At 68.7% G+C, this 55,847-nt stretch carries 54 protein-coding genes and 1 pseudogene (2 of these 55 running past the window's edge); 31 read left to right on the top strand and 24 right to left on the bottom strand.

The window, feature by feature from the left end; genetic code table 11:
• The 4 genes and pseudogenes from ACW172_RS10105 to ACW172_RS10090 form a co-directional block, all read right to left on the bottom strand.
• Positions 1–451, bottom strand: the 5' portion of a protein-coding gene (locus tag ACW172_RS10105; protein ID WP_492034915.1) for a hypothetical protein. It extends 8 nt beyond the left edge of the window; only the first 451 of its 459 coding nucleotides appear in the window; it begins with the start codon at positions 449–451; its stop codon lies off the left edge, out of view.
• Positions 452–529: 78 nt separating this feature from the next.
• Positions 530–1,759 (bottom strand): annotated as a pseudogene (locus ACW172_RS10100) (DNA recombination protein RmuC).
• A gap of 51 nt (positions 1,760–1,810) precedes the next feature.
• The gene (gene recR, locus ACW172_RS10095) at positions 1,811–2,428 is read right to left on the bottom strand and encodes a recombination mediator RecR (RefSeq protein ID WP_492034914.1); all 618 of its coding nucleotides are present in this window, start codon (positions 2,426–2,428) and stop codon (positions 1,811–1,813) included.
• Positions 2,429–2,758 carry a YbaB/EbfC family nucleoid-associated protein gene (locus ACW172_RS10090; RefSeq protein ID WP_492034913.1) on the bottom strand — a complete coding sequence of 110 codons (330 nt, stop codon included), beginning with the start codon at positions 2,756–2,758 and terminating at the stop codon, positions 2,429–2,431.
• Between the two features lie 183 nt (positions 2,759–2,941).
• Here ACW172_RS10090 and ACW172_RS10085 point away from each other — a divergent pair, with 183 nt between their 5' ends.
• Positions 2,942–3,553 (top strand): malonic semialdehyde reductase, encoded by a 612-nt coding sequence (locus tag ACW172_RS10085; protein ID WP_492034912.1) that lies wholly within the window; start codon positions 2,942–2,944, stop codon positions 3,551–3,553.
• Between the two features lie 135 nt (positions 3,554–3,688).
• Here ACW172_RS10085 and ACW172_RS10080 read toward each other — a convergent pair whose 3' ends face one another.
• From ACW172_RS10080 to ACW172_RS10070, 3 genes are all read right to left on the bottom strand, one after another.
• A complete protein-coding gene (locus ACW172_RS10080) occupies positions 3,689–5,536 on the bottom strand; it encodes a DNA polymerase III subunit gamma/tau (protein WP_492034911.1) in 1,848 nt (615 codons plus the stop codon).
• An 87-nt stretch (positions 5,537–5,623) separates the two neighbouring features.
• Positions 5,624–6,475 carry an oxidoreductase gene (locus ACW172_RS10075; protein WP_492034910.1) on the bottom strand — a complete coding sequence of 284 codons (852 nt, stop codon included), beginning with the start codon at positions 6,473–6,475 and terminating at the stop codon, positions 5,624–5,626.
• Between the two features lie 111 nt (positions 6,476–6,586).
• A complete protein-coding gene (locus tag ACW172_RS10070) occupies positions 6,587–7,285 on the bottom strand; it encodes a sugar transferase (protein ID WP_492034909.1) in 699 nt (232 codons plus the stop codon).
• A gap of 317 nt (positions 7,286–7,602) precedes the next feature.
• Between ACW172_RS10070 and ACW172_RS10065 the strand changes: the two genes are divergently transcribed.
• Both ACW172_RS10065 and ACW172_RS10060 read left to right on the top strand, forming a co-directional pair.
• Positions 7,603–7,770, top strand: coding sequence for a hypothetical protein (locus tag ACW172_RS10065; RefSeq protein WP_492034908.1), 168 nt, complete (start codon positions 7,603–7,605; stop codon positions 7,768–7,770).
• A 52-nt stretch (positions 7,771–7,822) separates the two neighbouring features.
• Positions 7,823–9,115 carry a bifunctional folylpolyglutamate synthase/dihydrofolate synthase gene (locus ACW172_RS10060; RefSeq protein WP_492034907.1) on the top strand — a complete coding sequence of 431 codons (1,293 nt, stop codon included), beginning with the start codon at positions 7,823–7,825 and terminating at the stop codon, positions 9,113–9,115.
• A gap of 57 nt (positions 9,116–9,172) precedes the next feature.
• On the opposite strand, the gene trxA is transcribed toward ACW172_RS10060, so the two are convergent.
• The 7 genes from trxA to ACW172_RS10025 all read right to left on the bottom strand — a co-directional run bounded on the left by trxA (position 9,173) and on the right by ACW172_RS10025 (position 19,385).
• Positions 9,173–9,514, bottom strand: a complete 342-nt coding sequence (trxA, locus tag ACW172_RS10055) for a thioredoxin (protein ID WP_207870453.1) — start codon at positions 9,512–9,514, stop codon at positions 9,173–9,175.
• 88 nt (positions 9,515–9,602) lie between these two features.
• Positions 9,603–13,121, bottom strand: a complete 3,519-nt coding sequence (gene addA, locus ACW172_RS10050; RefSeq protein ID WP_492034906.1) for a double-strand break repair helicase AddA — start codon at positions 13,119–13,121, stop codon at positions 9,603–9,605.
• On the bottom strand, positions 13,118–16,216 hold the full coding sequence (gene addB, locus ACW172_RS10045) for a double-strand break repair protein AddB (protein ID WP_492034905.1): 3,099 nt from the start codon (positions 16,214–16,216) through the stop codon (positions 13,118–13,120). The genes addA and addB overlap by 4 nt, the downstream gene beginning before the upstream one ends.
• Positions 16,213–16,968 carry a nucleotidyltransferase family protein gene (locus ACW172_RS10040; protein ID WP_492034904.1) on the bottom strand — a complete coding sequence of 252 codons (756 nt, stop codon included), beginning with the start codon at positions 16,966–16,968 and terminating at the stop codon, positions 16,213–16,215. The genes addB and ACW172_RS10040 overlap by 4 nt, the downstream gene beginning before the upstream one ends.
• The gene (amgK, locus tag ACW172_RS10035; RefSeq protein ID WP_492034903.1) at positions 16,965–18,062 is read right to left on the bottom strand and encodes an N-acetylmuramate/N-acetylglucosamine kinase AmgK; all 1,098 of its coding nucleotides are present in this window, start codon (positions 18,060–18,062) and stop codon (positions 16,965–16,967) included. Before amgK ends, ACW172_RS10040 begins: the two co-directional genes overlap by 4 nt.
• Complete coding sequence (tsaE, locus tag ACW172_RS10030; RefSeq protein ID WP_492034902.1) at positions 18,049–18,534, bottom strand: tRNA (adenosine(37)-N6)-threonylcarbamoyltransferase complex ATPase subunit type 1 TsaE; 486 nt, start codon at positions 18,532–18,534, stop codon at positions 18,049–18,051. Before tsaE ends, amgK begins: the two co-directional genes overlap by 14 nt.
• Positions 18,531–19,385 carry a 1-acyl-sn-glycerol-3-phosphate acyltransferase gene (locus ACW172_RS10025; RefSeq protein ID WP_492034901.1) on the bottom strand — a complete coding sequence of 285 codons (855 nt, stop codon included), beginning with the start codon at positions 19,383–19,385 and terminating at the stop codon, positions 18,531–18,533. Before ACW172_RS10025 ends, tsaE begins: the two co-directional genes overlap by 4 nt.
• 131 nt (positions 19,386–19,516) lie before the next feature.
• Between ACW172_RS10025 and ACW172_RS10020 the strand changes: the two genes are divergently transcribed.
• The gene (locus ACW172_RS10020) at positions 19,517–21,622 is read left to right on the top strand and encodes a S9 family peptidase (RefSeq protein WP_492034900.1); all 2,106 of its coding nucleotides are present in this window, start codon (positions 19,517–19,519) and stop codon (positions 21,620–21,622) included.
• A gap of 78 nt (positions 21,623–21,700) precedes the next feature.
• Here ACW172_RS10020 and ACW172_RS10015 read toward each other — a convergent pair whose 3' ends face one another.
• Positions 21,701–22,021, bottom strand: a complete 321-nt coding sequence (locus tag ACW172_RS10015) for a hypothetical protein (RefSeq protein ID WP_492034899.1) — start codon at positions 22,019–22,021, stop codon at positions 21,701–21,703.
• A gap of 213 nt (positions 22,022–22,234) precedes the next feature.
• On the opposite strand from ACW172_RS10015, the gene ACW172_RS10010 reads away from it, so the two are divergent.
• Together ACW172_RS10010 and ACW172_RS10005 are read left to right on the top strand one after the other, a co-directional pair.
• Positions 22,235–24,286, top strand: coding sequence for an AsmA family protein (locus tag ACW172_RS10010; RefSeq protein ID WP_492034898.1), 2,052 nt, complete (start codon positions 22,235–22,237; stop codon positions 24,284–24,286).
• Between the two features lie 73 nt (positions 24,287–24,359).
• Complete coding sequence (locus ACW172_RS10005) at positions 24,360–25,220, top strand: alpha/beta hydrolase (protein WP_492034897.1); 861 nt, start codon at positions 24,360–24,362, stop codon at positions 25,218–25,220.
• A gap of 3 nt (positions 25,221–25,223) precedes the next feature.
• Here the strand turns inward: ACW172_RS10005 and ACW172_RS10000 are convergent, their stop codons facing one another.
• Positions 25,224–26,117 (bottom strand): SDR family oxidoreductase, encoded by an 894-nt coding sequence (locus ACW172_RS10000; RefSeq protein WP_492034896.1) that lies wholly within the window; start codon positions 26,115–26,117, stop codon positions 25,224–25,226.
• 112 nt (positions 26,118–26,229) lie between these two features.
• Here ACW172_RS10000 and ACW172_RS09995 point away from each other — a divergent pair, with 112 nt between their 5' ends.
• The 3 genes from ACW172_RS09995 (at position 26,230) to ACW172_RS09985 (ending at position 29,726) form a co-directional block, all read left to right on the top strand.
• A complete protein-coding gene (locus ACW172_RS09995) occupies positions 26,230–27,060 on the top strand; it encodes a helix-turn-helix transcriptional regulator (RefSeq protein WP_492034895.1) in 831 nt (276 codons plus the stop codon).
• Between the two features lie 60 nt (positions 27,061–27,120).
• Complete coding sequence (locus tag ACW172_RS09990; protein WP_492034894.1) at positions 27,121–28,206, top strand: hypothetical protein; 1,086 nt, start codon at positions 27,121–27,123, stop codon at positions 28,204–28,206.
• 74 nt (positions 28,207–28,280) lie between these two features.
• Complete coding sequence (locus ACW172_RS09985; protein ID WP_492034969.1) at positions 28,281–29,726, top strand: AMP nucleosidase; 1,446 nt, start codon at positions 28,281–28,283, stop codon at positions 29,724–29,726.
• Positions 29,727–29,769: 43 nt separating this feature from the next.
• On the opposite strand, the gene ACW172_RS09980 is transcribed toward ACW172_RS09985, so the two are convergent.
• Positions 29,770–30,525 (bottom strand): SAM-dependent methyltransferase, encoded by a 756-nt coding sequence (locus tag ACW172_RS09980; protein WP_492034893.1) that lies wholly within the window; start codon positions 30,523–30,525, stop codon positions 29,770–29,772.
• A gap of 109 nt (positions 30,526–30,634) precedes the next feature.
• Here ACW172_RS09980 and ACW172_RS09975 point away from each other — a divergent pair, with 109 nt between their 5' ends.
• The 5 genes from ACW172_RS09975 to ACW172_RS09955 are packed head-to-tail and all read left to right on the top strand — an operon-like array spanning position 30,635 to position 34,331.
• The gene (locus tag ACW172_RS09975) at positions 30,635–31,204 is read left to right on the top strand and encodes a hypothetical protein (RefSeq protein WP_492034892.1); all 570 of its coding nucleotides are present in this window, start codon (positions 30,635–30,637) and stop codon (positions 31,202–31,204) included.
• Positions 31,205–31,227: 23 nt separating this feature from the next.
• Positions 31,228–31,866 (top strand): hypothetical protein, encoded by a 639-nt coding sequence (locus tag ACW172_RS09970; protein WP_492034891.1) that lies wholly within the window; start codon positions 31,228–31,230, stop codon positions 31,864–31,866.
• Positions 31,866–32,168 (top strand): winged helix-turn-helix domain-containing protein, encoded by a 303-nt coding sequence (locus tag ACW172_RS09965; protein ID WP_492034890.1) that lies wholly within the window; start codon positions 31,866–31,868, stop codon positions 32,166–32,168. The genes ACW172_RS09970 and ACW172_RS09965 overlap by 1 nt, the downstream gene beginning before the upstream one ends.
• Before the next feature lie 19 nt (positions 32,169–32,187).
• On the top strand, positions 32,188–32,970 hold the full coding sequence (locus ACW172_RS09960) for a tyrosine-protein phosphatase (RefSeq protein ID WP_492034889.1): 783 nt from the start codon (positions 32,188–32,190) through the stop codon (positions 32,968–32,970).
• Positions 32,967–34,331 carry an anthranilate synthase component I family protein gene (locus ACW172_RS09955; protein WP_492034888.1) on the top strand — a complete coding sequence of 455 codons (1,365 nt, stop codon included), beginning with the start codon at positions 32,967–32,969 and terminating at the stop codon, positions 34,329–34,331. Before ACW172_RS09960 ends, ACW172_RS09955 begins: the two co-directional genes overlap by 4 nt.
• On the opposite strand, the gene ACW172_RS09950 is transcribed toward ACW172_RS09955, so the two are convergent.
• Genes ACW172_RS09950 through ACW172_RS09940 form a run of 3 tightly spaced genes read right to left on the bottom strand, consistent with a single transcriptional unit; the run spans position 34,332 to position 35,859 of the window.
• Positions 34,332–34,898, bottom strand: a complete 567-nt coding sequence (locus ACW172_RS09950) for a TadE/TadG family type IV pilus assembly protein (RefSeq protein WP_492034887.1) — start codon at positions 34,896–34,898, stop codon at positions 34,332–34,334.
• A complete protein-coding gene (locus tag ACW172_RS09945) occupies positions 34,895–35,437 on the bottom strand; it encodes a TadE/TadG family type IV pilus assembly protein (protein WP_492034886.1) in 543 nt (180 codons plus the stop codon). The genes ACW172_RS09950 and ACW172_RS09945 overlap by 4 nt, the downstream gene beginning before the upstream one ends.
• 5 nt (positions 35,438–35,442) lie before the next feature.
• Positions 35,443–35,859: a pilus assembly protein N-terminal domain-containing protein gene (locus ACW172_RS09940; RefSeq protein WP_492034885.1), complete on the bottom strand. Its 417-nt coding sequence runs from the start codon at positions 35,857–35,859 to the stop codon at positions 35,443–35,445.
• 270 nt (positions 35,860–36,129) lie between these two features.
• Here ACW172_RS09940 and ACW172_RS09935 point away from each other — a divergent pair, with 270 nt between their 5' ends.
• The 11 genes from ACW172_RS09935 to ACW172_RS09885 all read left to right on the top strand — a co-directional run bounded on the left by ACW172_RS09935 (position 36,130) and on the right by ACW172_RS09885 (position 46,456).
• Entirely contained in the window at positions 36,130–36,306 is a 177-nt protein-coding gene (locus ACW172_RS09935) for a Flp family type IVb pilin (protein ID WP_492034884.1), read from the top strand.
• 286 nt (positions 36,307–36,592) lie between these two features.
• Complete coding sequence (locus ACW172_RS09930; RefSeq protein WP_492034884.1) at positions 36,593–36,769, top strand: Flp family type IVb pilin; 177 nt, start codon at positions 36,593–36,595, stop codon at positions 36,767–36,769.
• Between the two features lie 132 nt (positions 36,770–36,901).
• Positions 36,902–37,078, top strand: coding sequence for a Flp family type IVb pilin (locus ACW172_RS09925; RefSeq protein WP_492034883.1), 177 nt, complete (start codon positions 36,902–36,904; stop codon positions 37,076–37,078).
• 58 nt (positions 37,079–37,136) lie between these two features.
• Positions 37,137–37,649 carry an A24 family peptidase gene (locus tag ACW172_RS09920; RefSeq protein WP_492034882.1) on the top strand — a complete coding sequence of 171 codons (513 nt, stop codon included), beginning with the start codon at positions 37,137–37,139 and terminating at the stop codon, positions 37,647–37,649.
• A gap of 156 nt (positions 37,650–37,805) precedes the next feature.
• On the top strand, positions 37,806–38,756 hold the full coding sequence (gene cpaB / locus ACW172_RS09915) for a Flp pilus assembly protein CpaB (RefSeq protein WP_492034881.1): 951 nt from the start codon (positions 37,806–37,808) through the stop codon (positions 38,754–38,756).
• A gap of 8 nt (positions 38,757–38,764) precedes the next feature.
• Positions 38,765–40,618: a type II and III secretion system protein family protein gene (locus tag ACW172_RS09910; protein ID WP_492034880.1), complete on the top strand. Its 1,854-nt coding sequence runs from the start codon at positions 38,765–38,767 to the stop codon at positions 40,616–40,618.
• A 7-nt stretch (positions 40,619–40,625) separates the two neighbouring features.
• Positions 40,626–41,309, top strand: coding sequence for a CpaD family pilus assembly protein (locus tag ACW172_RS09905; RefSeq protein ID WP_492034879.1), 684 nt, complete (start codon positions 40,626–40,628; stop codon positions 41,307–41,309).
• 7 nt (positions 41,310–41,316) lie between these two features.
• The gene (locus tag ACW172_RS09900) at positions 41,317–42,840 is read left to right on the top strand and encodes a CpaE/TadZ family protein (protein ID WP_492034878.1); all 1,524 of its coding nucleotides are present in this window, start codon (positions 41,317–41,319) and stop codon (positions 42,838–42,840) included.
• A 57-nt stretch (positions 42,841–42,897) separates the two neighbouring features.
• Positions 42,898–44,484, top strand: coding sequence for a TadA family conjugal transfer-associated ATPase (locus ACW172_RS09895; RefSeq protein WP_492034877.1), 1,587 nt, complete (start codon positions 42,898–42,900; stop codon positions 44,482–44,484).
• Between the two features lie 10 nt (positions 44,485–44,494).
• Positions 44,495–45,475 carry a type II secretion system F family protein gene (locus ACW172_RS09890; protein ID WP_492034876.1) on the top strand — a complete coding sequence of 327 codons (981 nt, stop codon included), beginning with the start codon at positions 44,495–44,497 and terminating at the stop codon, positions 45,473–45,475.
• A 12-nt stretch (positions 45,476–45,487) separates the two neighbouring features.
• Positions 45,488–46,456, top strand: a complete 969-nt coding sequence (locus ACW172_RS09885) for a type II secretion system F family protein (RefSeq protein WP_492034875.1) — start codon at positions 45,488–45,490, stop codon at positions 46,454–46,456.
• Positions 46,457–46,475: 19 nt separating this feature from the next.
• Here ACW172_RS09885 and ACW172_RS09880 read toward each other — a convergent pair whose 3' ends face one another.
• Genes ACW172_RS09880 through ACW172_RS09870 form a run of 3 tightly spaced genes read right to left on the bottom strand, consistent with a single transcriptional unit; the run spans position 46,476 to position 48,656 of the window.
• Positions 46,476–46,922 (bottom strand): SRPBCC domain-containing protein, encoded by a 447-nt coding sequence (locus ACW172_RS09880; RefSeq protein ID WP_492034874.1) that lies wholly within the window; start codon positions 46,920–46,922, stop codon positions 46,476–46,478.
• 54 nt (positions 46,923–46,976) lie between these two features.
• The gene (locus ACW172_RS09875) at positions 46,977–48,272 is read right to left on the bottom strand and encodes an MFS transporter (protein WP_492034968.1); all 1,296 of its coding nucleotides are present in this window, start codon (positions 48,270–48,272) and stop codon (positions 46,977–46,979) included.
• Positions 48,273–48,284: 12 nt separating this feature from the next.
• Positions 48,285–48,656, bottom strand: coding sequence for a hypothetical protein (locus tag ACW172_RS09870; protein WP_492034873.1), 372 nt, complete (start codon positions 48,654–48,656; stop codon positions 48,285–48,287).
• Positions 48,657–48,750: 94 nt separating this feature from the next.
• Between ACW172_RS09870 and ACW172_RS09865 the strand changes: the two genes are divergently transcribed.
• The 5 genes from ACW172_RS09865 to pdeM are packed head-to-tail and all read left to right on the top strand — an operon-like array spanning position 48,751 to position 54,129.
• Positions 48,751–50,085 carry an amidohydrolase gene (locus ACW172_RS09865; protein ID WP_492034872.1) on the top strand — a complete coding sequence of 445 codons (1,335 nt, stop codon included), beginning with the start codon at positions 48,751–48,753 and terminating at the stop codon, positions 50,083–50,085.
• 38 nt (positions 50,086–50,123) lie between these two features.
• The gene (locus tag ACW172_RS09860) at positions 50,124–50,465 is read left to right on the top strand and encodes a RidA family protein (protein ID WP_492034871.1); all 342 of its coding nucleotides are present in this window, start codon (positions 50,124–50,126) and stop codon (positions 50,463–50,465) included.
• Complete coding sequence (locus ACW172_RS09855) at positions 50,462–50,671, top strand: hypothetical protein (RefSeq protein ID WP_492034870.1); 210 nt, start codon at positions 50,462–50,464, stop codon at positions 50,669–50,671. The genes ACW172_RS09860 and ACW172_RS09855 overlap by 4 nt, the downstream gene beginning before the upstream one ends.
• Before the next feature lie 33 nt (positions 50,672–50,704).
• On the top strand, positions 50,705–53,386 hold the full coding sequence (locus tag ACW172_RS09850; RefSeq protein ID WP_492034869.1) for a ligase-associated DNA damage response DEXH box helicase: 2,682 nt from the start codon (positions 50,705–50,707) through the stop codon (positions 53,384–53,386).
• Between the two features lie 29 nt (positions 53,387–53,415).
• On the top strand, positions 53,416–54,129 hold the full coding sequence (gene pdeM / locus ACW172_RS09845; RefSeq protein WP_492034868.1) for a ligase-associated DNA damage response endonuclease PdeM: 714 nt from the start codon (positions 53,416–53,418) through the stop codon (positions 54,127–54,129).
• Here the strand turns inward: pdeM and ACW172_RS09840 are convergent.
• Positions 54,126–54,947, bottom strand: coding sequence for an ABC transporter permease (locus ACW172_RS09840; protein ID WP_492034867.1), 822 nt, complete (start codon positions 54,945–54,947; stop codon positions 54,126–54,128). The genes pdeM and ACW172_RS09840 overlap by 4 nt on opposite strands.
• 371 nt (positions 54,948–55,318) lie before the next feature.
• On the opposite strand from ACW172_RS09840, the gene gcrA reads away from it, so the two are divergent.
• Positions 55,319–55,847, top strand: the 5' portion of a protein-coding gene (gcrA, locus tag ACW172_RS09835) for a cell cycle sigma 70 cofactor GcrA (protein WP_492034866.1). 8 nt of this gene lie beyond the right edge of the window; 529 of the gene's 537 nt are visible here — the first part of the coding sequence; its start codon is at positions 55,319–55,321; its stop codon lies off the right edge, out of view.

The raw sequence follows: 55,847 nt of genomic DNA, 5'->3' as shown, positions 1-55,847 counted from the left end.
GCGACCGCGCCAGCCACCAGACGGCCCAGGCCACGCCGTAGCCTCCCACCTGGAGAAGAAGCACGGTGACGACGGCCAGCCGGATCCCGTCGACCTGTGACAATGACGCCAGCCCGCCGGGCAATCGACCGTCGGCGTCGCCGACAATCGACAGTCCGATGATGCCGAGACCGCCGAGCAGGGTGCCGGCTGTTCCGCCCCACCACCACGCCCATTTGTGAGCCTCGCGCGCCGCCTCATCGAGCCCGTGCCACCACAGCAGACAGATCCACACGGTCAGGGCGACAGCCACCGCCGTGACGATCGCGGCGGCGGCGATGCCGATGCCGCCCAGGTTGAGGGTGAAGCCGACGATCCCGGCCGCGACGGCCCCGATCAACCCGCTGGCGGCGAGCGCGGCGAGATAGGTTCTCAGCGGCGCCTTTCGCCCCATAGCCTGCAGATTGACCATGACAAACTTCCCCGTCGACAAGACAAGGGTGTTTTACATCGGGCCGCCAAACTGTCAAGCGACCTTGTCACCGAGAGGTCAGATCAGCTTGCGGTCCTCGTCGGAGGCGATCAGCTCGGGGCGGCTGATGCCGCGCGGCGACTGATCGATGGCGGCCAGCTCGGGCAGGTCGCGGCCCTCGTGGTCGACCTGCAGGTCCTCGAAGCGGCGGGCCTGAACCATGACCTGGCTCTCCAGCGAGCCGACGAACTGGTTGTAGCGGCCGACGGCGGCGTCCAGCGCCTTGCCGACCGAGGCGGCGTGCCCGCCCATGGCCGAGAGCCGCTTGTAGAGTTCCTTGCCCAGACGGGCGACTTCGTCGGCGTTCCTCGACTACTCCTCGGCCCGCCAGCCGTAGGCCACGGCCTTGCACAGGGCGAACAGGGTGGTCGGGGTGACGATGACCACGCGCGATTCCATCGCCTGGGTCATCAGGTCCGGCTCATGATCCAGCGCCGCCGAGAGGAAGGCGTCGCCGGGCACGAACATGGCCACGAAGTCGGGGCTGGGCCTGAACTGGTCCTGATAGGCCTTGGACGACAGCTGGCGCACGTGGGTCTTCATGCTGGCGGCGGTCCGCAGCGACGCGGCGCGGGCCTGGGCCTCCTCGTCGCCGTCGGATGCGTCGGCGAAGGCCAGCGACACCTTGGCGTCGATGACGAACATCCCGCCGCCGGGCAGTTTGACGATGAAGTCCGGCCGCGACTGGCGGCCCTCGTCGTTCATCTCGGAGGTCTGTTCGGTGAAGTCGAACCGGCCCGCCATGCCTGCCGCTTCCAGCACATTGCGGCAGGTCTGTTCGCCCCAGCGCCCACGCCGGCCGGTATTGCCGCGCAGGGCCTCAGTCAGGCGCCGCGCCTCGTCGCGGGTGGCGGTCGAGGCGGTCATCAACAGGGACAACTGCTCCTTCAGCCCGCCGGTCTCCTCGGTCCGCGCCTTCTCCAGCGCCGAGACATGTTCCTGAAACTTGGTCAGCTGTTCCGAGACCGGCTTCAGTTGAGCCTCGATCCGTTCGCGGGCGAACCGGTCCTGCGCCTGGAAGGTCTCGGTGGCGCGGGTGACCATCTGGTCGGCCACGGCCTGGGCCGACTGGGCCGCCTGTGCCTTCATCAGATCCGCAAGCGTAGTGCGGCTCTCTTCGACGAGGGCGATGCGGTCATTGGCCGAGGTCAGGGCCGCATTGGCCTTCTGCCAGCCCATGAAGGCCCACAGAAACGCAAGCCCCAGCACAAGGGCGAGGCCGGCAAGGATCGGGATCAGCATGTTCATGCTCCGTTCCTAGACGGAGTCGGGGCCGGCGAAAAGAACCCCGCAACGAACCTAGGCCGGTCGTCTGGCCCGAAGCGCCTGAACGATGGTGCCGTCGTCGAGCCAGTCGAGGTCGCCGCCGACGGGAACGCCGCGCGCCAGGGAGGTCACCTCCACCCCGCTGCCCGTCAGCCGTTCGGCGAGGTAGTGGGCCGTGGTCTGACCGTCGACGGTGGCGGGAAGGGCCAGAACGACCTCGCGCACCCCCGCTCCCGTCTCATTGCCCGCCTTGGCCCGACCGACCAGTTCGGCGACGCGCAGGGCTTCGGGGCCGATCCCGTCGAGCGCCGACAGCAGTCCGCCCAGTACATGGTATTTGCCGCGAAACGCGCCCGACCGCTCCATGGCCCAAAGGGCGCCGGCCTCCTCGACCACGCAGATCAGGCCGTTGTCGCGGTTGGGGTCCGAACAGATCGAGCAGGGATCGCGCGTATCCGGCGTGCCGCAAACCGAGCAGGAGACGACCTTTTCCGCGGTCTCGGCCATGGCGGCGGCGAGGGGCAGCAGCAGCTGTTCGCGCCGCTTGAGCAGTTGCAGGGCCGCACGTCGGGCAGAGCGCGGCCCCAGCCCCGGCAGCTTGGCCAGGAGCGCGATCAGGCGTTCGATCTCGGGTCCGGCGGAGGCGGCCAACTAGAACAGCTTCGGCATGCCGGGGATGTTCATTCCAGCCAGGGGGCCGGCGGCCTGACGCATCAGCTCGCCATTGATCTCGTCCAGCCTGCGCTTGGCGTCGGCGTGGGCGGCGACGATCAGGTCAGCCAGGATCTCGCCCTCGCCGGGGACCAGCAGGCTGTCGTCGATCTTCACCGAGGTGATCTCGCCGGCGCCCTTGAGGGCGATCGTCACGAGGCCGCCGCCCGAGGTCCCCTCGGCGGTGGTTTCGGTCATTTTGGCCTGGGCGTCCTGCAGCTTCTGCTGCATCGCCTGGGCCTGTTGCATGAGGGCGTTGAGGTCAGTCATGGCCCCTAGATAGGACGAAGCCGGCCATAGCGACAGAGGGGTGCAGACCGGAGCCTCCGCTCTTGCCAAATCGGCGGCGTTCGCCCAGCGAAACCCAGAATTGCCAAATCCTTGCTTGCAGTGCGGACAAGGAGGCCTATTTTGCAACCACGATTGTTGCTGTTTAGATCAGGACGCCTTCCAATGGCCTATGACGCCTCCACCCGCGACGCCGCGCTCGACGAGACCGCGCTCGCCCAACTGTTCACCGAAGCCCGCACCCGCAACGCCTTCAGCGACCGCCCGGTCACGACCGAGCAGCTGCAGAAACTCTATGAGCTGACCAAGTACGGTCCGACGGCCGCCAACAGCACCCCGGCCCGCTTCCTGTTCATCACCTCGCCCGAGGCCAAGGCGCGCCTGGCGCCCTTCATGTCGGAAGCCAACCGCGCCAAGACGCTGTCGGCGCCGGTCAATGTCGTGGTCGCCTTCGACAACGACTTCCATGAACACATGCCCCTGCTGTTCCCGCACAACCCGGGCGCCAGGGACTGGTTCGGCGACACCGAGGCCCGCAAGGGACCGGGCGTGCTCAACAGCTCGCTGCAGGCCGGCTATTTCATGATCGCCGCCCGCGCCCTGGGCCTCGACGTCGGCCCGATGATCGGCTTTGACGCCGCCGGCGTGAAGGGCGAGTTCCTGGCCGACAGCAGCTGGGTCCCGTCCTTCGTGATCAACCTGGGCTACGGCACCGACGAGAACCTGTTCCCGCGCTCGCCGCGTCTCGACTTCGACACCGCCGCGAAGATCCTCTGATCTAATCCTCCCCCTTGGGGGAGGTGGCGCGGCGCGCTTGCGCCGTGACGGAGGGGGCTGAACCCACAAACAGCGTAGGGGGCCAGCCCCCTCCACCGCTTCGCGGTCTCCCTCCCCCGTTGGGGGAGGATCACCTCAGTCGTCGTCGTCCTCGTCACCCGGCTCGTCCGGGATCGAGGGCAGGGCGACCTTGGGGGCCTCGACGATGTTGGCGATCACCGTTCCCGGGAAGGCGGCCATGATGGAAGCGACGAAGGGATCGGCCTCGACCTCGGCGCGGACGGCGGCGACCTGACGCCGGTTGACCTCGATGACCGTCTCGCCGCCGCCTTCGCCGTTGGCGATCACGAACCACTGCCGCCCGGTCCATTCCTTCAGCCGCGAGGACAGCTTGTTGGCCAGATTGGCCGACATGCCGGCGACAGGCTCGAACGTCAGGCGGCCGGGTGCGAAGGAGACCGGGCGAACATAGCGTTCGATCTCCATCTGCAGCGCGATCTCACGCTTCTCCCCGACCAGTTTGACCACGTCCTCGAAGCTCTGCGGGTTGGCCAGAACCGGCGCCGCCGGGCGCGGCGCCAGGGCCGCCGAGGCGCCGCCGCCTCCCCCGCCGCCGCGCGGAGCGCCGCCACCCGAACCGGGCGACAGAGGCTCGCCGTTCTGCAGCTTCTTCAGCGCATCCTCGGGCGCCGGCAGGTCGGCGGCATAGGCCAGGCGGACGATGATCATCTCGACCGCATCCGCCGGGCTCGGCGCGCGCCGCACCTCCTCCAGACCTTTCAGCAGCATCTGCCAGGTGCGCGACAGGGTCCCGGCCGAGATCGCGGCGCCCATGGCCGCCAGGGTCTTGGCCTGATCAGCGGGCAGGCGCGTCGCGTTCGGGCCCAGCATCTTGGCCACCGAAGCGGCGTGGCAGTGCTCCAGCAGGTCGTTGGTCACCTGAATGGGATCCGCGCCATAGCCGTACAGCGTCCGGAAGGTCTCCAGCGCCTCGGGCGTGCGGCCGCCCATGATCTGTTCGAACAGGGCGATGGTCTGGGACCGGTCGGCCAGACCGAGCATGTCGCGCACGATCTCGGTCTTCACCGTCTCACCACGCTCGCCCTGGACCAGGGCCTGATCCAGCAGCGACAGGCCGTCGCGAACCGAACCCTCGGCGGCGCGGGCGATCAGGGCCAGGGCGTCGTCCTCGACCTTCATCCCCTCCTTCACCGCGATCCGGCCCAGATGTTCGACCAGAACCTCGGGCTCGACGCGGCGCAGGTCGAAGCGCTGGCAACGGCTGAGGATGGTCACCGGCACCTTGCGAATCTCGGTGGTGGCGAAGATGAACTTCGCGTGCGGCGGCGGCTCTTCCAGGGTCTTCAGCAGGGCGTTGAAGGCCTGGTTGGACAGCATGTGCACCTCGTCGAGCACATAGACCTTGTAGCGGGCCTCGACGGGGCCGTAGCGGACGCTCTCGAGGATGTCGCGGATGTCGTTGACGCCCGTATGGGACGCCGCGTCCATCTCCATCACGTCCATATGCTGGCCGGCCATGATGGCGGCGTCGTGGACGCCGTGGGCGCTGAGCTCCAGCGACGGGCGGTCGATGACGTCGGTCTGGTTGTTCAGGGCCCGGGCCAGCAGGCGCGCGGTCGTGGTCTTGCCGACGCCGCGAACCCCCGTGAGCATGAAGGCGTGGGCGATCCGGCCCGTGGCGAAGGCGTTGGTCAGGGTCCGGACCATGGCCTCCTGACCGATCAGGTCCTCGAAGGTGCGCGGCCGGTATTTGCGGGCCAGAACCGTATAGGCCTCACCCTCGCCCTCGACGGGAACCGGGGTGCTGACGGGAACAGGCGTCGGAGCAGGGACAGCGGCGGCCGGGGCCGCGACGGGCGCAGGCACAGCCGCCGGCGCGCCGAACATGTCGTCGGTGTTTTCGTCCCGCTCGGGCAGGTCCTCTTCCCAGGGGGGACCGGAATCAAGGTCGACATCGCTCATGCGGCGAACCTACCGCGAACGCCCCGGTGGAAGCGACTCAAAGAAAGCGGATCGGCCGCACAGGACGGGGATGATGTCCGGGGGCGCCTACTGCCCCTCGGGGAAGTCCGCGCCCTCGGTGACCTCGGCCCAGGCGTCGAAGTCCTTCTGCATCATCTCGATCTTCTGGCGGCCCATGGCCAGCGCCGTCTTGCCCAGCAGCAGGCGCAGCGGCGGGTCCTCCGTCTCGACCGCCTGGATGATGGCCGCGACGGCGCGCCTGGGGTCGCCCGGCTGGGCGCCGGAATAGCCCCGGATGGCGGCGCGGCGGGCGCCGGCGGTCTCGGCGTAGTCGTCGATGGTGATGCTCGATTCATTGGCCGAACGCCCGGCCCAGTCGGTGCGGAAGCCCGAGGGCTCGACGATCAGGACCTTGATGCCCAGCGGCGCCACCTCGGCGGACAGGGCCTCGGACAGGCCTTCGACCGCGAATTTGGTGCCGTTGTAGTGGCCCACCGCCGGGAAGCCGCGCAGCCCGCCCATGGAGGAGACATTGACCACCGTGCCCGAGCGTTGCGCCCGCATGCCCGGCAGGACCAGCTGGGTCATGCGGATCAGACCCCAGACGTTGATCTCGAACATGCGGCGGACCTCGGCCTCCTCCGCCTCCTCGATGGCCGCGAAATAGCCGATGCCGGCATTGTTCACGAGGACGTCGATGCGGCCGAAGCGCGCCTCGGCCGCCTTCACCGCCGCCTCGGCCTGACCGGCGTCTGTGACGTCCAGCTTCAGGGTCAGGACATTGTCGCCGCCCGATGCGGCCAGATCGGTCAGGTCGTCGGGATTTCGGGCGGTGGCGACCACCCGATAGCCCCTGTCGATCAGGGCGACGGCCAGTTCGCGGCCGAAGCCGGTCGAACAGCCGGTGATGAACCAGACGGGGGAAGCGCTATCGGTCATGGGAGATCTCCGGGAAGGAGACGTTCAATTGGGAAGACGACCGTGGCCGTTCAACTTGGCCGTTGATCCATCGGTCGAAAAAATCATCGCCAGAAATCCCGGCGAACCGCCTCAGTAGGCGTTGACGCGCTTCACCAGCATGGGAACGGTGCGCACGATCAGCATCAGGTCGCTGCGGAACGACCAGCTGGCGGCATAGTGGCAGTCGGCGTCGATCCGACGGGCCATGCAGTCCAGATCGTGAATCTCGCCGCGCAGGCCCTGAACTTGGGCGAAGCCGGTCAGGCCCGGACGCACGGCGAAGCGGTCGGTGTAGCGCGGCAGAAGGGCGCCGTAGTGGGCGTCGTGGGCCAGGGCGTGCGGGCGTGGCCCCACCACCGACATGTCGCCGAGCACGATGTTGAACAGCTGCGGCAGTTCGTCGAGGCTGGTCTCGCGCAGGAAGCCGCCGATGCGGGTGACGCGCTTGTCGTTCTTGCTGGCGTGTTTGATGACGTCGCCATCCTCGGTCACCGTCATGGTGCGGAACTTCATGATCCGGAACACCTTGCCGCCCTGGCCGGTGCGGCGCTGGCGGAACAGGACCGGGCCCGGCGATTCAAGGGCGACGGCGACGGCGATGGCGATCAGGGCCGGCGCCAGGACGATCAGGGCCGACAGGGCGCAGAACACGTCGAACAGGCGCTTGAGCACCATCGACAGCCGGCGGCGGGCGGTGATCACGGGAGCGACGGAAACGGCGATGACGCCCGGCCCCGAAGGAGCCGACCGGGAGGTGGGACGCAGATCGGACGACACAGTGTCGAACATGCCCCTCGCTAAACCCCTCACGCGCCAAAACCAGTTACCGACATGTTAAGCGGCGCCCGATGGTGCAGTGCAAGACGAATCCCGCAGGCGACGAAAAGAACGAGGGTATGTTACAATTGGGGCACAGTCCGCGAACAGCAAAGCCTCTGAAAAAACACGCATTTTCAGCCTTGCCGTCCCATTTTTGGAATGCTTCTCCAACCGGTTGAAGAGGCCGGAAAAGGTTAACGTCGACCGGTCGCGAGCTTAACCACGCCCTTTACGAATATCTCAATGTCGTGACCCCAGGATGACCTCGTGTTGGGGAGTTCTGTCTGATGCGGGCATCCGCCGAAAAACTGCATGTCGGGTTCGAGGCCGCTCCGGCGGTCGTCGCAAAGCGCCGTCCGCGCATCGCCCTGACCTCGCCCCTGATCGCCTTCGGCGCCGCCGCCCTCGGCTCGGTCGCCGTCTGGGTCGGCGTCTTCAAGCTCATACTCGGCTAATACCGACCTTCAGGCGTAGGCCATCCAGGCGCGAATTGCGCTAGGGTGAGCCATGGACCCGATTTCCGAACGCCTGCGCCTGCGCCACCCGCAGAAGATCGACCTGTCGCTGGACCGGATGCGCACCTTGTGCGCCGTGCTCGGCGACCCCCAGCTGCGCCTGCCCCCCGTCATCCATGTGGCCGGCACCAACGGCAAGGGCTCGACCGTGGCCTTCATCCGCGCCATGGCCGAGGCGGCGGGCCTCAGGGTTCATGCCTACACCTCCCCTCATCTCGTCCGCTTCAATGAGCGCATCCGCCTGGCCGGCCGGCTGATCGAGGACGACCAGCTTGGCCCCATCCTCGACCGCATCGAGGCCGTGCGCGGGGTCGAGGCCACCGTCTTCGAAAGCACCACCGCCGCCGCCTTCGTCGCCATGGCCGAGACCCCGGCCGATCTGGCCATCGTCGAGGTCGGTCTGGGCGGAACCCTCGACGCCACCAACGTCATCGAGCGCCCCCTGCTCAGCGTCATCGCCCCCGTCGACCTGGACCATGCGGAGTTTCTGGGGACCTCCATCGCCGGCATCGCCGCCGAAAAGGCCGGAATTCTCAAGGCCGGGGCCCGCGGCATCGTGGCGCGACAGTCCGAAGAGGCCATGGCCGTCATCGAGGCCGTCGCCGCATCCTCCGTGAACGGACGAACCCCGTCGCCCCTGACCGTCATGGGGGTGGACTTCGACGCCTGGGCCGAGCGAGGCGGCATGGTCTATCAGGATCAGGAGCGCTTCCTCGACCTGCCCGCCCCCGCCCTTCCGGGCGCGCATCAGATCGACAATGCCGGCCTGGCCATCGCCGCCGCCCTGGAGCTGGACCTGCCTGAAGCCGCCATCGCCGAAGGTCTGCGCCGCGTCGTCTGGCCCGCGCGGATGCAGAGGCTGACGGCCGGCCCCTATGGCGAGATGGCCAGGGCGTCGGAGGCCGAGCTCTGGCTGGACGGCGGACACAACCCCCATGCGGCGGAGGCCCTGGCCGCCGCCATCGCCGCGCGCGAGGCCCGGGCGCCGATGCCGCTGGCCCTGATCGTCGGCATCCTGGCCAACAAGGATTCCGCCGGCTTCTTCGCGGCGCTCAAGGGCTCGGGCGCCCATGTCTTCACGGTGGGCTTCGAGGGAGCCGCGGCCGAGCCCGAGGCCCTGGCGGCCGTGGCGCGCGGTCACGGCCTGGGCGCCCAGGCGGCCCCGTCCGTCGAGGCGGCGCTGGAGCGGGCGCTCCGGCTCGGCGCCGGCCGCGTGGTGATCTGCGGCTCCCTCTATCTGGCCGGCGAGGTTCTGGGCGCCGCGCCGGAAACCTGGCCCACATAGCAAAACGCCCGGCGGTCGCGGGACCGCCGGGCGTTCGCACTCAATGGACCGAAGGCTTCAGGCGGCGGTCGAGGCCTTGATGCCGCTCTCGGCCAGCCATTCGACGATCTTGCCCTTGGGCATGGCGCCGACCTTCAGCGAGGACAGCTGGCCGTCGCGGAACAGCATCAGGGTCGGAATGCCCTTCACGCCCAGCTTGGACGGGGTCATCGGGCTGTCGTCGATATTGACCTTGGCGATGGTCACCTGACCGTTCAGTTCGTCGGCGATCTGCTCCAGGGCCGGGCCGATCTGCTTGCAGGGGCCGCACCACTCCGCCCAGAAGTCCACGAGAACCGGGGTGGAGGATTTCAGGACGTCGGCGTCGAAGCTTTCGTCGGTGACTTTCACAGTCGCCATTTCAAGGTTCCTTCAGGCGCGAAAGGCGCGCGGTTGATGCGGTGGCCGGATGGCCGTTGAGGCAGATGTGGGGTGATTCCCGCAGGATTCAACGGGGGTTCGCCGTAGCGAGCGCGGCCTCCATCATGGCCTCCGGAACCGGCATCAGCTTCGGCCCGTCGGTCCAGACCAGGGCCGCCTCGACCGCGCGGTCCGGATAGAGCCGCTTCAGCACCGCCGCATAGACCGCCAGCTGCAGCACATAGGCCGGGTCCGCGCCCTCGATGGCGTCCGGCGCCGGGCGGTTGGACTTGTAGTCGACGACCAGCACCCGCTCGGGCGTGATCACCAGCCGGTCGATCCGCCCGGAGATGGAGACCCCGTTCAGGCCCGGAGCCGAGCCGGTCAGGGCGACCTCGGCGCGGGAGCCGGGCCCGAAGACAGGGGCGAAGCGGGCGTCGTCCAGCACGCCGAAGGCGGCGGCGATCATCTCGGCCTTCTGGGCCTCCTCCACACCCCGTTCGCGCGCCAGCATCCGCACCGCCGCATCGGGCCGGTCTGCGGGCGCGATCTCGGGCAGCCGCTCCAGCAGCCGGTGGATCAGGTCGCCGCGCCGGAACCGGCCCAGACCGCCTGTCTCGGCCAGGGGCGAGGGCGCGGGGATGCGCAGGGCCTCATCCATCTTCGACGGCGCGGCCAGCCGCGCGCCGGGCTCGGGCGGTGGCGCGGTTCGGGCCCAGTCGGGCACGATGGCGGCTGCGGTCTGTTCGGCCGCGGTCAACGGAACCGTCTCCGGATCGACGCCATAACGCAGGACCGTCTCGCCCCCGAGACCGGCGACATCGCGAACCGATCCGGGCTGCGTCTCGCCCAGCCGCTGGACCGTCTCGGCGATCACGCTCCACCAGCTCTTGTCCTCATAGCCGACCTCCGGCCGCTTCAGGGCGCGGCCCATGACGATCAGCCGGTCGCGCGCCCGGGTCAGGGCGACATAGAGCAGGCGCAGGGCCTCGGCGTCGGTGCGGTCGATCCGCGCCTGCCGCGCCCTGGCCGAGGCCTCGCAGTCGTCGCCGGCCCGGCCGGGGCACATCAGCCAGCCTTCGCCGAGTTCAGGCCGGTTCTGATCGAACAGGGCCGGCATCAGGGTCGGTCCCTGCGGCTTGGAGCGCGACGTCGTGTCCGGCAGGATCACCACCGGCGCCTCCAGCCCCTTGGCGCCGTGGACGGTCATGACGCGGACCTCGTTCCTCGCCCCCTCCATCTCGCGTTTGACCTCGACGTCCGCCGCCTCGAGCAGGGACAGGCAGGTCTCGAGGTCCGTCCCGCCGCGCTGTTCGGCGTTCAGGACCTGGGCCAGGGTTTCGTCGATGGCCTCCTCGGCCTCGCGCCCCAGCCGGGCCAGAATGCGGGCGCGGCCCGACTGGCCCGTCGCATCCACGCGGTTCAAAACGCCGGAGAAGAAGGCGAAGGGATCGCGGTCGCGGTCGTCGAGCGCCGCCTGCAGCAGGTCGCGCGCGCGGGTCCATTGCGGATGCTCAGGCGCCCGGCGCTTCAGCTCGTTCCACAGGCCGCGCCCTTCCCGCCCCATGGCCTCGGCCAGCGGATAGAGGCTATGGGCGTCGCCGAAGTCGGTCACGTCACACAGGGGGCTGCGCAGAATCTCGGCCAGCGACAGATCGTCTTCCGGATAGAGGGCGAACCGGCCGAGCGCGATCAGGTCGTCGAAGACGATGTGGCTGGACAGCTTCAGCCGGTCGGCGCCCGCCACGGGCACGCCCTCGGTCTTGAGCGCCCGGATGATCTCCTCGAAGGTCGCGTCGCGGCGGCGGACGAGGACGAGGAAGTCGCCGTATCTCGCCGGCCTCAGGGTCGCGCCGCGGTCATGGACGGCGACGCCGGTTTCGACCTGCCGCTTGACCTCCCGCGCCAGGGCCTGGGCGAGGCGTTTCCTGCCGCTGAAGTTGCCCTCCTTGTCGACCGGGGCATTCCAGGCGGGCCGATCCTCGGCCGCCGGGTCCTCGAACAGGGGCCAGAGATCGAGGCTGCCGCGCTGACCCACGCGGGCGGCGCTGTGGACGGTGATGTCGCCGGTCTCGCCCGCCAGCGCCCGGGTGCGTTCGGGGCCGACAAAGGCGGCGTCGACGAAGGCGAGGACGTCCTCGGTCGAGCGGAAGGAGGTCTCCAGCGGGACCTGCCGGAAGGCCCCGCCCGCCCCCTCGATCTGGGACGCATAGGCCTGGGCCTCGATCAGAAGCCGCTCGGGCCGGGCGCCCTGGAAGGAATAGATCGACTGCTTCTGGTCGCCGACGACGAAGACGCTGCGGACGGGCGCATCCTTCGGCACAGGCCCGCGCCGCTCGGCTCCGGCGCCGACGAAGAACTCCTCGGTCAGGGCCTTGAAGATGTCCCACTGGTCGGGCGCCGTGTCCTGGGCCTCGTCGATCAGGACGTGCTCGATGCCGCCGTCCAGCTTGAACAGCACCCAGGCGGCGTTGGCCTTCTTCGTCAGGAGCTCGACCGTCTTCACGACCAGATCGGAGAAGTCGAGCGCCCCGCGCCGCCGCTTGGCGATGTCGTAGAGGGCCGCATGGGCCTGGGCCAGGGTCAGGGCCTTGATCGTGTCGTCCGCCACCCGGGCGGCCCGCAGCGCGTCGCGCACCGACAGATATTTGAGCTGCAGATCGACGAGGAACTCGACGGCCCAGGGCGGCGCCGACTTCGTGCCCATGCTCTTTCGCGGCTCGCCCGCCGTGGTCAGGAAGACCGGCGCCATGGCCGCGACCGACCAGTTGGCCGAGGAGACGGCGTCCATCGAAGCCGCCACCTTCTGGTCGTTGGCCGAGCCCGTGGCCATGCCGTCAGCGACCCGCTCCCACTCCGAGCCGTCGATCCAGTCGAGGAAGTCGCCCTCTATATCGTCCGGCGTCCGGTCCGGATCGGCGCCGGTCAGGGCGTGCGGCCCGGGCGCCTCGCCCCTGAGCCAGCGCGCCACATAGTCGGTCAGTGCGCCGCGCTCCGCCTCGATCTTGCCGAGCAGGTCGTGGAAGGAGCCCCAGTCCAGCTCGACCGCGAAATGGGCATAGGCCTGCCCCAGACGGCCTTCGGAATCCTTGAGCGCCTCGCGCGCCAGATCCTCGCGCGCCTCGTGCGACAGGGCGATCGCCGCCTCGTTCTCCAGCACGCGGAAGCCCGGCGAGACCCCGGCCTCGAGCGGGAAGCGCTTGAGCAGCTTTTCGCAGAAGGCGTGGATGGTCTGGATCTTCAGCCCGCCCGGCGTCTCCAGCGCGCGGGCGAACAGGCGCCGCGCATCGGACAGATTGGCGCCGGTCAGGACCGCCGGATCGCGACCGTCCAGCTTCGCCAGCTCCTCGCTGAGTTTGCGGTCATCGGCGACGGCCCAGGCGCCCAGCTTCTCGAACAGCCGGGCCTGCATCTCGGCGGCGGCGGCCTTGGTGTAGGTGACGCACAGGATCTCGCCCGGCTCGACCTGACGCAGCAGCAGCCGCGCCACCCGGTCGACCAGGGTGGTGGTCTTTCCCGACCCGGCGTTGGCGGTGACGAAGACCGACAGGTCGGGATCGGCCGCCGTGACCTGATGGGCGCGGGCTTCGGCGAGGAGATCGGTCATTCCGACGCCTCCCCTTCCTCGCCGCCGACGACGTGCCATTCCCAGACCCGGGCCAGATGGTCGTAGTTGCCGCCGAAGGCGCCCATGAACTGGGGCGCCAGCCAGGAGGCGTAGGGCGTCGTCTCCTCATCGAAATGGGCGACCCATTCCTTGAGCTTCTCGAACGCCTCATCGGCGAGGGCGGCGGCCTCCAGCGGCTGGTTCTTCGAGGTCTTCGAGGCCTCGATGACCACGCCCGGAACCTTGCGGCCCGTGACCCGGACATAGAGCAGTTCGGTCGCCTCGGTCGGCGGGGCTTCGGCGAAGCCGCCCCCGGCCAGGATGGCGGCGGTCAGGGTCAGCTGGGGCGAATAGCCCTGCGCCACCTGCTTCACGCTGGGCGTGCCGCCGGTCTTGAAGTCGATGACGGCGGCGCCAGCGGCATCCAGCTCGATCCGGTCGGCGCGGGCGGTCAGGACGAAGTCGCCGCCGGGCGCGGGGAAGCGGACCCGTCCCGACTGTTCGATCAGCAGGGTCGCGCCGCGCGCCCGCCGCTCGCGCTCCCAGTCGGCCAGCCACAGGGCGCAGTTGCGAGCCAGCGGCGCCTCGCGGGCCATGGCGTGGTCCTCGAACCCGGCCTCGGTCATCGCGTCGCGGATAAAGCCCTCGATCTGGACGGCGCAGTCGGCGGGCAAAGCCTCGGGCCAGGTCACGACGATGCGCTCGATGGCGGCATGGATGGCGTTGCCACGCGCCATGGCCTCGGCGTCGGCGCCGGGCCGGTCGAGCTTCCTCAGGCCGAGAATGCGCTGGGCATAGACGGCATAGGGGTCGCGGACCCAGCGTTCGACGCCGGTCACCGGCATCTCGCGCGGACGACGATCGACGGGCGGCGTCGGGGCCGGACGGCGAGCATAGCGGGCCGGACCGGGCGGCGGGGCGTCCAGCGCCCGGGCGATTCCGGCGGCGGCCACGGGGCGTTCCAGCACCACGGGGGTCGCCTCGCTGTGGGCGCCGCGCGTCAGCATCTCAAGTCGCCACAGCCAGCGCGACTTGACCGCCGGCTGGCCGCCGCGCCGGTCGACATGGACGAGGATGGCCTCGTCGGCGCAGGCGGCCTGGACGAAGTCCTGCGCCGTCTGACCCAGACGCCGCTCGGGCGGCGGCAGGCCCAGCGCCTTGCGCATCGGCCGCGACAGGAAGGGATCGGTCGGCGCCGGTCCGGGCCAGACCCCCTCCTCCAGCCCCGCCAGGATCATCCGGTCGGCCCGCACCAGACGAGCTTCGATGGCCCCGAGAATGCGCAGAGACGGATGGGTCGCGCCGCCGGTCCGGACCGTGGCGTCGGCCAGCAGGCTCTGGATCAGTTCAGCCAGTTCAGCGGGCTTGACCGCGCCCAGCGCCGCCCCGCCCTCGATCAGACCCGACAGAACCATGGCGGCCTCTTCGCCGTCCGGACCGGCCCATGCGTTCTGGCCGGCCAGAGCCTCGACCAGCCGGGTCAGGGCGACGGCGGCGGCCTCCAGCGAAGCGGCGGGGGTGAAGACGGCGACCGCCTCCGCCGACAGGGCCTCCAGCCGGTCGCAGAGCGCGCGGGCCTGCCCCAGTCGTTTCAGTCGATGTTCCGACGGCGGCGCCTGCCCTTCTCGCGGTTCGGCGGCACGTTGCAGATTGCGATGCAGATCGGTCCAGCGGCGGCCGCGCGGACCGCGCAGGGCGCACTTCTCGAAAGACCGGACGGCGGCGCCCGCCTCCTCCATCTCGATCCGGACCAGCGGATGCTTGAGCAGGGCGAGGATCGTCTGGGGCTTGAGCGGATCGGCGATCCAGCGCGCGGCGAGGTCGATCAGCACCCCCGCCGACATCCGGCTGAGCGGCGCCCCGGACGAGGAGTCGGGCACGATCCCCCAGCGCTCCAGCCGCGCCGCCACGCGTCGCCCGAGATCGAGATCGGGGGTGACGAGGGCGCAGGTCTTGCCCGGAACCTCCAGCGTCTCCCGCATCATCAGGGCGAGGGTCGCCGCCGCATCCTCCTCGGCGCGCAAGGTCATGACGCCGAGGTTCTCGAGCCCGAGCGCGATGGGATCGGCGCCCTGAACCGGCGCCGCGGCCTCGCGGATACGGCGGATTTCGTCGCGCCAGTCGCTGGTCGCGCGGGCCGGACGCAGGGCCTCGTTGATCAGCCGCGCCCGGGCCAGACCGCGCGCCTGAACGGGCGCAGGCGTCGGCGGCTGAAACCACGGCCGCACGGCCTCGCGCTCAACCTCGGCGAAATCGAGCAGCCGCCACAGGGCGTTCTGCGGATGCTGTTCCTCATCGCCGAGCGTGGCCCAGACGGCGGGGTCGAGGTCCCTGTCCAGACCCGGGATCACCACACAGCCTTGCGGCGCCTTGGCCACCGCCTTCAGCACGGCGGCGGCGGCCGGGGCCGAGCCGGTCGAACCGGCGGCGATGACCGGACCGGTCGGCGGAGCCTCGTCCCAGCGCTGAGCCAGCAGCCGCAGCAGCTTCGCGCGCCGCTCGGCCGGGTCCATCAGCCCGAGCCCCGCCAGCCGGTCGGGCCAGGCCTGAACGGCGAGGCCGAGGAATTTGGCCGACACCTGCCAGTGCTCGGCGAGGTCGGCCTGAACGAGCCCGCCGATCGCCGACAGGTCATGGATTTCCTCGATCTGGCAGGAATCGAGGAAGCCGGCGAAGGCGTCGGCCAGCTCCAGCGCGCGCAGCGGCGTCAGGGCGTCCTCGAACTCGTCCTTCAGGTCCTCGGCGATCATCCGCGCCATCTCGAACCGGCGCGTCAGGGGGGCGATGGCGGGCGGCAGGTCGAGGCCGATCTCGCCGGGTGCGAACGGCGGCTCATCCTCCTCCAGATCGCCGAGCGGACGCACCTGCGGCAGCAGGATGGGCTTGTCGCCACTCAGCCGTGACAGGGCCGCGCCGAAGGCCCGGGCCGCGCGCCGGTTGGGCAACAGGATGACGGCGTCGCTGAGCGTCTCGGGCGGGGCGTCACCCAGCCAGTCCAGCACCCCCGCCGCCAGATCCTCAAGGAAGGGCCGATGGGCCGGGATGGTCAGCCAGCGCGGACCGGCGCCGGCGAAGGGATCGAACCGGGCCGTCATCGATCTCTGGCGAGGCGCGCCTCGGCGACGTCGCGGGCCTCGGGATCGCCGACGTGCATCCAGTCGCCCTCCATGACGAGGCCGTACAGCCGTCCTTCCGCCTCCCAGCCGCCCCACAGGCCACCGCCCGCCGGGAACAGGCCGAACTCCGTCTCGGGATACGCGAAGATCGGGCGCGGATCGACGATGTGGACGCCCATATAGTTGAGCGGGGCGCTGGCCGCCTTCGCCGTGCGCCGCGCCGTCAGCTTCCCGTCTTCGGCCTGCATGAAGTCCCCGGCGCCGTCGAAGCCGGTCGTGCGCCCCATATGGGCCAGCAGCAGGCGGCAGCTCATCCGCTCCGGATCGAAGCCGGCGCAGAGGTCGCGGATCGCCGCCGCGGGCGGTTCCCGGTCTTCGATCCAGACGCTGTCGATATTGGCCACCAGAATGGGCGCCTCGCCCAGGTGGGCCGCCGCCGCCTTGATGCCGCCGCCAGTCTCCAGCGGCAGGGCGTGCTGACGCTCATCGGAGATGACGATCTCCAGCGGGCCGTCATAGCCGCCCAGATGGGCGATGAGCCGGTCGGCGAAGGCGTGGGCGTTGACCACGGCCCGCTCCACCCCCGCCTCGGCCAGCCGCGCCAGGGTATGGTCGATCAGGGCCATGCCGCCGACCTCGACCAGGGCCTTGGGCCGATCGTCGGTCAGGGGCCGCATCCGGGTGCCGAGGCCGGCGGCCAGCACCATGGCGGTCTTCGGCACGGCGCTCATTTGCGGCTCTCCGCCGGGACGTATCTGTCGAACCAGGCGGCGACCGTCTCCAGCCCCGGCTGCTTCAGATTGGCGTTCAGATGGGCCCACATGCGCGGCATGAAGGCGGCGTATTTCGGCTTGTGATCCCGCACGATCAGCCTGGCGAAAATGCCCAGAATCCGCGCCTCGTTCAGGGCTGCCAGACCCGCATAGGCCTTCATGAACTCCGCCCGGTCCAGCTCGGGCCTGAGGGCGAAATAGCGGTCCAGCGCCAGGGCCTCCAGCGCCGGCGAGACGTCGCGGCGTGCGTCCTGAAGCAGGGAATGCAGGTCCCACGACGGATGCGCCCGCACCGCGTCCTGGAAGTCGATCATCCCGACGCGGGCGGCGCCGTCGCGCTCGGGCAGCCAGATCAGGTTCTCGGCGTGATAGTCGCGGTGGGCCATGACAACGGCGCCCGCCTCCCCCGCCCCCGTGATCGGGGCCCAGGCCTCATGCCATTCCGCGATGGCCGCCTCGTCGAACGACAGGGCCGGAGCGAGCTTCGGCAGCCATTCGACGAACAGATCCGCCCCGCCCTGCAGGGCCGTGGCGTCATAGGTCAGCAGGGGCCAGTCTCCGCCCGCGCCGGTCAGGACCTCCGGCGGATTTCCCGCCTCGTGCAGCCGGACCAGAGCCTCGATGGCGGCCAGATACAGCGGCGTCTCGTCCTCTCCGGCCTCGATCACCCGGGCGAAGAGGGCGTCTCCGAAATCCTCCAGTACCGCCAGACCCTCGGGCGCATCGAGCGCCGGCATGGCGGGCGCCGACAGGCCCAGACCGCGCAGGTGGTCAGCGACGGCGGCGAAGGCCTCGACCCGTCCGGCGGACAGCCGGGCGACGGCGTTCCAGCCCTTCGCCTTGCGTTCTGCCGGCGTCCACGACGGATCGCATGGCGGGCTCTCGGCCGCCGCGACCTGATCCATCAGCATCAGGGAGGTTCCGTCCGCCGTGGTCAGCCGTTCGTAACGCCGCGTCGAGGCGTCGCCGGGCAAGGGGGCGCGGTCGGCCTCGCCGAGACCGGCCGCCAAAAGGAAGTCGAGACGCTGGGTTTCACGATCAGGCGAAGACATGGTCGATTCTCGTTTCCCACGATCCTGCGGCAAGAACGGTCGCAAGACGACCGGCGGTTTCGGGATCGTCGCCCTCTTCGGAGAGCGTAATGCACAGACGGTTCTCGCCGATCAGCCAGCTGACGTCCTCGCCCAGCCGTTCGGGCCATTCGACGATGGCGACCCCGTCGTCCAGCGCCTCGTCCAGCCCGATCTCGAAAGCCTCGTCGGCGCGGCTCAGGCGATAGAGGTCGAAATGGGCCACCGGCGGCGTGGTCTCATAGAACTGGACCAGGGTGAAGGTCGGGGACGGCACATCCTCATGCGGTCCGGTCAGGGCCCGGATCAGGCCGCGCGCCAGGGTCGACTTGCCCATGCCCAGCGGGCCGTACAGCAGGACGGCGTCGCCCGGCTGAAGCAGGGGGGCGATGCGGGCGCCCAGCGCCGCCGTGGCCCCGGCGTCGGCGAGTTCGATCGTGTGGGAAGCGCTCACGCGAACTCCGCGTCGGGCTGGCTGGGCAGGACCCGCTCGGTGAAGGCCTTCAGCCCATAGGTCGCTTTCGCCGCGTCGATGTCGAGGCGGGTCGGCGGGATCGGCAGGCCGACCTTCAGCTGGAAGGCCTTTTTCCGCTTGTTGAGCAGCTCATGGAACAGGGTGATGTCGCGCAGCTCCTGCGAGACCTTGTCGAACAGATGGAACAGGGTCGAGGTCGGGCCCGCCACATGGATCGGGATCACCGGGGCCCCGTATTTGCGCGCCATCGAGGCCGCCGTCGGGGCCCATTCGGGATCGGTCACTGAACCGTCCTTCGCCACGCGGGCCAGCCGGCCGGCCGGGAACATGACCACGCAGCGTTCGCCTTCGAAAGCCTGCTTCGCGGCGTCCAGGGTGGCGCGGGTCTTCTCGCGCGTGCGCTTCTCGACCACCCATTCGACCGGGATGACGATCTCGCCCAGCCGGGGCGAGACGCGCAGGGCGTCGGCATTGGCGAAGAAGATGGCGTCCGACCGCCGCTGCTTGATCGCATCATAGACCGCGACCCCGTCGGCGATCCCGGTCGGATGATTGCAGACGATCACGCAGCGCCCCGTCGCCGGGATCCGTTCCAGGTTCAGGGTCGAGACCTTCAGGTCCAGCAGGTCGGACATATAGTCGAACGCCCCCTGCCCCGAGAGCCCCTTGACCCCCTCGGCCATGCGCCGCGCGGCCTTGTAGTTGAGCAGCTTGTAGAGAGCCGGCCGAACCAGGGGCCAGGCCCAGGACCGGGTCAGACGCGGCGCGCGCTCGGCGATCAGGACATCGCAGATATGCGGATCAGCGGGAACGGGAACGGAGGAATCCATGCGCGCCGGTTGTCGCCGGATCGGGGCGCTGGAGCAAGCGCGGCGACGCGGCCCGTTCCACCGTAACAGCAACTTTCGCCAACCGGGCGACGGTGCTACGCCTGCCGCATCTGTTCTGAAGGACACCCCCGATGCGTTACCGCTCCCTGCTTTCCGGCGCCTGCGCCGCCCTCGCCCTGACGGGCGCCTCGATGGCGATGGCCGAAGCGCCGCCCGCGACGGCTCCGGCGGCGGCCACGGCGACGGCGCCGAGCGACGCCTTCACCTACAACGACATGATCGGGCTGAACCGGATCGGCGATCCGCAGGTCTCGGCCGACGGCCGCTGGCTGGTCTATGCCCTGACCGCCACCGACGTCGCCGCCAACAAGCGTTCGGGCAGCCTGTGGATCAAGGACCTGCAGACCGACGGCGAAGCCCGCCGTCTGTCCATCTCCGACGACGGCGCCAACTCGGCCCGCTGGGGCGCCGACGGCCGCCTGTATTTCCTGTCGTCCAAGTCCGGGACCAGCCAGGTGTGGAGCGCCGCCGCCGATGGCACGGGCGCGAAACAGCTCACCAGCCTGCCGCTGGACGTCAACGCCTACAAACTCAGCCCCGACGGTTCGAAGATCGTCGTGTCCCTGGCCGTCTTCGGCGACTGCGCCGACCTGCAGTGCTCGGTCGACCGCTTCAAGGCCAATGCCGGGAAGAAGTCGACGGGTCAGGTCTATGACCGGATGTTCGTACGCCACTGGGACACCTGGGCCGACGGCACCCAGAACCACCTGTTCGTCGTCCCCACCGCCGGCGGTGACGCCGTTTGGGTCACGAAAGGCTTCGACGGCGACAACCCCTCCAAGCCGTTCGGCGACGAGAGCGAGTTCACCTTCACCCCGGACAGCTCGGCCATCGTCTTCTCGGCCCGCCACGCTGGCCATTCGGAGCCGTGGAGCACCAATTTCGACCTCTACCAGACCCGTGGCCTGACCACCGGCGACGGCAATTTCACCAACCTGACCGAGGGCAACAAGGCCTGGGACACCGGCGCGGTCTTCTCACCGGACGGCAAGACCCTGGCCTATCGCGCCATGGCCCGCCCGGGCTTCGAGGCCGACAAATATTCGATCTTCCTGCGTGACGTCGCCACTGGCCAGACCCGCCAGCTGGCCGCCGACTGGGATCGCTCGGCCGATGGCCTGCAATGGTCGGCCGACGGCTCGACCCTCTACACCACCGCCGGCGACGTCGGTCAGACGCGTCTGTTCTCAATCAATGTCCGTTCGGGCCAGGTCGTGCCGATCACCGGCGCGGGCCACGTGGCCGCCTTCGTCCAGACCCCCTCGGGCTTCATCTTCCAGCAGGACAGCCTGACCGAGCCGGGCGACCTGTACGCCAAGACCTTCCGCGGCCGCGAGATGCCGCGCCGCCTGACCCATGTGAATCCGTCGCTGGACGAGAAGGTCTTCGGCGCCGCCGAGCAGTTCACCTTCGCCGGCTGGAACGGCGAAGAGGTCCACGGCTATGTCATCAAGCCCGCCGGCTATGTCGAAGGCCAGAAGTATCCGGTCGCCTTCCTGATCCACGGCGGGCCGCAGGGTTCGTTCGGCAACGGCTGGTCCTACCGCTGGAACCCCGAGACCTACGCGGGCGCCGGCTATGCCGTCGTCATGATCGATTTCCACGGCTCGACCGGCTACGGCCAAGCCTTCACCGACGCGATCAGCCAGCACTGGGGCGACCGTCCGTTCGAGGACCTGCAGAAGGGCTGGGCGGCGGCTCAAGCGAAGTACAGCTTCCTCGACGGCTCCAACGCCTGCGCCCTGGGCGCCTCCTACGGCGGCTATATGATCAACTGGATCGCCGGCAACTGGCCGAACGAATTCAAGTGCCTGGTCAACCATGACGGCGTCTTCGACACCTTCGCCATGGGCTATTCGACCGAGGAGCTGTGGTTCACCGAGTGGGAATACGGCGGCACGCCGTGGGATCACCCCGAGGGCTATCAGAAGTTCAACCCGGCCAACCACGTCGACCAGTGGAAGACGCCGATGCTGGTGGTCCAGGGCGACCGCGACTTCCGCATCCCGACCGCCCAGGGTTTGTCGACCTTCACCGCGCTTCAGCGTCGCGGCATCGACAGCCGCCTGATCGTCTTCCCCAACGAAAATCACTGGGTGCTCAAGCCGGCCAACAGCCTGCAATGGCACAATGAGGTCTTCGGCTGGCTCGACAAATACCTGACCCCGGCCAACTAGACCCGCCGATCACGGACACGAAAAAGGGCGCTGCCGCGAGGCAGCGCCCTTTCTTTTTGGCCGGATGGCCGGCGCTTCTTACAGCGCGGGGCGGGCCGTGGCGGCGCGGCTGGTGCGCGGCGCCATGGCCTGATTCAGGCGCTGATGCTCACTGGCGGTCATGCAGCGCGGCGCCGACCAGCGCTCGCCCGAGGCGCGGGCGGACAGGACCTGGTCCGCCGTCACATAGACGGGGTTGGCGCCGTAGTTCTGGCGGAACGCCGCCTGGGTCAGGGCGTCACGTTCGCATACGGACACATTGATGCGGCCGGCGGAATGGCTCGCATCCCCGGCGAAAGCAGGCGCGGCGGCGCTCAAAAGGGTCGCGGCGGCGACGGCGATGGTGGCGAAACGGTTCATGTCGGGCTCCTCCCATGGCCTGAATTACGTCAGGGTCCGGAGCATAATGCGCGGGTTTTCGCGTTTGTAAAGGTAATGCGACAACGACAAGACCAAAGTACGACAAATAATCCCCAATCGGATCGTTTTCAGCGAAGCGTCCGGCAAAAGACCTGTCCGATGGCGCCGATCCGGCCCCTGAGGCGTTGTTGCGGTTCTCCCTGAACAGCCGACATGGCCGCCGACTTGAAAAACCCGTTGAACTGGAACGCCTTTCATCAGGCCGCCCTGGCTCCCGCCGGGGCGCGGGCGATGCAGTGGCGGGACTGGGTCAAGGCCAACGATCCCGTCTACCGGGCCTTCCGCCGCCCGGGCCGGATCGAGCAGGTCGCGGGCGGTATCGTCCTTTTGCTGGTCGCGGCGGTCGTGATCTTCCTGCTGTTGTTTGACTGGAACATGCTGCGCGGTCCGATCGGCCGCTGGGCCTCGGCCAAATACGAGCGCGAGATCGCGCTGCAGGGCGATCTGGACGTGAAGCTGTTCAGCTGGACCCCGTCGGTCGTGGTGCGTGACCTCAAGGTCGGCGGCCCGCAGTGGGCGCGGGAGAAAGACACCGCCGACGTCGACCGCATCGAGGCCTCGGTGCGGCTGAGGAAGCTTCTGGCCGGCCAGATCGAGATGCCTTTGCTGTCCTTCACCCGCCCGGAGGTCGTGCTGATCGCCACCAAGGACGGCCGCAACAGCTGGACCTTCGGCAAACCCAAACCCGACACAGGCGAGGGCATGAAGCTGCCGGTGATCCAGCAGCTGATCATCACAGGCGGCCATATCGTCGTGGACGAACAGAAGCGCGGCCTGACGCTGGACGCCTCGATCAATGCGCGCGAGGCAGCGAATGAGGGGGACGCCGGCTTCGTACTGGACGGCAAGGGCAGTCTGAACCGCTCGCCCCTGACGCTGCGGATCGAAGGCGGACCCTTCATCAACATCCGCCGCAACAAGCCCTATCACTTCAGCGCCAACCTCTCGGGCGCGCGCTCGCGCCTGGTGGCGGACGGCTCGATCACCCGGCCGTTCGACCTGGGTCAGTTCCAGTCGACCCTCAGCCTTCAGGGTCAGGACCTGAACGACCTGTATCTGCTGACCGGCATCACCCTGCCCAACACCCCGCCGTATCGCCTGTCGGGCGCGCTCAAACGGGACGACAGCACCTGGACCTTCAAGGATTTCTCGGGCCGCGTCGGCGCCTCGGACCTGAACGGCGACGTCAAGGTCGAGACCCGCAACCGACTGCGCGTCGAGGCCCGGCTGGCCTCGCGTAACCTCGACATCAACGACCTGACCGCCATCCTCGGCGCCAGGACCCAGACCAATGCGGCGGGAACCAACACCACCACCGTCAGCTCGGGCGCGCCCGGCAAGCTGCTGCCCGACGCCACCCTGCAGGTCGATCGCCTGCGCTCGATGGACGGGACCCTGACCTATCGGGCGGCGACGGTGAAGGCCAACGACCTCGACATCCGCGCCGTCAATCTGGGGGCGAAGCTCGAGAACGGGATCCTCGACCTCGATCCGGTCTCCTTCACCTTCAACCGCGGCGAGCTGAACGGCACGGCGAAGATCAACGCCACCCGCGACGTGCCGTACAGCGCCATCGACTTCCGCCTGGCCGGCTATCCGCTGGAATCCATCGTGCCGATCACCAACGGCTCGCCGCCGATCGTCGGGCGCGCCCTGGGTCGGGTGAAGCTGGAGGGGCCGGGCGATTCGATCCACCGCTTCGCCGCCGCCTCGAAGGGGTCCGCCACCCTGATCGTGCCGCACGGCGAGATGCGCGCTGCCTTCGCCGAACTGCTGGGCATCAACGCCTCGGCGGGCCTGCTGAAACTGCTCAGCGGCGACCAGTCCAAGAGCGACATCCGCTGCGCCGTCGCCGACTTCAATGTCTCGAACGGCGTCGCCCGCGCCCAGACCTTCGTCATCGACACCGACGTCGTTCTGGCCAAGGGCTCCGGGACGGTCGATCTGGGTCAGGAGACGCTGAACCTGAAGATCGACGGCGAGTCCAAGAAGCCCCGCCTGCTGCGTCTGTGGACGCCCATCCTCGTGCGCGGCCCGCTGACGGCGCCCCATATCGCCGTCGACCCGGCTTCGGTCGTGGGTCAGGGCGGTCTGACGGCCATCCTCGGGGCGGTCGTCGCCCCGGTCGCGGCCCTGTTCGCCTTCGTCGACCCGGGCCTGGCCAAGGACGCCGACTGCGGCGCCCTGATCCAGCATGCGGGATAATTCACCGGACGCTTGAGCCGAACGGCGCCGCCGTGCGTATCTGCGGTTCGATGGACCTGCCCGAAGAGACTTCATGACCCGCAGAGGCATTCTCGCCGCCACGCTCGGCTCTCTCGCCGCCGCCTGTTCGCCTCTGGGCATGCTCAACACCCTTGGTCCACGCGACCGGGGCGTCGGGCGGGTGGCGCGCGACCTGTCCTATGGCGACGACCCGCGCCAGAAGTTCGACCTCTACGGTCCGCACTGGACCCCCGGCCAGCCGACCCTGCCGGTCATCGTCTTCTTCTACGGCGGCGGCTGGGATTCAGGGTCCCGCACCCTCTATGGCTGGGCGGCCCAGGCCCTGGCGGCGCGCGGCTTCCTCGTCGCCCTGCCTGACTACCGGGTCGTGCCCCAGGTCGTCTTCCCCGCCTTCATCGAGGACGCCGCCCAGGCCACGGCCAGGGTCGCAGAGGTCGCGGGCCGGTACGGCGGCGATCCCGCCCGGCTCGGCGTCGCCGGTCATTCGGCGGGCGCCCATCTGGCCATGATGATCACCCTGGACCGCCGCTACATGGCCGCCGTCGACCGCCAGGACCTGATCAAGGCCGCCGCCGGTCTGGCCGGCCCCTATGAGTTCCTGCCGTTCGACGTCCCGGCCTCGATCAATGCGTTTGGCCGCGCGCCGGACCCGACCCTGACCCAGCCGGTGACCTTCGTCAGGGCCGACGCCCCGCCCCTGTGGCTCGGTCACGGCACGGCCGACACTGTGGTCCATGACGAGGACACCATCATCCTCAACGAGCGGATGCATGCCGTCGGCGGGCGCTGCGAGGCCAAACTCTATCCGGGCCTGAACCACGCCGACCTGATCGCGACCTTCTCGCCCCTGTTCAGGAAGAAGGCGCCGGTTCTGGACGACGTCTCGGCCTTCTTCCACCGAGAACTGGGCTGATCCTCAGACCGCCGAATAATCCATGGCTTTCAGGTCGGCGATCAGACCCGGACCCTTCGGCGTCCAGCCCAGGGCCTGGCGCGTCCAGGCGCTGGAGGCGACCATGTCGAGGCCGGCGAACATTCCCATCCAGCCGAAATGGCTCGCGGCCTCCTCGGGCGGGACGCTGACCGCCGGCAGGCCCAGTCCCGCGCCCAGCGTTTCGGCGATCTCGCGGGCGGTGACGCCCTCCTCGGCGACAGCGTTGTAGCGGGCGTTCTTCTGACCCTTGTCCAGCGCCAGCCGATACAGTTCGGCGACATCCGACACATGCGCGGCCGGCCAGCGGTTCAGACCCTCGCCGACCCAGGCCGAGACGCCCTTGGCCCGCGCGATCTCGATCAACGGGGAGATCAGCCCCTGCTTCACCGGGTCATGCACCTGCGGCAGGCGAATGACGCGGACGTCCACCCCCTCGGCCTTGAGCGCCTCGCCGGCCTCTTCCGAGGCGATGCGCGGATTGGGATGGGTGCGGTCGAACACGTCCTCGGTCGCGGGCTTGCCCGGCGTCCCGCCGCCAATGCCGACGCCGGAGGTGATCAGGAAGGGCCGGTCGGAACCCTTCAGCACCTCGCCCATGGCCGCGATCACGCGCCGGTCCTTCTCGCAGTTGGCGACGAAGTTGGAAAAGTCATGGTCGAAGGCGGTGTGGATCACGGCGTCGGCCGCCGCCGCGCCCGCGCGCAGACTGTCCAGATCCTCGATGTCGCCACGATGGACTTGCGCGCCCGCAGCGGTCAGGGCGGCCGCGCCCGCTTCGGACCGGGTCAAACCCAGCACCGAATGGCCCGCCCCGATCAGCCCGGGCACGATCCGCGAACCGATGAAGCCGGTCGCGCCGGTCAGGAAAACACGCATGAGAAACGCTCCGAATTCTTTGGCCGTCTTGCCTGGAGAGCCTTCTGGGCGCAGATTTGATCCTGTTAAAATAGTGACCTTATCCCGGTATAATGACCACCCGGATCGCCGCATGACCGCCGAAGCCCCAAACCGTCTCGGAGACTATCTGCGGGGCCGCCGCGCCCGAATGGACCCCGCCGCCCTCGGCTTCCCCGTCGGTCGGCGCCGCACGCCCGGCCTGCGCCGCGAGGAGGTGGCCCAGCGCGCCAACATCAGCCCGACCTGGTACACCTGGCTCGAACAGGGCCGGGGCGGGGCGCCGTCGGCCGATGTTCTGGACCGCATCGCCTCTGGTCTGATGCTGACCGAGCCGGAGCGGGAGCATCTGTTCATCCTCGGCCTCGGTCGTCCGCCCGAGGTTCGCTACCGCGCCGTCGACGGGGTCAGCCCACGCCTGCAGCGGGTGCTGGACGTCATGACCCACAGCCCGGCCATCGTGAAGAACGCCACCTGGGACGTGGTCGGCTGGAACGCCGCGGCGGCCGCCGTCCTGACCGACTATTCCAAACTGCCGCCCGAGCGCCGCAACGTCCTGCGGCTGATCTTCTCGGACTCGCGCGTCAAGGCGGCGCAGGAGGACTGGTGGAAGGTCGCCCGCTTCGTCGTCGCCGCCTTCCGCGCCGACGCCGCCCGCGCCGGTGCGGGCGCCGAGATCGACCGGCTGGTCGAGGAGCTGTCGCGCCAGAGCCCGGAGTTCGAGACCCTGTGGAAGGAGGTCGACATCGTCGCCCACGGCGAGGGCTTCAAACGGTTGCATCACCCCGAGCTGGGCGTGCTGGAACTGGAGTTCTCCACCTTCGCCGTCGAGGGCCGGCCCGAGCTGGCCATGGTCGTCTACAACCCCGTCAACGACGCGGATGCGGAGCGGATCCGGGGGCTGATCGCAGCCCGCAACGGCTGACGCCGCCGTGACTGGACAGGTGTGAGGCCGGGTGCATTCTCCCCGGTCAGGGAGAGCCTCATGAACATTCGGGGGATGGTGATCGCGGCCGGCGTGGCCGCCTGCATGGGGCCGGCGATCGCCCATGGTCAGACGGATTTGGGCCAGACGGACATCGAGCAGGTCTGGGCCCGCGCCCGCGCCGTCAGCCCGCAGCCCCTGAGCCTCGACCGCGAACACGCCGAATGGCTTGAAGAGCGCAAGACCGACGAGTCGGCCGACCGGGTCTGGGACGGTCGATGGACGTTTTCCGCCACGCGCGACGCCGCGGCCCGCCGGCTGGTCGTCAGTGAAGACCGCCTGGCCATGGCCTGCGTCGACTTCGACCTGCACGACTGCGTCGTGCAGCAGGCCGGGTCCCTCATGGCCCGGGACGGTCAGCTCTACTGGCAGATCCAGTATGGCGAGGAGCCGAACGGCACGACCCAGGGCTTCATCCTCCTGACCCCGACGGCGCAGGGTCTGAAGCCCGTCGCCTGGAGCTTCGACGGCCTCGTCTATTCCCCGCCGATCCTGATCCACGACGAGGACGGTCGCGCCTATGTCGCCATACCCGGCCGGAAGGCGGGAACCGGCAAGTACAACGCTGACCGGCTGTACCGCTGGACCCCGACCGCCGCCGTTCCCCTCACACAGATCGACAACGAAAGCTGGCGGGACGGACTGGACGCCCGCCTGCCGGCCGGACTCCATGTCCAGAAAGGGGTCGACTTCAGCTATGAGAACCTCGGCAACGTCGTGAACCTGAGCGCCCAAACCCTGCTGTGGCGCGACGACGACGGGAACTGTTGCGCCGCAGGCGGCGACGCCTGGCTGACCTTCGACATCGAGAACGACGCTCTGGTCCTGACCGATGTTCAGGTGCAGGACGCCTTCGCCAGCATCGCGGCGACCGTGCCGACCGACATCTACGACTACGCCGGTCGCTGGATGGGATGCAGTCACTGGGGCGGCGAAGAGCCGTATGACGCCAACCGCAGGGCCGAGATCGAGGCGGCGGTCACCGAGCTGCGCTGCTCCGCGCTGCAAGGCGACGGCGAGGCGCTGAAGGCGAAATACCGCCATCGGCAAGCTCTGCTCGAGCGCATCCAATCCCTCGGCGAGTAACGAATGACCGCCTTCAAGCGTCGCCGTCTCGCCAAGGTCATGATCTTTCGCTAGAGGAGGCCATGACAGACATGATGACAGCCCAGATGACGGCTGAGGCGGCGCTGGACCGCCTCGAAACCCTCTACACCCAGTCCGTGGCCAATCTCCGCAGTGCGGTGCGCCACTTCCTCGCCACCGGCGAACGGGCCGACGCCGAGGCCCGCGCCAGAGGCCTCTTCTCCTATCCCTCGCTGAAGATCAGCTGGTTCGGCGACCGTCCGGTCGACCTGCCCATCCGCGCCTATGCCCGGATGTCGCGTCAGGGGGTCTACGCCACCACCGTGACCCGGCCGGACCTGTTCCGGTCCTATCTGCACGAACAGCTGACCCTGCTGGAACAGGACTATGGCGCGACCTTCGAGGTCGAGCCCTCGGAGCAGGAAATCCCCTTCCCCTATGTGCTGGACGGGTCCGACGTAGTGCTCAACCCGTCGCAGACGGCGGCCATCGCCCGCTACTTCCCGACCACCGACCTGGCCCACATCGGCGACGAGATCTCCGATGGCCTGTTCGATCCGGACGAGGACTTCCCCCTGTCGCAATTCGACGGTCTGCGCACCGACTTCTCGCTGGCCCGGCTGCGCCACTACACCGGCACCCCGGTCGAGGACGTCCAGTCCTACGTCCTGTTCACCAACTACAACCGCTATGTCGACGACTTCGTGCGCTGGGCCTGCCAGCAACTGCGCGATCCGGACAGCCCCTACGAGACCCTGTCCTGCGCCGGCGGCATGGTCATCACCCGCGAGACCGCCGACCCCGAGGCCGCCGTCATGGACGCGGCCTGGAAGAAGCACCAGATGCCCGCCTACCACCTGACGGCGCCGGGCGCGACGGGGATCACCCTGGTCAACATCGGGGTCGGGCCGTCCAACGCCAAGACCATCTGCGACCACCTGGCGGTGACCCGTCCGCACGCCTGGCTGATGATCGGCCATTGCGGCGGCCTGCGTCCGACCCAGACCATCGGCGACTATGTCCTGGCCCACGCCTATCTGCGCGAGGACCATGTGCTGGACGCCGTCCTGCCGCCGGACATCCCGATCCCCTCCATCGCCGAGGTCCAGCGCGCCCTCTATGACGCCGCCAAGATGGTCTCGGGCGCTCCGGGCGAAGAGGTCAAGCGTCGCCTGCGCACCGGCACGGTAGTGACCACCGACGACCGGAACTGGGAGCTGCGCTATTCCAAGTCGGCCCTGCGCTTCAACCAGTCGCGCGCCGTGGCCATCGACATGGAATCCGCGACCATAGCGGCGCAGGGGTACCGCTTCCGCGTCCCCTACGGCACGCTGTTGTGCGTCTCGGACAAGCCGTTGCACGGCGAGATCAAACTGCCGGGTCAGGCCAACCGCTTCTATGAGGGCTCCATCTCGGAACACCTCCAGATCGGCATCCAGGCCATCGACATCCTGCGTCAGGAAGGCTCGCGCCTGCACTCGCGCAAGCTGCGCGCCTTCGACGAGCCGCCATTCCGGTAAGGGCGCTAACGCTCGCCGCGCGGCGGCTCGCTGCTTGAGCGCGTCACTGCGCAGGCGGCTGGCGCAGCAGATAGAGGCCGAAACCCAGCGCGCCCTCGCCGAAGTCGAACATCAGCTGCAGCTGATGCGCCCGGCTGCGGATCGAGGCGGCCGCCGGGTGCTCGGCATGACCGTCCAGCCAGGCCTCGACCGCCGCCATCATGGTCATGCGGTAGCGGTTCCAGAGCTCTGGTGAAGACACCTCGGCGGAGATCACCTCCAGCCCCGCGCCCCCGGCCGCCGCCTGCCAGCCGGCATGGTCGGCATAGGTGTTGTTCAGCTCGACGATCTGCCTCAGCGGCTGCGACGGCTCGCTGGTCCAGACCAGATCGCCCCACAACAGCCAGCCGCCGGGCGTCAGCCGACGGGCCAGCCCCTTCAGCATGCCGCGCGGATCGCGCACCCCGCCGCCGATCGGCTCGGTCGTCCCCAGCGCTACGATCAGGTCGAACGGCCCGCCGGCCTCCAGCACCACGTCCGAGCGCGCCTCGTGCAGGATGATCTGGCAGGAGGCTTCCGAGGCCTCGATCCGCGACCGGGCCAGCTCGGCCATGGCCGGGTCCAGCTCGACAGACGTCACCTCGAACCCGAACATCTCGGCAAGGGCGATGGCCACCGCGCCGTTGCCGCTGCCGATGTCCAGCACCCGCGCGTGCGGCGGCAGGCCGGTGGCCTGCACCGCCGCCTCCAGCGTCGCCATCTCGACCGCGTTGCAGACGTCGAGGGCCTCATAGGCGATGCGGTGAAAAGTCGGGCGCATGGCGCAAAATAACCTGCACCGCAGGCTGTCGCCAACCGGATCGTGAAAAGCACTTTACATCCCAAAGTGAATGCCGTACCAAGCCCTCATCAACCGAGGGGGACATCCCGTGACCGCCACCGTCTATTCCGACCCGTCGTCCGCCGCCGAAGTCACACTGGCCGTCTGCGCCGGGCGTGTCATGACCCTGGCCGGCTCGGTCTTCGCCGCCGCCAACCTGTTCCAGTTCGGCGTCTACAGCGGCCTGCTGCACCTGCATCCGGCGACCCTGTCGCTGAGCTGGCCCATCGCTCTGGCGATCTTCTTCACAGGTCTCGCCCGGCTGCGCGCCGGCGGCGGCGCCAACGTCCGCCGGGTCGCTCTGTGGTCGCGCATGGCCATCGGCGCCCAGATCCTGATCGCCCTGGCCCTGCTGGGCGTCAGCCTCCTGCGTCACGACTTCACCTTCATGTACTGGACCTCGCCCGTGGGTCTGGTGATCTACGGCCTGGCCTGGATGACGGCGGCGGCGCGCGGCGGTCGCGGCTGGATGGTCGCCCCGTCGCTGGGCGCCTTCATCGCCGCCGGGGTGGTGATCGCCCTGCTGGGGACCGCCCCGGCCTACCTCGCCTATGCCTGCGGCCTCATCGCCTTCGTCCTCATCCCCGGCCTTTGGCTGATGCTGGGCCATAAGGCCTGAATCGCTCTAGAGAAGATCAGAACATGACCGACGATCTCGATACCCGCTCCACGGACATCGCCTGGATCCGCAGCCTGGCCGAGGAGGGCGCGAACGCCCCGCTCGGCGGCGGCCGTATCCTGATGGCCGCCGGGGTCATCTACGGCCTCGCCAGCCTGACCCAGTGGGCCGCCGTCACCGGCCTCGCCCCGTTCAGCGTGCGCCAGAGCAACTGGATCTGGCTGGCCGCCACCGCGGTCTTCCTGCTGCTGACCCTGCTCGACAAGATCTTCCTGTGCCCCTCCAGCGGGGTGAAGACCGCAGCCAACCGCGCCGCCCAGGCCGCCTGGGCCTGCGTCGGAACCGGCATCTTCGCGATCATCGCTTCCATGAGCGTCGTCGCCTGGAAGGTGGGACCGACCGGAGGCGTTCTGCTGGCCCTGCTGCCGTCGCTGATCATTGTCTTCTACGGCCTGGGCTGGGGCGTCTCGGCCGCCATGGTCCGGTCGGCGCGTCTGATGGGCCTGGCCATCGCCTCCTTCGTCTCGGCCGTCGTGCTGGCCGCCATGACCGGATCGGACGCCCAGTTCCTGGTCTACGCCCTCGCCCTCTTCCTGCTGATGGCCCTGCCCGGCTTCCTGCTTATGCGGGCCGCCGGCCCGACCCGCTTCAAGGGCGCCTGATGGCCGAGGATTTCGACATCGGCCGGATCGACGACGTCATCCACGGGCGAGTGCGGCTGGGAATCATGGCTGTGCTGGCCGGAGTGGACAGCGCCGACTTCAACACCCTGAAGGCCCGGCTCCAGACCACCGACGGCAACCTCTCCGTCCATCTGCGCAAGCTGGAAGAAGCCGGCTTCGTCGCGGTCGAGAAAAGCTTCCAGGGCCGCAAGCCCCTGACCCAGGCGAAGATGACCGAGGCGGGCCGCGCCGCCTTCCTCTCCTATCTGGACGCCATGGCCGGGCTGGTGCGCGACCGCTGACCGGCCCTATAGAGCGGGCATGAGCACCGATCGTCTGCGCCGCCTCGAGACCCTCGACAACCTCCGCGACTACGGCGACTACACCGTGGCGGGCGGCGGTCGCATCCGGTCGGGCCGGCTGATCCGCTCGGCGCATCAGTCGCGCATCAGCGATGCCGACCTGGCGGTGCTGGGTGAATACGGCTTCGGCACCATCGTCGACCTGCGCCGGCCGATCGAACGCTCGAAACAGCCCTCGCGCCGCTATGCCGGCTTCGACGGTCGGGTGATCGAGAACGACCTCGACGCCGTGGGCGAGGCCCCGCACATCACCTTCCTGAAGTCGGCCGACCTGACCCCGGATTCCGGCCGTCGCTTCATGACCGCCCTCTATGGCGAGATGCCCTTCGCCCCCTCGCACCTCGAGATCTTCGCCCAGTATTTCGAGGTTCTGGCCGAGAGCGACCGGCCGGTCCTGATCCACTGTGCGGCCGGCAAGGACCGCACCGGCATGCTGGCCGCCCTGACCCACCACCTGCTGGGCGTCAGCCGCGACGACCTCGTGGCGGATTATCTGCTGACCAATGTCGCCGTGGATCTGGAAGCCCGCGCGCCGGACATCGCCCTGCAGATGCAGAAATTCACCGGCCGCCTCGCCGCCCCGGACGCCGTCGTAGCCTTCATGGGGGTCGAAGCCGCCTATCTGGACGCCGCCTTCGCAGCCATCGACGCCCGCCACGGCTCGCTCGACGGCTATCTGGAACAGGCGCTCGGCGTCGACGCCGCCCGCCGCGACCGGATCGTGGAGCGGCTGATCGCATGACCTCTTCCGGGTCTACCGGGGATCGGCCCATTTTCGACCGGCCCGTTCAGACGCGGCGCTTCCTGCCCTGGGTCTCGCCCCTCGACGTCGCCGCAGGCGTCGCGCACCGCCCCGGCGCCCTGTGCCTGCTGTCCGACCCCATGGTTCCGGGCAGCCGCTCCTTCATCGCCGCCGACCCGGACCATGTCGGCGTCCTCGAACGGGCGCCCTGGGGCGAGCTGTTCACCCCGATGAAGACCATCGGCTGGCGCGGCGGCGGCGTGGTCGGCCTGGCCAGCTATGACGCCGGCGCCCGTGAAGCGACCGGATCTCGGCCCCAGGTCTGGCCCGACCTGATCATGGCCCGATATCCGGCCATCGCGGTGTTCGATCACGACACGCAAAGCCTGACTCTCGTCGGCTGGGGCCGCGACGGGCGCGAAGCGGGAGAGGCCTGCGACGACGCCCGGATCTGGTTCGATCTCGCCCGGTCGCCCGACCGGCCCGAACAGCCCGCGACCGTCTTCTCGCCCGACGCCCCGCCGCAAACCTATCGGGACGCCGTCGCCGAGGTCGTGGACCGCATCGCCGCCGGCGACCTGTTCCAGGCCAATATCGCGCGCGGCTGGAGCGGGGCGCTCGACGAGCAGGCCGATCCCTTCGACGTGTTCCTGAGGCTGACGCTGGCCCGCGACGATCAAGCGCGAATCGCCCCCTACGGCGCCTTCTGGCGCGTCGGCGATCGGGCCCTGGTGTCCAACTCGCCCGAGCTCTTCCTCGCGCTCGATGCCCATACCCGCCGGATCGAGACCCGACCGATCAAGGGCACCCGGCCGCGCCACCCCGACCCCGCCGTCGATGCCCTCCGCGCCGCCGAACTGCGCGCCAGCGCCAAGGACCGGGCCGAAAACCTGATGATCGTGGATCTGATGCGTAACGACCTCGCCCGCGTCTGCCGGCCGGGCTCGGTCGTCGTGGAGAAGCTGTTCGAGATCGAAAGCCATCCGACGGTCCACCACCTGGTCTCGACGGTCAGCGGGACGCTGGCGCCTGACCTCGGCCCGGCCCAGGTGCTGGAGGCGACCTTCCCGCCCGGCTCGATCACCGGCGCGCCCAAGCATCAGGCCATGAAGGTGATCGCCTCGCTGGAGCCGCCGCGCGGCCCCTGGTGCGGCTCCCTGTTCCTGATCGACGAGAACGACGACCTGACCGCCTCGGTCCTGATCCGCACGGCCGCGTTCGAGAAGATCGAGGGGCGCTGGACCTTCCGCACCCAGGCGGGCGCCGGCATCGTCGCCGACAGCGATCCGGAGGCCGAGCTTCAGGAAACCGAGGCCAAGATCAGCGCACTTAAACGCGCCCTTACGGGCACGAGCGCCTGATCAGCAGTCGCTGCAGCCGACCTTGTCCACGCGGCGCGGGCGTTCGTAGAAGACGCTCGAGAATTTGGTCACCGCCGGCATCAGATATTTGACCGGCGAGGCGTAGTCATAGGTGGTCTCGGCCATCACCGCGCTTTCGCCGTTGGCGATCATGTCGGTCGGCACCGTCACTGTGGCTCCGGCATTGTAGGCGGTGATGCCGCTGGCCCGACTCCAGTCGACCTTGGCCACGCCCTTGGAATCGCGCGTCACACTGGACACCCGCGCCGTCAGGGTCGAGGTCGAGAAGGGCTTCATGATGGTGCCGCCGATGGCCAGGACATCATCCAGCTCGTCCTTGGTGACCACATCCGTCTGGGCCACCAGGTCGGCGACGGCCGAGGCGCTGTGGGCCAGTCGCTTCTGGGACATGTATCCCTGACAGAACTCGGCCAGGCCGAAGTAGAAGGCGATCATCAGGGGAGCGATCAGGGCGAACTCAACCGCCGAGACGCCGCGCCGGTCGCCCGCCAGCCGGCTCAGAAAGCCCGCCGAACCCTTCGTCTTTATGCGCCGCGGAGCCGTCATTGGTTGTACGGCTCGTTGCGGAAGGTGGTCGTCGCCGTCAGCATGGACGAGCCGTTCCCCAGCTTGGACAGGGACTGGGCCATGAAGGGCGTGATCAGGGGCTGGGTGTACCAGACGCGGATCAGCATCAGGCTGCCCGGCTGGCCGGTCACATAGGTCAGGCCGGAACTGTCGAAGCTCTTGCCGTTGGCCAGGGGGTCCGGCGGGTTCACATTGCGGAACTGGGTGATCTCGCGCACATCGACCGTGGCCCGCGACGGGCAGTCGGCGCTGAAGATGCTCATGCGCGAGCACAGCGAGGTCTTGAACTGGGCCGCCGTCAGGCTGGAGTTGGCCGCCTGGCCGGTGCGGATCAGCCGCCCGGTCTCGATGGTGGCGTTCTCCAGGATGGAGTCCGTCACGAAGATCAGCCCGACCTCCATGATGGCGAACAGCATGAAGAAGAAGGGGAAGGCCACCATGGCGAACTCGACCGCCGACGAGCCGTCGCGCCTGCGACGGTCGCCACGGAGCGAGCGAAGGCGACGCAAGCCCTTCATGGCGATCAGGGGTTCGGGGTCGCCGCGGCGCCCTCGCCGGTCGAGCGGATGCTGGGCGAACAGGACGAGGCGCAGGCCATTTCGGTGACCTGGGCGCCGCGCCAGACGCGGACCGAGCCTGACTGGCCGCCGGTCACGACGATCTGGTTCTGGAACAGGACCCGGCCGATGGCGTCCACGGCGGTGACCTGGGTGGTGCCATAGCCCTTGCCGGTGACGAACAGGGTGTTGGCGTCCACCACCGTCGCATCGGCGATCTGGGGGTTGGCCACGATGACCGAGCTGATCGAGCCGCGCACCGAAACCCGCTGCATGGTGTCCACGGCCAGGTTCATCGGCGCCGACTGGGCGAGGGCGGCGCCGGCGGTCGCCAGGGCCATGACGGCGGCGACGGACGCGAGACGGCGGGGGGTGACGATCATGGCGATATATCCTGCGCGGCCCCGCGCGTGAGGCCGAGCGCGACCATGCCCGCGAAATCTCAACAAAGTCTGAAACAGCGGATGCGATTGAAACTTCCGGTTTCAAGTAAATATTCGCTAACTATATCATTCTACCTAAAGTCTGAATTCGTTTTACTTGCGTTTAACGGCCACGCGTTAGATTGATCTCGTGAATGGGGGATCCAGCGGGCGAAACCGGTGGTCCCACGGTGGATACCAAAACAGCTCGCTGCCAAAAGGAAGACAAGCATGACCAAGTTCATTTCGAAGTTCGCCAAAGACGAATCCGGCGCGACCGCCATCGAGTACGGCCTGATCGCCGCTCTGATCGCCGTCGTGATCATCTCGGCCGTCACCACGCTCGGCACGACGATTTCGTCGAAGTTCCAGGCGGTTACGACCGGCATGGGCGGCACCGGCGCCTAAGCCGCCCTCCCAAACACTTGAAACCGGCGAGGGCCGGGGCGGAAACGCCCCGGCCCTTTGCTTTGCGCGTCATACGGATCTGGCCGGCCCCGCCGCGCCTTCGATCGCGGATGCCGGCCCCGCCCTTCGGGAACTTTTTTACAGTAAACACGCAGGTAACCAATCCCGACGACGCACTCTTAACTGCTTGGGCGCATGTTGACCGTGCGTTTGGGGGTCAAGCGGGCGACCGGTCTCCCCCCATCGATCTGTTGCTCGCAAAACCGCTTTTCAAAGGGATATCACCATGACCAAGTTCATTTCGAAGTTCGCCAAGGACGAGTCGGGCGCCACCGCGATCGAGTACGGCCTGATCGCCGCCCTGATCGCCGTCGTGATCATCTCGGCTGTCACCACCCTCGGCACCACCATCTCCTCGAAGTTCCAGGCCGTGACGACCGGCATGGGCGGCACCGGCGCCTAAGCCGAGGCCTGAGGTCTTGAAACCGGCGAGGGCCGGGGCGGAAACGCCCCGGCCCTTTGCTTTTTCACCCGCATACACAAGCCGTTAAGCCGGACCACCCTAGTCTGCCTTGGTATTTCAGGGATTTTCGCCATGACCCGTTTCATCGCCCGCTTCGTCCAGGACGAGACCGGAGCCACGGCCATCGAATACGGGCTGATCGCCGCTCTGATCGCGGTCGTCATCATCTCGGCCGTCACCACCCTGGGCACGACCATCCGCACCAAATTCCAGGCGGTCACCACCGGCATGGGCGGCACCGGGGCCTGACCCCCTTCCGCAGACAAGCGAAACCCGGCCTTAACGCCAGATCGGGATAGTGGCCCTCATGGACACCGTGACCCTGCTCCTGCTCAGCATCCTGCCCTGCCTGACCATCGCGGCGGGCCTGCGGGACCTGACGACCATGACGATCCCGAACTGGATCTCGGGCCTGCTGATCCTCGGCTTCTTCCCGGCCGCCTTCATGGTCGGCCTGTCTCCCATGACGGTCCTCGCCCATTTCGGCGTCGCCGTGGCCGCCCTGTTTGTCGGCATGGGCCTGTTCGCCATGCGCGTCATCGGCGGCGGAGACGCCAAGCTGATGGCCGCCGTCTGCCTGTGGCTGGGCGTCACGGGCTCGGCCATGTTCATTCTCTGGACCGGCGTCGCGGGCGGGGTCTTCTGCCTGACCCTGATGTTCGCCCGCGCCCAGCTGCGCCCCTATGTCCACGGCGCGCCCGGCTGGGTCGACCATCTGCTCGAGCCCAAGGGCGACATCCCCTATGGCGTCGCCATCTGCGTCGGCGCCCTGATGGCCTTCCCCTCCAGCCTGCTCCTGACCACCTTCGCGGCCGGCTGAGCGCCCCGATCACGCAGGGCCGCCGGTACGCCGTCGGACAGTTTCGACGAAAACGCGCCATTTAGGCGCTCGTTAACAGGTGGCCTTCATTCTTCTTAACGGCGCGACCTCGGTGGGGACCGATTCCGTGTCGCCCGCTTGCGCCGGAGACCGTCGATGAAGCCCGCTCGTATCGCCGTCATCTGCATCGCCGCCGCCGCGGCGATCGGCCTGGCCTTCGTCGTGCGCGCCATGGGCTCGTCCGGCAAGCCGGTCGCCGTCGCCGCCGCCTCGGCGCCCGTCGAAGAGGCCAAACCCATGGCCAAGGTCCTGGTCGCCGCCCGCGATCTGGATCCCGGCAAGCGCCTGGAAGACGGCGACCTGACCTGGAAGGACTGGCCCGTCGACGAGGTCAATCCGGCCTTCATCACCGACGGCACGACCCCCATTCCCGCCCCGCCGACCGCCGGCCAGGCCAAGGCCGCCGCCGGAACCCTGGAAGGCGCGCCGGCCGCGGCGAACGCCAAGCCCAACAACGCCATCGCCGCCGTCGCCCGCGCCGCCAATGACGTCGCCACCGGCGGCGCCAAGGCCGACTACATCGGCTCGGTCGTGCGCGAACCCATTCTGGCCGGAGAGCCCATCGTCGCGCGCAAGATCGTCCGCGCCGGCGACAGCGGCTATCTGGCCGCCTATCTGGAGCCCGGTATGCGGGCCATGGCCATCCGGGTGACGGTCGAGACCGCCGCCGGCGGCTTCATCCTGCCCGGCGACCGGGTCGACGTCCTGCTGACGCGTCAGACCTCCCTGTCGAACCTCGACAACGCCGGTCAGGATTCCAAGTTCGCCTCGTCCACCGTCATGCGCAACATCAAGATCCTGGCCATCGACCAGACCACCCGCGCCGGCGACGACGAACAGGCCGTGGTCGGCGCCACGGCGACGCTTGAGGTCGGCCCCGCCGACGCCGAGGCCCTGGCGCTCGCCAAGTCCGAGGGTGAGCTGTCGCTGGTCCTTCGATCCTACGCCGATACCGCCGGACCGTCGGGCCGCGTCCAGGCCCCGCGTCAGTCCGCCGCCGTCCGCATCTTCCGCGGCGGCGCTCCCGAAGTGGTCGTGGTCCAATGAAGCGTCTCATGCCCCCCATCAAACAGCCCGCACGCCTGCTGGCGATCCTGGCCTCGGCCGGTCTGACCGCCCTCGCGCCGGTCGCCGCCTCGGCCCAGAACTTCGCCGCGCCCGCCGACGCCGGTGGCCGCTCCACGGTCCAGGTCGGCTCGACCCCGCGCCTGATCAACCTGCCGCGCGGCTCGTCGATGGCCATCGACCTGCCGACCGACGCCCATGACGCCATCGTCTCCAACCCGGCGGTCGCCGAGGCCCTGACCCACAGCTCGCGGCGCTACACCATCATCGGCGTGGCCCCGGGCCAGACGGACGCCGTCTTCCTGGACGCCGCCGGCCGCACCATCCTGTCGCTGCGCATCCGCGTCGACGCCGGCGTCTATGCCCTTCAGGACACCATCGACCGCGTCGCCCCGGGCTCCCAGGCCCATGCCGAGGCGCTCAACGACAGCATCGTCCTGACCGGCATGGTCACGAGCCCCGCCGAATCCGACCGCATCGTCCAGCTGGCCCGCGCCTTCGTCTCGGCGCCCGAGAAGGTCATCAACATGCTGACCGTCGCCGGCTCCGACCAGGTGACGCTGCGGGTCCGTGTCGCCGAGGTTCAGCGCAGCACCGCCAAACAGCTGGGTCTCTCGTCGGACGTGATCTTCAACTCCGGCTCCCAGTCGATCAGCTTCGGCCGCGCCAACACCTATGGCGTCAACGGCTCATCCCTGGGCGGCGGCGGCGCCTGCTACGGCCAGACCGGCGCCCGCACGACGAACTTCAGCAACCAGAGCGGCGCCTCGAGCTCCAGCTCCCTGAGCAACATCACGGGATCCACGACGACCGACCTGGGCACCTCGCTCACGACCTCGGACGGGCGAATCCTGACCTTCAACGACGCCACGCCCGGCACGCTGGTGGTCAGCAACGCCAACGGAACCACCGCGACCCTGTCCGGCGACGCCGCAGCCAACTATCTGCGCACGACCGTCACCAGCACCAGCAACCCCGCCAGCATCAACCAGCTGGGCAACGCCCTGTCGCAAGCCGCCGCCGACCCCGCAACGGCCTCGACCTCGGCGCTCAACAGCCTGGTGCGGACGGTGGTGGGCGCGGTCACCGGCAACACGATCACCAACACCCTCCAGAACGCCATCAGCTCGACCTACAGCACCGTCACCGGCAACAACGCCAGCGCCTGTATGCAGGCGTTCGAGCGGGTCGGCCTGATCCGCACCCTGGCCGAGCCGAACCTGACCTCGGTCAACGGTGAAAGCGCCACCTTCCTCGCCGGCGGCGAGTTCCCGGTTCCGACGGGCCGTGACAAGGACGGCGCCATCACCGTCGAATACAAGCCCTATGGCGTCAGCCTGGCCTTCCGCCCGGTGGTCCGTTCGGCGGGCAATATCTCGATGCAGGTGTCGGTCGAGGTCTCCGAACTGGCCAATGACGGCGGCCTGACGATCGGCGCCGGCACAGCCTCTTCGATCACCCTGCCGGGCCTGAAGGTGCGGCGCTCCCAGACCACGGTCGAACTGCCCAGCGGCGGCTCGATGATGATCGCGGGCATGCTGCAGGAAAACACCGCCCAGACGATCGATTCCCTGCCCGGCGTCACCAACCTGCCCGTCCTCGGCTCCCTCTTCCGTTCGCGCGACTTCCTGAGCGGCGAGACCGAACTGGTCGTGATCGTCGAGCCCTATATCGTCAGACCGACCACCCCCGGCCAGATGCAGACGCCCGCCGACGGCCTGAGGATCGCCACCGACATCCAGTCCAACCTGTTCGGCCAGCTGAACCAGGCCTACGGCACCCCGGCGCCGACCCCCGCCAACGGCGCGGGATGGCAGGGCCCGGTCGGCTATGTGATCGAGTGAGGCGCAGATGAACCGTTTCCATCTCACGACCGCCGCCCTGGCGCTGGCTCTTCCCCTGACCCTGTCCGCCTGCATGGGCGGTCCGGCGGGCGGGACGGGCCCGACGCCGTTGAACCCGACCTCGCGCTTCACCCTTCAGGTCGAGCCCGACGTCGATCGCATCGCCCTGTCCGTGCATGAGGACGGGCTTTCGGCCAACCAGCAGAACGCCCTCGCCGCTGTCTCGAACCGCTTCGGCATCGCCGGCGCGACCGTTCTCCGGATCGAGGCCCCGTCGGGCGGCGACCCGGTCTCGGCGGATTTCGCCTGGCGGGTCAAGGCCGAGCTGGAAGCCCGCGGCGCGCCCGTCGGCGCGATCCAGGTCGTCGGCTACCAGGCTCCGGATCCCCGTGCGCCGGTGCTGGTCGGCTTCGAGACCGTCCGGGCCGCGGTGCCGCAATGCGGAACCTACTGGGGCAACCTCAGCCGGACCAACGGCAACAACGGCTCGGCCAATTTCGGTTGCGCCGTGACCGCCAATCTGGCGGCCCAGATCGCCGACCCGCGCGACATCGTCGCGCCGCGCGGCATGACCCCATCGGACAGCGGCCGTCGGTCCGTCGTCTTCGACAACTACCGCAAAGGCGAAGCCACCGCGGCCCCCCAGGAGGAACTCGTCGCGAATCGGCGGGTCTCGCAGGCGGTGAATTGATCCGATCATGAGTAACGCCTTCGCCCCCCGGAGCTACGAAGCCTTCGAGGACGAATTCGATCTCGACGCCGAATTCGCGCCTCAAGCAGGCGGCCCCGACGCGCGCGAGCCGCTGCAGTTCACCGCTCCGGCCGGCATGACCCCCATGCCGGCGCCGGCCGCGCCCGCCTATGCGCCCCAGGACGCGCCGGTCAGCGGCCAGATGCCCGTCGCCGCCTCCGGCTTCAATCCGGTCGGCGACATGATGGCCGACGCCATGTCGGCGCTCAGCCCGTCATCGATGGCCGCCGAAGTCTCCGTGCCGCGCATCGCCATCCACGTCTTCGCCGAGCGTCAGGACACCCTGGCCGCCGCCGAGCGCGCCGGTCAGGACCGCCGCCTGTCGCGCGCCACGACCCAGATCCGCGTCGGCGGCGTCCCCGCGGCCGTCGAGACCTACCACCACGAGCCCACCCCGCCCCTGATCATCGTCGAATGCCTGGCGGACCCCCACACCCTGCTCCAGCAGGTCGACAGCCTGGCCGAGGTCTGCGACGCCGGCACCAAGGTCGTGGTCGTCGGCGCGACCAACGACATCATCCTGTTCCGCGAGCTGATGCGCCGTGGCGTGTCGGAATATCTGGTCGCCCCGGTCCAGCCCCTGCAGCTGATCGCGGCCATCGGCGGCCTGTTCGCCGACCCGGCCCAGCCCTTCGTCGGCCGCTCGATCGCCTTCGTCGGCGCGCGCGGCGGCGCCGGCGCCTCCTCGGTCGCGCATAACACCGCCTATGCGATGTCCGAGCGGATCGGCGCCAACACCGTCATCGTCGACTATGACCTGCCCTTCGGCACCGCCGGCCTGGACTTCAACCAGGATCCGCTGAACGGGGTCGCCGACGCCCTGGGCCAGCCCGACCGCCTGGACGCCACCCTGCTGGACCGGATGATGGCCCGCGTCACCGACAAGCTGTCGCTGTTCGCCGCCCCCGCCACCCTCGACGTCGACTGGGATATCTCGCCCGACGCCTTCGAGGAGGTGACCAGCCGTATCCGCTCCACCGCCCCCTTCGTGGTGCTGGACCTGCCGCACCTGTGGTCCGGCTGGATGCGCAAGACGCTGATTTCGGCCGATGAAGTGGTGGTTGTCGCGACCCCCGACCTGGCCTCGCTTCGCAATGCGAAGAACATGATCGATCTGATCAAGTCGGGCCGTCCGAACGACGCCCCCCCGCGGCTGGTGCTCAACCAGGTCGGCGTGCCCGGCCGTCCGGAGATCCCGGCCAAGGATTTCGGCGCCGCTCTGGGCGTCCATCCCAGCCTGATCATCCCGTTTGATGCCAAACTGTTCGGCGCCGCCGCCAACAACGGCCAGATGATCATCGACTCGGGCGCCAAGACCAAGGCCGCCGAGGCCTTCCAGACCCTGGCCCAGATCGTCTCGCGCCGCGAACTGCCGCAGATCGCCGGTCCCAAGGGCAAACCCGCCGCCGCGTCTGCCTCGGCCAAGCCGGAGAGCAAGTCGCTCTTCGGCGCCATGTTCAAGAAGCGCTGATCCGCCGTGTTCGGTAAGCGCACAGGCCAGCCCGGACCCTCGGCCCCCTTGCAGCCCATGGGGCAACCCATGGCGCAGCCGGCTGAGGCCGCGCCCGCGTTCGGCGGCCAGCCGCAGCAGGGCGTCCAGACCCAGGCCTTCGCCTTCAACGCCGACGACGCGGCGCCCGCCCCGTCCGGCTTCGCCCAGACTCCGGGCGGCGCGCCCGCCACCCCGACCGGTCCCGACCGGCTCGACGCCCTGGCCGCGCGTCCCAAACCCGCCGCTCCGGCTCCCGCGCCCAAGACCTCGGGCGGCCCCGGCCCCCGGGCCACCGCCGGCTTCGAACAGCTGAAGAAGGCCCAGCCCGTCGCCGAGATCGTGCGCGAGCAGAGCGACTATTATCACGCCACGAAGACCACCATCTTCAATGCGTTGATGAACACCATCGACCTGTCCCAGCTGGCCCAGCTGGACACCAAGGCGGCGTCGGAAGAGATCCGCGACATCGTCGCCGAGCTGGTGGCGATCAAGAACGTCTCCATGTCGGTCGCCGAGCAGGAGCATCTGGTCCAGGACATCGTCAACGATGTCCTCGGCTACGGCCCGCTCGAGCCGCTGCTGATGCGCGACGACATCGCCGACATCATGGTCAACGGCGCCGGCCGGGTCTTCATCGAGGTCAACGGCAAGGTCCAGCTGACCAACGTCCGCTTCCGCGACAACACCCAACTGATGAACATCTGTCAGCGGATCGTGTCCCAGGTCGGCCGCCGCGTCGACGAAAGCTCCCCGATCTGTGACGCCCGCCTGCCCGACGGCAGCCGCGTCAACGTCATCGCCCCGCCTCTGGCCATCGACGGCGCGACCCTGACGATCCGGAAGTTCAAGAAAGACAAGCTGACGATGAAGAACCTGGTGGAGTACGCCTCCATCAGCCCGGAAGGGGCCCGCGTCCTGGGCGTCATCGGCGCCTGCCGCTGTAACGTCGTCATCTCCGGCGGTACGGGTTCGGGCAAGACCACGCTTCTGAACACCCTGACCGCCTTCATCGACCCCACCGAGCGCGTCATCACCTGCGAGGACGCCGCCGAGCTGCAGCTGCAGCAGCCGCACGTGGTTCGTCTGGAAACCCGGCCGCCGAACCTTGAGGGCCAGGGCGCCATCCACATGCGCGACCTGATCAAGAACTGCCTGCGGATGCGTCCCGAACGCATCATCGTCGGCGAGGTCCGCGGCCCCGAGGCCTTCGACCTGCTGCAGGCCATGAACACCGGCCACGACGGCTCGATGGGCACGCTGCACGCCAACTCCCCGCGCGAGGCCCTCGCCCGGATGGAATCGATGATCACCATGGGTGGCTATGGCCTGCCGTCCAAGACCATCCGCGAGATGATCACCGGCTCGGTCGACGTCATCGTCCAGGCCGCCCGCCTGCGCGACGGCTCGCGCCGCATCACCCACATCACCGAGGTGGTCGGTCTGGAAGGCGACGTCATCGTCACCCAGGACCTCTTCGTCTACGAAATCACCGGCGAGGATGAGCACGGCAAGGTCGTCGGCCGTCACCGCTCAACCGGCATCGCCCGCCCGCGCTTCTGGGACCGCGCCCGTTACTACGGCCTGGAACGCGAGCTGGCCGAAGCCCTCGACGCGGCGGAGTAGAGTTCACGCCATGCTGCCCATTCTCGCCGCCATCCTCGCCTTCGTGACCATCGGCGGTCTCGGCTGGGCGCTCGTCGGCGGCGACGATTCCTCCACCGCCGCCCTGAAGCGCGCGCAAGGACTGGGTCAACGCAGCCCGGCCAACGCCAAGAAGCTGGCCGCAGCCGCCGCCAGCAACACCCCCGAGGCGCGCCGCAAGCAGATCGTCGATCAGCTGAAAGAGGCCGACCGCAAGGAACGCAAGGCCCGAATGACCATGGCGGCCAAGCTCAAGCACGCCGGCCTGACCCTGAACATCAAGACCTTCTGGATCATCAGCGCTGTGCTGGGCGTCTTCGGCCTGCTGCTGCCGCTGCTGCTCGGCGCCAATATCTTCATCGCCCTGGGCGCCGCCGTCATCCTCGGCGCCGGCCTGCCGCGCTGGGTCGTGGGCTTCATCGGCAAGGGCCGGATGAAGAAGTTCTCGGGCGAGTTCGCCAACGCCGTCGATGTCATCGTGCGCGGCATCAAGTCGGGCCTGCCGGTCCACGAGTGCTTCAAGATCATCGCCCGCGAGAGCCCTGCCCCGCTGGGCCCGGAGTTCCAGACCCTGGTCGAGGGCATGGGCGTCGGCCTGACCCTGCCACAGGCCCTGGACAAGATGTACGAGCGGATGCCGACCTCGGAGCTGCGCTTCTTCTCCATCGTCATCGCCATCCAGCAGAAGACCGGCGGCAATCTGGCCGAAGCCCTGTCCAACCTGACCACCGTGCTGCGCGCCCGCCGGATGATGGCCGAAAAGATCAAGGCCCTGTCCTCCGAAGCCATGGCCTCGGCGGGCATCATCGGCTCCCTGCCCCCCGTGGTCATGGGCCTCGTCTTCATCACCACCCCCGCCTACATCATGCTGCTGTTCACCGACCCGCGCGGTCAGGTGATGCTGCTGGGCGCGGGGCTCTGGATGTCCGCCGGCGTCTTCGTGATGAAGAAGATGATCGCGTTCAAGTTCTAGGCGGGAAAGATCATGGTCGCCTTCCTCACCAACCCGCAGAACCTGCTCTCCATCCTCGTGGGGGTGCTGGCCTTCGCCACCCTCTTCACCCTGCTCTCCTCCTTCGGCGGCGGGGCCAAGCTCGAGAACCGGATGAACGCCGTCGCCGTGCGCCGCGACGAGCTGAAGCGCCGCTCGCGTCAGGCCATGGCCAAGGACAGCGGCCTGCGTCACACCGACGCCGGCTTCCACAAGGACGTGGTCGAGAAGCTGAACCTGGCCAAGATGCTGGAAGACCCCAAGGTCATCGAAAAGCTGGCCCAGGCCGGCTATCGCGGACCCAAGCCGCTCAACCGCTTCTACTTCTTCCGCTTCGCCTCGCCCTTCATCTTCTTCGCCTTCGTCGGCTTCTACCTGTTCATCTTCAACGACTTCGGCCTGCCCCTGATGGCGCGAGTGACGGCGACGATGGCGGCGGCGGTGATCGGCTTCTATGCGCCGAACATCTATCTCTCCAACATGATCGCCAAGCGCCAGCAGTCGATCATGCAGGCCTTCCCCGACGCCCTCGACCTGCTGCTGATCTGCGTGGAATCCGGCATGTCGATCGAGGGCGCCATCCAGAAGGTCTCACAGGAGATCGGCGGCTCCTCCATCGAACTGGCCGAGGAGCTGTCGCTGCTCTCGGCCGAGCTCTCCTACCTGCCAGAACGCCGTCAGGCCTATGAGGGGCTGGCCAAGCGCACCAACCACGCCGGGGTCAAGGCGGTCACCACCTCCATGGTCCAGGCCGAACAGTACGGCACGCCCCTGGGCGCCGCGCTGCGCACCATGGCCAAGGAAAACCGCGACCTGCGTATGTCCGCCGCCGAGAAGAAGGCCGCCGCCCTGCCGGCCAAGCTGACCGTGCCGATGATCGTCTTCTTCCTGCCGGTGCTGTTCGTCGTGATCCTGGGTCCGGCGATCATCAATATCCAGGACACGATGGCGAAGAGCCACTAGGCGCTCGCCCGGAGGCGGCTCAGCCCGCCTCGACCGCCTCGGCCGCCGCCTTCAGGGCCTCGCCGACGCCGATATAGGCCTCCTTGATCGCCTTGCGGTGCTTGTCGTGGAAGAACTCGCCGCGGAAGCCCCCGAACCAGACGCCGTTGGCGACGATGCAGTTGCCGGGCACCAACTCCTCGATCTCGAAATAGCGCATGGCGTTGAACTGCCAGCCGCGCCGCTCGTGCCAGATCAGCTGGGCGTAGGGGCGCCAGTCGCCGACCTTGCCGATCACCTGCCGCTCGGGCATCCCCGGAATGGCCTCGGTCAGGCTGATCGAGCCGCCATAGCCGATGCGGCCCTCGGCGCCCGTCTCGATCGGGTTCCAGCTGCTCCAGGTCGCCAGATCGCCGACCAGGCTCCAGATCGTGTCCGAGGTGGCCTGCACCCCGATGCGGTTTTCGATGCGTGTCGAACTGTCCATTTCCGGTCTGTGGCACGACGGCCCGACGGAGGGAAGACGGGTCCGATGTCGCGTCTACCGATTGCCTTCCGGACCCGGCTGGGAGGCGGGCGGCTCGGACACCGCCTCGGCCCCGACCCCGGTCGAGACCGCCGCCGCCCTCAGCGCCGCGCTGGTCAGGCAGATCAGGAAGGCCAGAACAAGCAGCGCCGCATTGGCCGCGAACGGCCCGAACCCGGCCAGTTGATACAGCGCCACCCCGACCACCGGCGGGACCAGATAGCTGATCCCCGCGATGGACATCATCAGTCCCGCCACCGCCCCCTGCTCGGCCGGTCCGACTGCCAGGGAGGCGCCCGCCGTGAAGCCCGGCCGGGCGAAGCCGACGCCCATCGACACCACAGCATAGCCGACGACCACCCCATAGAAACCGGGCGCGAAGATGCTCAGCAGATTGCCCGCCAGCGCCATTCCCGCCCCCCAGCGCATCAGGGCGCGCGGCTCGAGCTTCAGCAGGGGGATCAGCCCCCACTGCACCATCAGGGTCGCGGCGGCCCCGGCGAACATGGCCGTGGCGATGAAGGGTTGGGCCTGCAGCGTGGTCAGTCCCGTTTTCGCCATCTCGTCGATGACGTGGAAGCCCAGCACCGAAATGTTGATCGCCTGGGCTCCCGTGACCAGCAGGCCGTAGATCAGGAAGTCCCGCACCCGGGCGTCCTTCCACAGACCCCTTCCGTCATGATCCTTCTGGCCCGTCGGCGAGGGGATGCGGGTCACGCCCCCGCTCGGCAGCTTGCGCGCCACCCAGACGAAGGCCGCGGCGGCGACGGCGGCGAAGACGTACATCGGCCCGGCCAGCCCCACGACCGGCAGGATCAGCAGGGGCGCCAGCGTCGGACCGATGACGGTGCCCAGCCCCTGCGCCGAGGCCAGCAGGGACATGGCCTGGGTCCGTTCCTCCGGCGCCGTGCGGTCGGCGACATAGGCCTGTGAGGCGATGGGGGCGGCCGAGCCGAACACGCCATAGATGGTTCGTCCCACCGCCATCAGGACGAAAGCCATCACCGGCCCCAGCCAGTGCTCCAGCCCCGAGGTGGCGGCCAGGCCGAACCCGGCCATGGAGGCGCTAAATCCCGCCATGCCGATCAGGATGACGCGCTTTCGCCCCAGCCGATCCGACAGCCGCGCCCAGACCGGCGAGGTCAGGGTCCACATCAGGGCCGAGATGGCGAAGACCCCGACGACCAGCGTATCGGCCAGATGAAACTGCCGCCCGATCGCCGGCAGCACCGCCTGCAGCGCCATATTCCCGGCCGAAGCGATCAGACTGACCGCGCACAGCATGATGAAGGCGGGGGACCGGGGCGGCATGGACACGGCCGCCTAGCTCCCGATCAGGGTGAGGTCAGGTCTTGTCCGCCGTCCGTCATTCAGCCCCAGCCGCGCCTTGACCTCCAGCAGGTCGGCGCCGACCGGGACGATCAGCAGGGCCTTGGGATTGGCGGCGTTGACGGCGATGACCGCGTTCTTGGGGCAGACGTCGAAACAGTCGGTGTGTTTGACGGTCAGCTCGGCCTTGCGCCCCTTGCCGGCCTTCGCGCTCTTGGGCGGCTTGAGATAGCGCTTCAGCGCCTTCTTCAGCGACTGGTCGCCCTCGGGCCCGAAGCCGCCGTCCAGCTTCTTCGAGCATTTCTTGCAGACGAGGACGACGTCCTTCCACTGCGTCTTTGCGACCTGAATGGGTTTGTCAGCCATGCTCCGGAGATCGCTGACTCGCGAGACGGACGCAAGCGCCTTGCGCATCGCGTCGCCGAAGCTTCATGATCGGCCGTCCCTCCCGGAGAAGCTCATGACCCGCCTGAAATCCCGCCTGACGTCGTTCGCCCTGACCTCGGCGCTGGCTCTGGCAGCGGGGGCGGTTCAGGCCCAGACGGCGGCGCCGGACACCCTTTCCGCCGACGTCGCGGCGGCCACGGCGGAGATCAACCCCAGCGTCATCGAATGGCGCCGCCACCTGCACCAGAACCCCGAACTGGGCTTCGCCGAGGTCAATACCGCCGCCTATATCGCCGAACACCTGAGGGCCATGGGGCTGGAGGTCCGCACGGGCGTCGGCAAGACCGGGGTGATCGCCGTCCTGCGCGGCGGCCTGCCGGGCAATCACGTCGTCGCCCTGCGCTCGGACATGGACGCCCTGCCGGTGCAGGAGGCGACGGGCGAGCCCTTCGCCTCGACCGCCACCGGGACCTATATGGGCCAGACCGTGCCCGTCGCCCACGCCTGCGGCCACGACGCCCATATGGCCATGCTGCTGGGCGCCGCCGAGGTCCTGTCGAAGATGAAGGACCGTATTCCGGGGACCGTCGTCTTCATCTTCCAGCCCGCCGAGGAGGGTGCCCCTCCCGGAGAACCGCTGGGCGGCGCGGCCCTGATGATCAAGGAGGGCGCGCTCGACAATCCGAAGGTCGAGGCCATCTTCGGCATCCACGTCGTGCCCGGAAAGACCGGGACCCTGTTCTACCGACCGCAGGGCTTCATGGCGGCGTCGGACCGCATCGACATCGTCCTGCACGGCAAACAGACCCACGGCGCCTGGCCCTGGCGCGGCGTCGACGTCATCGCGGCGACCAGCCAGGTGGTGGAGACCATCAACACCCTGACCGCCCGGACCCTGGACCCGACCGTCCATCCGACCGTCTTCACGATTTCCACGATCAACGCCGGGGTCCGCTACAACATCATTCCGGACCAGTCGACGCTGTCGGGGACGCTGCGCACCTTCGACATCGCTTCGCGCGACGATCTGGTGAAACGGGCCGAGGCCGCCATCGACCATGTCGCCGGCATCTATGGCGCGACCGCCGACTTCTCGATCCGCCAGAACGCCGCCCTGACCTATAACGACCCGGCCCTGTCGACCTGGCTGGCCCCGGTGCTGGAGGAGGCGGCGGGCGCCGGAAACGTCAATCCGGCCAGCCCCCCGACCACGGTCGCCGAGGACTTCTCCTACTTCCAGGGCCAGATCCCGGGCGTCTTCTACCACCTCGGCGGCACCAAGGTCGGCGAGGACCCGGCCACCGCCGCCCCCAACCACTCGCCCGGCTTCGACGTCGACGAAAGCGTCCTGCCCGTCGGCGTTCGCGCCCACGTCATGACCGCCATCCGGTTCCTGCAGCGGCCATAGTGCGTTAGAGGCGGGGCCAAACCTTCAGGAGCCCCGCCATGATCACCCATCTCGAACCCGGCGCCCGCATGAGCGAGGCCGTGATCCACGGCGACACCATCTATCTCGCCGGTCAGGTCGGCGAACCCGGCGAGGACGTCGTCGCCCAGACGAAGACCTGCCTGTTCGAGATCGAACGCCTGCTGGACCTCGCCGGGTCGGACAAGTCGAAAATCCTGATGGCCACGATCTGGCTGGCCGACATCGCCGATTTCGCCGCCATGAACAGCGTCTGGGACGCCTGGGTCGACCCCGCCAACCCGCCGGCCCGCGCCACCTCGGAAGCCAAGCTGGCCTCGCCCGACTATCTGGTCGAGATCGTCGTGACGGCGGCCAAATGAGTGACAGCGAACTCGAACGCTTCAAGGCCCAGCGGGTCACCGCCCTCTTCCGCCTCGACCTGATCGAGAAGGGCGCCCAGATCAACTACGAGGACGGCACGCCCGTCGACATGGCCTCCGAGAAGGCCCGCCTCCAGGAGGTCGTCGCCGACATGGACCGCCGCATCGCCTGGCTCGAGGCGAAGTCTCCCGACAAGCCCCACTAGGGAAACGGAACGGGAACATGCTATAGGTCCCGGGTGACGCCGACCGCCGCGACATTGCCGCCCCTGTTCGCCGACTGGTTCGCGCAGCGTGGCTGGTCCCTGCGCCGACATCAGGCCGAGATGATCGCGGCGGGCGTCGCCGGACAGCACGCCCTGCTGGTCGCCCCGACCGGCGGCGGCAAGACCCTGGCCGGCTTCCTGCCCAGCCTGATCCAACTGGCCGAGCGCGGGCCGCGTCCGGCCATTGGTCCGGGCTCAGGCATCCACACCATCTACATCTCGCCGCTCAAGGCCCTGACCACCGACGTCGAGCGCAACCTGATGACGCCCATCCGCGAGATCGGGCTGAACATCCATGTCGAGAGCCGCACCGGTGACACCAAACAATCCAAGAAGCAGCGCCAGCGCGACTTCCCGCCCGACATCCTGCTGACCACCCCGGAGCAGCTGGCCCTGTTCTGCGCCTGGGACGGGGCGCGGGCGTATTTCGCCGACCTCAAATGCATCGTCCTCGACGAGGTCCACGCCATCTGGAGCGGCAAGCGCGGCGACCTGCTGGCGCTCGGGATCGCGCGGCTCCAGCAATTCGCTCCGGGAATGCGGCGCGTGGCCCTCAGCGCGACCATCGACGATCCCGATTTGATTAGAGATTGGCTCCGCCCTCACTTCCCTTCTCCCCTTGCGGGAGAAGGTGCCCCGGAGGGGCGGATGAGGGGTCACACCGATCTGTCCGGTGACGAACCAGTCGCTGACTTTTCAGGACAGCACGACCCCTCATCCGTCTCGCTTCGCGAGCCACCTTCTCCCGCAAGGGGAGAAGGACCCGATGATGTCGTGTTGGTTCGTGGCGACCCCGGCGCCCCCCCCGTCGTCGACGTGCTGGTCTCCGAGGGTCACGTCCCCTGGGCCGGCCACACCGGCCAGCACGCCATCCCCGAGGTCTACGACGCCATCAAGCGCTCGGGCATGACCCTGATCTTCGTCAACACCCGCTGGCAGTCGGAGTTCGTGTTCCAGCAGCTGTGGGAGATCAACGACGACAATCTGCCCATCGGCCTGCACCACGGCTCGCTGGCCGCCGAGCAGCGCCGCAAGGTCGAGGCGGCGATGGCGCGGGGCGACCTGCGCGCCGTGGTCTGCACCTCGACGCTCGATCTCGGCATCGACTGGGGCGACGTCGATCTGGTCATCCAGCTGGCCGCCCCCAAGGGGGCATCGCGCCTCGTCCAGCGCATCGGCCGCGCCAACCACCGGCTGGACGAGCCGTCGCGCGCCCTGATGGTGCCCGCCAGCCGGTTCGAGATGCTGGAGTGTCAGGCCGCGCGCGAGGCCGTCGCCGAGAACGCCTTCGACTGGGAGCCACACCACACCGGCACCCTCGACACCCTGGCCCAGCACATCATGGGTCTGGCCTGTTCCGAGCCCTTCCGGCTGGAAGACCTGCACGAGGAAATCAGATCCTGCGGCCCCTATGCCGACCTGCCGTATGAGCAGTTCGAGGAGGTCGTCGATTTCGTCGCCACCGGCGGCTATGCGCTCCGCTCCTATGACCGCTTCGCCCGGATCGTGAAGGACCGCGAGGGCCGCTGGAAGGTCAGGAACGCCGACACCGCCCAGCGCCACCGCATGAACGTCGGGGCCATCGTCGCGGCCGGGACGCTGAACGTCCGCATCGCTTCGCGCCGCGGCGCCGGGGCGACCAGACAGCTGGTCGGGGGCCGCAAGGTCGGCGAGGCCGAGGAGTGGTATTTCGAACAGCTGACGCCCGGCGACACCTTCCTGTTCGCCGGCCAGATCTGGGCCTTCCAGGGCATCTCGGGCACCGACGCCCTCGTCACCCACGCCCAGGACAAGGACCCCAAGATCCCGTCCTGGGGCGGGTCGAAATTCCCGATGTCGACCTCTCTGGCCGACCGGGTCCGCAACCTGATCCAGAACCGCGACCACTGGCGCGTCCTGCCGCCCGACGTGCAGGAATGGCTGGAGTTGCAGGAGGCGAAGTCGGCCATTCCGACAGCGGACCAGATGCTGATCGAGACCTTCCAGCGCGGCAATCGCCACTTCATGGTCGCCTATCCGTTCGAGGGCGGCCTCGCTCACAACACCCTGGCCATGCTGCTGACCCGGCGGCTCGATCGCGCCGGCGTCGGGCCGCTCGGCTTCGTCTGCACCGACTATTCGATCGCCATCTGGTCGATCAAGCCGATGACCTCGACCGCCGACGGCGGCGACCTCGACTACGACGACCTGTTCCAGCCCGACATGCTGGGCGACGATCTGGAGAGCTGGCTGGAGGAGAGCTTCATGATGAAACGCACCTTCCGCAACTGCGCACTCATTTCCGGCCTGATCGAGCGTCGCCAGCCGGGGCAGGAGAAGACGGGGCGTCAGGTCACCTTCTCGACCGACCTGATCTACGACGTCCTGCGCCGCCACCAGCCCGATCACCTTCTGCTGCGCACCGCCCGGGCCGATGCGGCGGCGGGCCTGCTGGATGTGGCGCGACTGGGTCAGTTGCTGACGCGCATCTCGGGTCAGATCCGCACGAAGGCGCTGGAGCGTCCCTCGCCCTTCTCCGTTCCGGTTCTGGTGGTCATCGGCCGCGAGCGGGTCGGCGGGGGCGACGCGGCCGACATGATCCTGAAGGAATCCGCCGAGGCCCTGATCGCCGAGGTCATGGACGACGCCCCGCCTGAGCTACAGGGGGCGGCGTGACGGCGGCGGCAAGAGTCGAGGAGTGGCGAATGGTTCTGGCGCCGAGGCGGAGCGGATGCGGCGGACTGGCGGTGCGGATCGCCGGCGAGCGCTGCGTGCTGCGCTGTTCGGGCGCCATGCATGTGGTCGAGCACGACGTCCTGATCGTCGCCGACCTGCATCTGGAGAAGGGTTCGGCCTTCGCCGTGCGCGGCCAGATGCTGCCCCCCTATGACAGCGCCGCCACCCTCGCCCGGCTGGAAGCCGAGATCGCTGCGCTGAACCCCGGCCGGGTCGTCCTCCTGGGCGACAGCTTCCACGACCGCCGCTCCATTCCGCGCATGGCCGACAGCGACCGCGAGACGCTGGAGCGGATGGCCTTCGGCCGCGACTGGCTGTGGCTGGAGGGCAATCACGACCGGGAGGCGTTGGGGGCGGATCTGGACCGCCTGCCCGGCTCGGTCATCGAGACCCTGAACCTCGGCGCCCTACGACTGGTGCACGAACCCATGCCGGGCGATCAGCCGGGCGAGGTGGCGGGACACCTTCACCCCTCGGCCCGGGTCGCCGCCTATGGCCGGGGCGTGAGGAAGCCCTGCTTCATCACCGACGGCCGCCGCATCATCCTGCCGGCCTTCGGCGCCTTCACCGGCGGGCTGAATGTGCGCGATCCGGCCATCGCGAGCCTGTTCTCGACCCCGCCTCTGGCCGCCGTCCCCGGCAAGGATCAGGTCCACGCCATCGCGTGGCCCAATCTGCTCTAGCTCTTCAGGCGCCAGCCCGAGCGGAACACCAGCCAGTTGGCGACGGCCATCACCACCGTCAGGACGGCGGTCATCACCACCCCGATCCACAGACTGCCCTCGGCATGGCCGATGAAGCCCGAGCGGAAGCCGTCGATCAGATAGAAGAAGGGGTTGAAGTGGCTGATGGTCGCGAACGGCCCCGGCAGGTTCTGGACCAGATAGAAGGCGCCCGACAGGAAGGTCATGGGCATGACCACGAAGTTCTGGACCGCCGCCAGCTGGTCGAACTTCTCGGACCACAGCCCGGCCAGAACCCCGACCATCCCCATCAGCAGGGAGGCGATCAGGCCGAAGTAGACGATGGCCAGGACGTTGGTCACGCCCATCTTCGCGAACGGCAGGACACAGACGGCGGTGACCAGACCCACGGCGATGCCGCGCGTCGCGGCGCCGAGCGAGAAGCCGATGGTCAGCTCCAGCGGGCTGAGCGGCGGGGTCAGGAAGTCGGTCGAGGTGCCCATGATCTTGGCCTGGATCAGGCTGGACGAGGCGTTTGCGAAGGCGTTGTTCAGGATCGCCATCATGATCAGGCCTGGCGCCACGAACTCGGCGAAGGGGGTGCCGTCGATCGGCGGCCGCGACCCCTTCAGGGCCACGACGAAGACCAGCATGTACAGAAGCGTGGTCACCACCGGCGCCGCCACCGTCTGGGCCCCGACCTTCCAGAAGCGCCGCACCTCACGCAGGTACAGGGTCTGAACCCCCACCCAGTTGACCCCGTCATAGCGGCGGGGCGTCGGCAGTCCGGAGGGGCGGGTGGAGGCGAGATCGGTCATGAGGCGGGAAATGCGCCTTCAGGAGCGGTTTCGCAATGTCCTCACCAAGCAAAGCTTGGGGAGGTGGCGCGGCGCTCCTTCAGCGCCGTGAACGGAGGGGGTTCTTGCTTCCTTGCCTCGGCCAGACCGCATCCGCTCCCGGCAAAGAAACCCCTCCACCACCCGCGAAAACGCGGGCGGTTCCCCTCCCCACGGCTGCGCCGTGGTGAGGAACGCCCACATAACACCGATTCAACATCTGGTTTCTGTGGACGGACTGATTCGCACATCTTGCGTCTGTTAACCGCTCGTTTACGATTGGTGGTAGGTAGCGGGCTCTGGAGGAGGGGTTCGCCACTACATATTGAATCCTGATCCCCCCGGAGGGCGAGATGACCGCAGGCTGGACCGAAGATCGCGTAGGCGCGCTGAAGAAGCTCTGGCTGGAAGGCCAGTCGGCGAGCCAGATCGCCAAACAGCTGGGTGGCGGCGTCACCCGCAACGCCGTGATCGGCAAGGTGCACCGTCTGGGCCTGTCGGGCCGCGCGACCCCGTCGCAGCCGGCGCGCACCACCACCACCGCCTTCCGCCCGGCCAAGACCCGGACGACCCCGCCCAAGCAGGACTACGGCCAGCCTTCGGCCCCGCGTCGGATCGAGGCCGTTCAGCCGCGCCCCGTCGCCGCCCCGGTCGCGCCGACGCCCCTGCCCGCCATTGTCGAACAGCCCGGCACCGCCACGGTCCTGACGCTGGGCGCCCATATGTGCAAATGGCCGATCGGCGACCCGTCCTCGCGTGAGTTCAGCTTCTGCGGCCGTCGCGCCTCGGAAGGCGTCTACTGCGTCGAACACGCCCGCGTCGCCTACCAGCCCGCCGTCAAGAAGAACGGCGCCGGCGAACTGACCCGCTCGCTGCGTCGCT

Source organism: Brevundimonas sp. ALps5 (assembly GCF_058681645.1).
Note: the sequence above shows the minus strand (reverse complement) of the source record. Positions and strands in the feature narration are given on the sequence as shown.

Coding starts and splice junctions, on each gene's coding strand:
- ACW172_RS10090 (WP_492034913.1), bottom strand. CDS start 2,758: ATGACTGACCTCAACGCCCTCATGCAACAGGCCCAGGCGATGCAGCAG.
- ACW172_RS10085 (WP_492034912.1), top strand. CDS start 2,942: ATGGCCTATGACGCCTCCACCCGCGACGCCGCGCTCGACGAGACCGCG.
- ACW172_RS10080 (WP_492034911.1), bottom strand. CDS start 5,536: ATGAGCGATGTCGACCTTGATTCCGGTCCCCCCTGGGAAGAGGACCTG.
- ACW172_RS10075 (WP_492034910.1), bottom strand. CDS start 6,475: ATGACCGATAGCGCTTCCCCCGTCTGGTTCATCACCGGCTGTTCGACC.
- ACW172_RS10070 (WP_492034909.1), bottom strand. CDS start 7,285: ATGTTCGACACTGTGTCGTCCGATCTGCGTCCCACCTCCCGGTCGGCT.
- ACW172_RS10065 (WP_492034908.1), top strand. CDS start 7,603: ATGCGGGCATCCGCCGAAAAACTGCATGTCGGGTTCGAGGCCGCTCCG.
- ACW172_RS10060 (WP_492034907.1), top strand. CDS start 7,823: ATGGACCCGATTTCCGAACGCCTGCGCCTGCGCCACCCGCAGAAGATC.
- trxA (WP_207870453.1), bottom strand. CDS start 9,514: ATGGCGACTGTGAAAGTCACCGACGAAAGCTTCGACGCCGACGTCCTG.
- addA (WP_492034906.1), bottom strand. CDS start 13,121: ATGACCGATCTCCTCGCCGAAGCCCGCGCCCATCAGGTCACGGCGGCC.
- addB (WP_492034905.1), bottom strand. CDS start 16,216: ATGACGGCCCGGTTCGATCCCTTCGCCGGCGCCGGTCCGCGCTGGCTG.
- ACW172_RS10040 (WP_492034904.1), bottom strand. CDS start 16,968: ATGAGCGCCGTGCCGAAGACCGCCATGGTGCTGGCCGCCGGCCTCGGC.
- amgK (WP_492034903.1), bottom strand. CDS start 18,062: ATGTCTTCGCCTGATCGTGAAACCCAGCGTCTCGACTTCCTTTTGGCG.
- ACW172_RS10025 (WP_492034901.1), bottom strand. CDS start 19,385: ATGGATTCCTCCGTTCCCGTTCCCGCTGATCCGCATATCTGCGATGTC.
- ACW172_RS10020 (WP_492034900.1), top strand. CDS start 19,517: ATGCGTTACCGCTCCCTGCTTTCCGGCGCCTGCGCCGCCCTCGCCCTG.
- ACW172_RS10015 (WP_492034899.1), bottom strand. CDS start 22,021: ATGAACCGTTTCGCCACCATCGCCGTCGCCGCCGCGACCCTTTTGAGC.
- ACW172_RS10010 (WP_492034898.1), top strand. CDS start 22,235: ATGGCCGCCGACTTGAAAAACCCGTTGAACTGGAACGCCTTTCATCAG.
- ACW172_RS10005 (WP_492034897.1), top strand. CDS start 24,360: ATGACCCGCAGAGGCATTCTCGCCGCCACGCTCGGCTCTCTCGCCGCC.
- ACW172_RS10000 (WP_492034896.1), bottom strand. CDS start 26,117: ATGCGTGTTTTCCTGACCGGCGCGACCGGCTTCATCGGTTCGCGGATC.
- ACW172_RS09995 (WP_492034895.1), top strand. CDS start 26,230: ATGACCGCCGAAGCCCCAAACCGTCTCGGAGACTATCTGCGGGGCCGC.
- ACW172_RS09990 (WP_492034894.1), top strand. CDS start 27,121: ATGAACATTCGGGGGATGGTGATCGCGGCCGGCGTGGCCGCCTGCATG.
- ACW172_RS09985 (WP_492034969.1), top strand. CDS start 28,281: ATGACAGCCCAGATGACGGCTGAGGCGGCGCTGGACCGCCTCGAAACC.
- ACW172_RS09980 (WP_492034893.1), bottom strand. CDS start 30,525: ATGCGCCCGACTTTTCACCGCATCGCCTATGAGGCCCTCGACGTCTGC.
- ACW172_RS09970 (WP_492034891.1), top strand. CDS start 31,228: ATGACCGACGATCTCGATACCCGCTCCACGGACATCGCCTGGATCCGC.
- ACW172_RS09965 (WP_492034890.1), top strand. CDS start 31,866: ATGGCCGAGGATTTCGACATCGGCCGGATCGACGACGTCATCCACGGG.
- ACW172_RS09960 (WP_492034889.1), top strand. CDS start 32,188: ATGAGCACCGATCGTCTGCGCCGCCTCGAGACCCTCGACAACCTCCGC.
- ACW172_RS09955 (WP_492034888.1), top strand. CDS start 32,967: ATGACCTCTTCCGGGTCTACCGGGGATCGGCCCATTTTCGACCGGCCC.
- ACW172_RS09950 (WP_492034887.1), bottom strand. CDS start 34,898: ATGACGGCTCCGCGGCGCATAAAGACGAAGGGTTCGGCGGGCTTTCTG.
- ACW172_RS09945 (WP_492034886.1), bottom strand. CDS start 35,437: ATGAAGGGCTTGCGTCGCCTTCGCTCGCTCCGTGGCGACCGTCGCAGG.
- ACW172_RS09940 (WP_492034885.1), bottom strand. CDS start 35,859: ATGATCGTCACCCCCCGCCGTCTCGCGTCCGTCGCCGCCGTCATGGCC.
- ACW172_RS09935 (WP_492034884.1), top strand. CDS start 36,130: ATGACCAAGTTCATTTCGAAGTTCGCCAAAGACGAATCCGGCGCGACC.
- ACW172_RS09930 (WP_492034884.1), top strand. CDS start 36,593: ATGACCAAGTTCATTTCGAAGTTCGCCAAGGACGAGTCGGGCGCCACC.
- ACW172_RS09925 (WP_492034883.1), top strand. CDS start 36,902: ATGACCCGTTTCATCGCCCGCTTCGTCCAGGACGAGACCGGAGCCACG.
- ACW172_RS09920 (WP_492034882.1), top strand. CDS start 37,137: ATGGACACCGTGACCCTGCTCCTGCTCAGCATCCTGCCCTGCCTGACC.
- cpaB (WP_492034881.1), top strand. CDS start 37,806: ATGAAGCCCGCTCGTATCGCCGTCATCTGCATCGCCGCCGCCGCGGCG.
- ACW172_RS09910 (WP_492034880.1), top strand. CDS start 38,765: ATGCCCCCCATCAAACAGCCCGCACGCCTGCTGGCGATCCTGGCCTCG.
- ACW172_RS09905 (WP_492034879.1), top strand. CDS start 40,626: ATGAACCGTTTCCATCTCACGACCGCCGCCCTGGCGCTGGCTCTTCCC.
- ACW172_RS09900 (WP_492034878.1), top strand. CDS start 41,317: ATGAGTAACGCCTTCGCCCCCCGGAGCTACGAAGCCTTCGAGGACGAA.
- ACW172_RS09895 (WP_492034877.1), top strand. CDS start 42,898: ATGGGGCAACCCATGGCGCAGCCGGCTGAGGCCGCGCCCGCGTTCGGC.
- ACW172_RS09890 (WP_492034876.1), top strand. CDS start 44,495: ATGCTGCCCATTCTCGCCGCCATCCTCGCCTTCGTGACCATCGGCGGT.
- ACW172_RS09885 (WP_492034875.1), top strand. CDS start 45,488: ATGGTCGCCTTCCTCACCAACCCGCAGAACCTGCTCTCCATCCTCGTG.
- ACW172_RS09880 (WP_492034874.1), bottom strand. CDS start 46,922: ATGGACAGTTCGACACGCATCGAAAACCGCATCGGGGTGCAGGCCACC.
- ACW172_RS09875 (WP_492034968.1), bottom strand. CDS start 48,272: ATGCCGCCCCGGTCCCCCGCCTTCATCATGCTGTGCGCGGTCAGTCTG.
- ACW172_RS09870 (WP_492034873.1), bottom strand. CDS start 48,656: ATGGCTGACAAACCCATTCAGGTCGCAAAGACGCAGTGGAAGGACGTC.
- ACW172_RS09865 (WP_492034872.1), top strand. CDS start 48,751: ATGACCCGCCTGAAATCCCGCCTGACGTCGTTCGCCCTGACCTCGGCG.
- ACW172_RS09860 (WP_492034871.1), top strand. CDS start 50,124: ATGATCACCCATCTCGAACCCGGCGCCCGCATGAGCGAGGCCGTGATC.
- ACW172_RS09855 (WP_492034870.1), top strand. CDS start 50,462: ATGAGTGACAGCGAACTCGAACGCTTCAAGGCCCAGCGGGTCACCGCC.
- pdeM (WP_492034868.1), top strand. CDS start 53,416: ATGGTTCTGGCGCCGAGGCGGAGCGGATGCGGCGGACTGGCGGTGCGG.
- ACW172_RS09840 (WP_492034867.1), bottom strand. CDS start 54,947: ATGACCGATCTCGCCTCCACCCGCCCCTCCGGACTGCCGACGCCCCGC.